The sequence below is a fragment of the Cellulomonas avistercoris genome, assembly GCF_014836445.1.
Classification (GTDB): domain Bacteria; phylum Actinomycetota; class Actinomycetes; order Actinomycetales; family Cellulomonadaceae; genus Cellulomonas; species Cellulomonas avistercoris.
This window is the reverse complement of sequence record NZ_JACSQV010000011.1, coordinates 116,249-169,328: the sequence shown is the minus strand read 5'-3', so window position 1 is coordinate 169,328 and position 53,080 is coordinate 116,249. Positions and strand designations below refer to the sequence as shown.

The 53,080-nt window shown below is 74.2% G+C and carries 44 protein-coding genes and 1 tRNA gene; 34 read left to right on the top strand and 11 right to left on the bottom strand.

The features are described 5' to 3' along the window. From H9657_RS13560 to H9657_RS13510, 11 genes are all read left to right on the top strand, one after another. A partial coding sequence (locus tag H9657_RS13560; RefSeq protein WP_225215273.1) for a ribosomal RNA small subunit methyltransferase A occupies nt 1-717 on the top strand: 717 nt, incomplete at its 5' end. After that, on the top strand, nt 714-1,652 hold the full coding sequence (locus H9657_RS13555; protein WP_191783942.1) for a 4-(cytidine 5'-diphospho)-2-C-methyl-D-erythritol kinase: 939 nt from the start codon (nt 714-716) through the stop codon (nt 1,650-1,652). The genes H9657_RS13560 and H9657_RS13555, both read left to right, overlap by 4 nt. 2 nt (nt 1,653-1,654) lie before the next feature. Next, complete coding sequence (locus H9657_RS13550) at nt 1,655-3,109, top strand: sensor histidine kinase (protein ID WP_318241493.1); 1,455 nt, start codon at nt 1,655-1,657, stop codon at nt 3,107-3,109. Further along, nucleotides 3,106-3,765, top strand: a complete 660-nt coding sequence (locus H9657_RS13545) for a response regulator (protein ID WP_191783940.1) — start codon at nt 3,106-3,108, stop codon at nt 3,763-3,765. Before H9657_RS13550 ends, H9657_RS13545 begins: the two co-directional genes overlap by 4 nt. A 132-nt stretch (nt 3,766-3,897) precedes the next feature. Further along, the gene (locus H9657_RS13540; protein WP_191783939.1) at nt 3,898-4,809 is read left to right on the top strand and encodes an ABC transporter ATP-binding protein; all 912 of its coding nucleotides are present in this window, start codon (nt 3,898-3,900) and stop codon (nt 4,807-4,809) included. Further along, entirely contained in the window at nt 4,806-5,921 is a 1,116-nt protein-coding gene (locus H9657_RS13535) for an ABC transporter permease (protein ID WP_191783938.1), read from the top strand. Before H9657_RS13540 ends, H9657_RS13535 begins: the two co-directional genes overlap by 4 nt. A gap of 130 nt (nt 5,922-6,051) precedes the next feature. Next, a complete protein-coding gene (locus H9657_RS13530; protein ID WP_191783937.1) occupies nt 6,052-6,846 on the top strand; it encodes a TrmH family RNA methyltransferase in 795 nt (264 codons plus the stop codon). Between the two features lie 50 nt (nt 6,847-6,896). Next, nucleotides 6,897-7,532, top strand: coding sequence for a dihydrofolate reductase family protein (locus H9657_RS13525; RefSeq protein ID WP_318241492.1), 636 nt, complete (start codon nt 6,897-6,899; stop codon nt 7,530-7,532). 66 nt (nt 7,533-7,598) lie between these two features. Beyond that, the gene (locus tag H9657_RS13520) at nt 7,599-8,069 is read left to right on the top strand and encodes an SRPBCC family protein (protein ID WP_191783935.1); all 471 of its coding nucleotides are present in this window, start codon (nt 7,599-7,601) and stop codon (nt 8,067-8,069) included. Nucleotides 8,070-8,076: 7 nt separating this feature from the next. Continuing rightward, nucleotides 8,077-9,909, top strand: a complete 1,833-nt coding sequence (locus tag H9657_RS13515; protein ID WP_191783934.1) for an ABC-F family ATP-binding cassette domain-containing protein — start codon at nt 8,077-8,079, stop codon at nt 9,907-9,909. A 3-nt stretch (nt 9,910-9,912) separates the two neighbouring features. Next, nucleotides 9,913-10,251 (top strand): ArsR/SmtB family transcription factor, encoded by a 339-nt coding sequence (locus tag H9657_RS13510; RefSeq protein WP_318241491.1) that lies wholly within the window; start codon nt 9,913-9,915, stop codon nt 10,249-10,251. A gap of 30 nt (nt 10,252-10,281) precedes the next feature. Here H9657_RS13510 and H9657_RS13505 read toward each other — a convergent pair whose 3' ends face one another. Then, nucleotides 10,282-10,800: a MarR family winged helix-turn-helix transcriptional regulator gene (locus tag H9657_RS13505; RefSeq protein WP_191783933.1), complete on the bottom strand. Its 519-nt coding sequence runs from the start codon at nt 10,798-10,800 to the stop codon at nt 10,282-10,284. A 223-nt stretch (nt 10,801-11,023) separates the two neighbouring features. Here H9657_RS13505 and H9657_RS13500 point away from each other — a divergent pair, with 223 nt between their 5' ends. From H9657_RS13500 to H9657_RS13490, 3 genes are read left to right on the top strand one after another with little or no spacing between them, the layout of a single operon-like run. Next, nucleotides 11,024-12,208 carry an SHOCT domain-containing protein gene (locus H9657_RS13500; protein WP_191783932.1) on the top strand — a complete coding sequence of 395 codons (1,185 nt, stop codon included), beginning with the start codon at nt 11,024-11,026 and terminating at the stop codon, nt 12,206-12,208. Between the two features lie 2 nt (nt 12,209-12,210). Next, nucleotides 12,211-13,473 (top strand): TFIIB-type zinc ribbon-containing protein, encoded by a 1,263-nt coding sequence (locus tag H9657_RS13495; RefSeq protein ID WP_191783931.1) that lies wholly within the window; start codon nt 12,211-12,213, stop codon nt 13,471-13,473. Beyond that, a complete protein-coding gene (locus tag H9657_RS13490; protein WP_191783930.1) occupies nt 13,470-13,769 on the top strand; it encodes a growth/differentiation factor in 300 nt (99 codons plus the stop codon). Before H9657_RS13495 ends, H9657_RS13490 begins: the two co-directional genes overlap by 4 nt. A gap of 19 nt (nt 13,770-13,788) precedes the next feature. On the opposite strand, the gene H9657_RS13485 is transcribed toward H9657_RS13490, so the two are convergent. After that, entirely contained in the window at nt 13,789-14,427 is a 639-nt protein-coding gene (locus H9657_RS13485; RefSeq protein WP_404813162.1) for a TetR/AcrR family transcriptional regulator, read from the bottom strand. A 94-nt stretch (nt 14,428-14,521) separates the two neighbouring features. Between H9657_RS13485 and H9657_RS13480 the strand changes: the two genes are divergently transcribed. After that, nucleotides 14,522-14,593 (top strand) — tRNA-Gln (locus tag H9657_RS13480). Between the two features lie 19 nt (nt 14,594-14,612). On the opposite strand, the gene H9657_RS13475 is transcribed toward H9657_RS13480, so the two are convergent. From H9657_RS13475 to H9657_RS13450, 6 genes are all read right to left on the bottom strand, one after another. Continuing rightward, nucleotides 14,613-15,854, bottom strand: coding sequence for an MFS transporter (locus H9657_RS13475; RefSeq protein ID WP_191783929.1), 1,242 nt, complete (start codon nt 15,852-15,854; stop codon nt 14,613-14,615). A 60-nt stretch (nt 15,855-15,914) separates the two neighbouring features. Next, nucleotides 15,915-16,538, bottom strand: coding sequence for a TIGR00645 family protein (locus H9657_RS13470; protein ID WP_191783928.1), 624 nt, complete (start codon nt 16,536-16,538; stop codon nt 15,915-15,917). A 136-nt stretch (nt 16,539-16,674) separates the two neighbouring features. Then, entirely contained in the window at nt 16,675-17,193 is a 519-nt protein-coding gene (locus tag H9657_RS13465; protein ID WP_318241490.1) for a gluconokinase, read from the bottom strand. After that, nucleotides 17,190-18,428 carry a D-mannonate dehydratase ManD gene (gene manD / locus H9657_RS13460; protein ID WP_191783927.1) on the bottom strand — a complete coding sequence of 413 codons (1,239 nt, stop codon included), beginning with the start codon at nt 18,426-18,428 and terminating at the stop codon, nt 17,190-17,192. Before manD ends, H9657_RS13465 begins: the two co-directional genes overlap by 4 nt. A 48-nt stretch (nt 18,429-18,476) precedes the next feature. After that, nucleotides 18,477-19,895 (bottom strand): mannitol dehydrogenase family protein, encoded by a 1,419-nt coding sequence (locus tag H9657_RS19720; RefSeq protein WP_191783926.1) that lies wholly within the window; start codon nt 19,893-19,895, stop codon nt 18,477-18,479. Nucleotides 19,896-20,035: 140 nt separating this feature from the next. Further along, on the bottom strand, nt 20,036-21,052 hold the full coding sequence (locus H9657_RS13450) for a LacI family DNA-binding transcriptional regulator (protein ID WP_191783925.1): 1,017 nt from the start codon (nt 21,050-21,052) through the stop codon (nt 20,036-20,038). A gap of 123 nt (nt 21,053-21,175) precedes the next feature. Between H9657_RS13450 and uidA the strand changes: the two genes are divergently transcribed. From uidA to H9657_RS13355, 19 genes are all read left to right on the top strand, one after another. Beyond that, on the top strand, nt 21,176-22,966 hold the full coding sequence (gene uidA / locus H9657_RS13445) for a beta-glucuronidase (RefSeq protein ID WP_191783924.1): 1,791 nt from the start codon (nt 21,176-21,178) through the stop codon (nt 22,964-22,966). 66 nt (nt 22,967-23,032) lie between these two features. Further along, the gene (gene uidB, locus H9657_RS13440; RefSeq protein WP_191783923.1) at nt 23,033-24,445 is read left to right on the top strand and encodes a glucuronide transporter; all 1,413 of its coding nucleotides are present in this window, start codon (nt 23,033-23,035) and stop codon (nt 24,443-24,445) included. Continuing rightward, the gene (gene uxaC, locus H9657_RS13435; RefSeq protein ID WP_191783922.1) at nt 24,442-25,878 is read left to right on the top strand and encodes a glucuronate isomerase; all 1,437 of its coding nucleotides are present in this window, start codon (nt 24,442-24,444) and stop codon (nt 25,876-25,878) included. The genes uidB and uxaC overlap by 4 nt, the downstream gene beginning before the upstream one ends. A gap of 120 nt (nt 25,879-25,998) precedes the next feature. After that, on the top strand, nt 25,999-27,663 hold the full coding sequence (gene glmU / locus H9657_RS13430) for a bifunctional UDP-N-acetylglucosamine diphosphorylase/glucosamine-1-phosphate N-acetyltransferase GlmU (RefSeq protein ID WP_191783953.1): 1,665 nt from the start codon (nt 25,999-26,001) through the stop codon (nt 27,661-27,663). Further along, nucleotides 27,660-28,643: a ribose-phosphate diphosphokinase gene (locus tag H9657_RS13425; protein WP_191783921.1), complete on the top strand. Its 984-nt coding sequence runs from the start codon at nt 27,660-27,662 to the stop codon at nt 28,641-28,643. The genes glmU and H9657_RS13425 overlap by 4 nt, the downstream gene beginning before the upstream one ends. A gap of 1 nt (nt 28,644) precedes the next feature. Further along, the gene (locus H9657_RS13420; protein ID WP_191783920.1) at nt 28,645-29,322 is read left to right on the top strand and encodes an SIMPL domain-containing protein; all 678 of its coding nucleotides are present in this window, start codon (nt 28,645-28,647) and stop codon (nt 29,320-29,322) included. A 237-nt stretch (nt 29,323-29,559) separates the two neighbouring features. Then, nucleotides 29,560-30,186, top strand: a complete 627-nt coding sequence (locus tag H9657_RS13415) for a 50S ribosomal protein L25/general stress protein Ctc (protein WP_191783919.1) — start codon at nt 29,560-29,562, stop codon at nt 30,184-30,186. Between the two features lie 106 nt (nt 30,187-30,292). Further along, entirely contained in the window at nt 30,293-30,913 is a 621-nt protein-coding gene (pth, locus tag H9657_RS13410) for an aminoacyl-tRNA hydrolase (protein WP_191783918.1), read from the top strand. A 161-nt stretch (nt 30,914-31,074) separates the two neighbouring features. Then, complete coding sequence (locus H9657_RS13405; RefSeq protein WP_191783917.1) at nt 31,075-32,604, top strand: sugar transferase; 1,530 nt, start codon at nt 31,075-31,077, stop codon at nt 32,602-32,604. Nucleotides 32,605-32,680: 76 nt separating this feature from the next. Next, entirely contained in the window at nt 32,681-33,124 is a 444-nt protein-coding gene (locus H9657_RS13400) for an adenylyltransferase/cytidyltransferase family protein (protein WP_191783916.1), read from the top strand. A gap of 38 nt (nt 33,125-33,162) precedes the next feature. After that, the gene (locus H9657_RS13395) at nt 33,163-34,320 is read left to right on the top strand and encodes a DUF1972 domain-containing protein (RefSeq protein WP_191783952.1); all 1,158 of its coding nucleotides are present in this window, start codon (nt 33,163-33,165) and stop codon (nt 34,318-34,320) included. Beyond that, entirely contained in the window at nt 34,317-35,093 is a 777-nt protein-coding gene (locus H9657_RS13390) for a CDP-alcohol phosphatidyltransferase family protein (RefSeq protein ID WP_191783915.1), read from the top strand. The genes H9657_RS13395 and H9657_RS13390 overlap by 4 nt, the downstream gene beginning before the upstream one ends. Before the next feature lie 20 nt (nt 35,094-35,113). Further along, nucleotides 35,114-35,737 carry a hypothetical protein gene (locus tag H9657_RS13385; RefSeq protein WP_191783914.1) on the top strand — a complete coding sequence of 208 codons (624 nt, stop codon included), beginning with the start codon at nt 35,114-35,116 and terminating at the stop codon, nt 35,735-35,737. Nucleotides 35,738-35,962: 225 nt separating this feature from the next. Continuing rightward, on the top strand, nt 35,963-42,133 hold the full coding sequence (locus tag H9657_RS13380; RefSeq protein ID WP_191783913.1) for a PKD domain-containing protein: 6,171 nt from the start codon (nt 35,963-35,965) through the stop codon (nt 42,131-42,133). Continuing rightward, complete coding sequence (locus H9657_RS13375) at nt 42,130-43,323, top strand: glycosyltransferase (protein ID WP_318241488.1); 1,194 nt, start codon at nt 42,130-42,132, stop codon at nt 43,321-43,323. The genes H9657_RS13380 and H9657_RS13375 overlap by 4 nt, the downstream gene beginning before the upstream one ends. A gap of 41 nt (nt 43,324-43,364) precedes the next feature. Continuing rightward, nucleotides 43,365-44,774: a lipopolysaccharide biosynthesis protein gene (locus tag H9657_RS13370; RefSeq protein ID WP_318241487.1), complete on the top strand. Its 1,410-nt coding sequence runs from the start codon at nt 43,365-43,367 to the stop codon at nt 44,772-44,774. A gap of 58 nt (nt 44,775-44,832) precedes the next feature. Then, the gene (locus tag H9657_RS13365; RefSeq protein WP_318241486.1) at nt 44,833-45,861 is read left to right on the top strand and encodes a glycosyltransferase family 2 protein; all 1,029 of its coding nucleotides are present in this window, start codon (nt 44,833-44,835) and stop codon (nt 45,859-45,861) included. A 305-nt stretch (nt 45,862-46,166) separates the two neighbouring features. After that, nucleotides 46,167-48,335, top strand: a complete 2,169-nt coding sequence (locus tag H9657_RS13360; protein WP_191783911.1) for a hypothetical protein — start codon at nt 46,167-46,169, stop codon at nt 48,333-48,335. Between the two features lie 130 nt (nt 48,336-48,465). Then, on the top strand, nt 48,466-49,380 hold the full coding sequence (locus H9657_RS13355; RefSeq protein WP_191783910.1) for a glycosyltransferase family 2 protein: 915 nt from the start codon (nt 48,466-48,468) through the stop codon (nt 49,378-49,380). On the opposite strand, the gene H9657_RS13350 is transcribed toward H9657_RS13355, so the two are convergent. From H9657_RS13350 to H9657_RS13340, 3 genes are all read right to left on the bottom strand, one after another. Continuing rightward, a complete protein-coding gene (locus H9657_RS13350) occupies nt 49,327-50,634 on the bottom strand; it encodes a hypothetical protein (protein WP_191783909.1) in 1,308 nt (435 codons plus the stop codon). The genes H9657_RS13355 and H9657_RS13350 overlap by 54 nt on opposite strands. Before the next feature lie 3 nt (nt 50,635-50,637). Further along, on the bottom strand, nt 50,638-52,203 hold the full coding sequence (locus H9657_RS13345; RefSeq protein WP_191783908.1) for a polysaccharide biosynthesis tyrosine autokinase: 1,566 nt from the start codon (nt 52,201-52,203) through the stop codon (nt 50,638-50,640). 220 nt (nt 52,204-52,423) lie between these two features. Further along, the coding region (locus H9657_RS13340; RefSeq protein ID WP_191783907.1) for a DNRLRE domain-containing protein at nt 52,424-53,080 on the bottom strand (657 nt) is incomplete at its 5' end.

Here is a 53,080-nt window from a genome sequence, read left to right as displayed (position 1 = left end):
GACACCGACACCGACACCGACACCGACACCGACACCGACACCGACACCGACACCGGCACCGACGCACCCGGTGCCACCGACGCACCCGCGCCCGTCGTCGTGCTGCGGGACGGCGACGGCCGCGCGCGGCTGACCATCGTGACGCAGGACGCCCTGACGGTCACCGAGCTGCCCGGGGCGGCGCCCACGGCGCTCGTCGCCAACCTGCCGTACAACGTCTCCGTGCCCGTGCTCCTGACGTTCCTCGAGCGGTTCGACTCCCTCGAGCGCGGGCTCGTCATGGTGCAGGCCGAGGTCGCCGACCGTCTCGTGGCGCCCCCGGGCAGCCGCACGTACGGCGTGCCGTCGGCCAAGGTCGCCTGGTACGCGGCCGCCCGACGCACCGCGACCGTCGGGCGCGCGGTGTTCTGGCCCGCACCGCACGTCGACTCCGCGCTCGTGCGGCTCGACCGCCGCGAGCCGCCCGCCGCGACCGTGTCGCGGCAGGAGGTGTTCGCGGTCGTCGACGCCGCGTTCGCGCAGCGCCGCAAGATGCTGCGCTCGGCCCTGGCCGGTGTCGCGGGCTCGTCCGCGGCGGCCGAGGTCGCCGTGCGGGCCGCGGGTCTGGACCCGCAGGTGCGCGGCGAGCAGGTCGACGTCGTGGGGTTCGCGCGGATCGCCGAGGCGTTGCACGCCGCACGGCCCGTGCCGTCCGGACCTGGCACAGTGGCACCGTGACGCTGACCCCCCTGGACGACCTCCCCGAGCGCGCCGTGCGCGTGCGCGCCCCCGGCAAGGTCAACCTCTCGCTGCGCGTCGGCCCGCGGGCCTCCGACGGCTACCACCCCGTGTCGACCGTCTTCCAGGCCGTGTCGGTCTACGAGGAGGTCGTCGCGACGCCCGCCGAGGAGTTCGGCGTCAGCGTGAGCGGCATGCAGTCCGAGGCGGTGCCGACGGACGAGAGCAACCTGGCCCTGCGCGCCGCGCGGGCGGTGGCCCGGCGGGCCGGTGTGGACGAGCCCGTGCACCTGCACCTCGTCAAGGGCGTGCCCGTGGCCGGGGGGATGGCCGGCGGGTCGGCCGACGCCGCGGCGGCGCTCGTCGCGTGCGACGCGCTGTGGCGCACCGGGCTCACGCGGGACGAGCTGCTGGAGCTCGCGGCCGAGCTGGGGTCCGACGTCCCGTTCTCGCTGGTCGGGCACACCGCCGTGGGGCAGGGGCGCGGTCACCTGCTGACGCCGGCGCTGAGCCGCGGCGAGTTCCACTGGGCGTTCGCCGTGCAGGACCGCGGGCTGTCCACCGCCGCCGTCTACGGCGCGTACGACGAGCTGCGCCACCCGGACGTGGCACCGCTGGACGACGAGCAGGACGTCCCGCTCATGCAGGCGCTGCTCGCGGGCGACCCGGCTGCGCTCGGTGCCGCGCTGCACAACGACCTGGAGACCGCCGCCCTCGAGCTCGACCCCGGCCTGGCGGAGCCGCTCGCCGTCGCGACCGACGCCGGCGCGCTCGGCGTCGTGGTCTCGGGCTCCGGCCCGACGGTCGCGGCGCTGGCGCGCAGCAGGAAGCACGCGCTCGCGGTCGCGGCGGCCTTCACGGCGTCCGGCGTGGCCGACCGCGTGCTGACGGCGACCGGACCCGTCGCCGGCGCGCGGGTCGTCGCCGCGGAGTGAGCGTGGACGTGTCGACGACGGACGTGGGTTCCCGCGCGGTGGACGTCCCGCGCGCGACGGGTGCCGGGCACGTCGTGCCGGTCGCGCCGGCGGACCCCGACGCCCCGGGCTGGGTGCGCCCCGCCCCGGACCGCGACGCCCTGCGCTGGGACGCGCTCCTGGCCGGTGCGCTCTACCTCGGTGCGCTGCTGTCGATGGTCCTCATGCGGGTCGCGGGCATGTACGACGAGCCGGCACCCGGATGGCTCGCCGCGCTCCTGCTCGCGGTGGTCACCCTCCCGCTCGCGGTGCGCCGCCGGTGGCCGAGCGTCGTGCTGTGCGTCGTGGCCGCCGCGTTCATCGGCGCGCAGGTCCTGTACGTCCCCGAGACGCTGGTCTCCAACATCGCGCTGTTCTGCGCGATGTACACGGTCGGCGCCTGGGAGACGGACCGCCGCCGCGCCACCGGGGTCCGCGCGGTCGTGGTCGTCGCGATGATCGTATGGCTCTTCGTGGCCCTGTTCTGGGTGGCGACCGACCCGGAGACGGCCGAGCACCTGCCGGACCAGGCGGGCGTGTTCTCGCCGTTCGTGTCGTTCACACTCCTGCAGCTGCTGACCAACGTCCTGTACTTCGCCGGCTCGTGGTTCTTCGGCGAGCACGCGTGGCGCTCGTCGCGCGAGCGGGCGCGCACGGCGTGGCGCACGCACCTGCTGGTCGTCGAGCGCCGGCGCGCGGAGGAGCAGGCCGTCGCGCTCGAGCGGCTGCGCCTCGCGCGCGAGCTGCACGACGCGGTCGCGCACCACGTCTCGCTCATGGGCGTGCAGGCCGCGGCCGCGCGCACCGTGCTCGCGTCGGACCCGGTGCGTGCGGCGGACGCCCTGGGCCACGTCGAGGAGGCCGCGCGGGAGGCCGTGCGCGAGCTGCACGGCATCCTCGGCATGCTGCGCGACGCCCCGGGCGGGTCCGGCGGCAGCGGGACGGCGGCGGTGGCGCCGTCCGACGACGCGCTCGCGTCGCTCGACGTCGGGGGCCTGCCGGAGCTCGTCGAGCGTGCGCGGGCCGGTGGGCTGCGCGTCACGTACCAGGAGGTCGGCGAGCCGCGCCGGCTGCGGCCGCTGGCGTCGCTCAACCTGTACCGGATCGCGCAGGAGGCGCTGACGAACACGCGCAAGCACGCCGGGCAGGGCGCACGCGCCGACGTGCGGCTGCGTTGGCTGCCGGACGACGTCGAGCTCGAGGTCTCCGACGACGGCGGCACGGCGCGCCGTACGGGTGCGGTGCCGTCGTCCGGTCTGGGGATCGTCGGGATGCGCGAGCGGGTGGCGTCCGACGGCGGCACGTTCGAGGCGGCGCGGCGCAGGTCCGGCGGGTTCGTGGTGCGGGTGCGCCTGCCGCTGGGGGCGTCGGACGCCCGTGCGTCCGCCGGGCAGGGACGGGTGCCGGACGGGCACCACCGGACGGAGGAGCAGGGATGACGGCGACCGTGCGGGTCGTGCTCGTGGACGACCAGGCGCTGCTGCGGGCGGGCATCGGCACCATCCTGTCGGCGCACCCCGGCATCGACGTGGTCGGTGAGGCCGGCACCGGGGCGCAGGCCCTCGAGGTCGTGCGGGCGACGCGTCCGGACGTCGTGTGCATGGACGTGCAGATGCCCGACATGGACGGGCTCGAGGCCACGCGCCGCATCGTGGCCGACCCCGAGCTGCTCGCGGCGGTGGTCGTCCTGACGACCTTCAACCGCGAGGACTACCTCGTCGAGGCCCTGCACGCGGGCGCCGTCGGCTACCTGCTGAAGACCTCGCGCCCCGAGCAGCTCACGGAGGCCGTGCTGAGCGCCGCGGCCGGTGAGGGGCTGCTGGCGCCGGAGGTGACGCGGGCCGTCATCGCGCGCGCGGTGGCCGACCGCCGCCCCGCGCGACCCGCACCGCAGCCCGTCGTGCCGCTGACCGAGCGCGAGCAGGAGGTGCTGACGCTGGTCGCCCGTGGTCTCAACAACGACGAGATCGCCGCCGAGCTCGTCGTCAGCCGCGCGACCGTCAAGACCCACGTGTCGAACCTGCTGGCCAAGCTCGCGCTGCGGGACCGCGTCCAGGCGGTCGTGTACGCGCACGAGCACGGCCTGACCGGCTGAGGGCGCGCGTCTCCGTCCCGGGACGGAGACGCAGGATCGGCCGGGCGCCTGAGCCCCCGCCCCGCCCCAGCGCCTAGCGTCGTGAGCAGGACGTCCGGGGCACCCGGACGGTGACGTGGCAGGGGAGGGACGATGCTCGAGCTGCACGGGATCAGCCGGTCGTTCGGCGACAGGCTCGTGCTCGACGACGTGAGCTTCACGGTCGGGCGAGGGCGGCTCACGGGGTTCGTCGGCGGCAACGGTGCCGGGAAGACGACGACGATGCGCATCATCCTCGGCGTGCTGGCCCCGCACGCGGGGACCGTCACGGTCGACGGTGCGCCGGTCGGCGGTGCGCAGCGCGCGCGCTTCGGCTACATGCCGGAAGAGCGCGGGCTGTACCCCAAGATGCAGCTGGTCGAGCACCTGACGTACCTGGCGCGCCTGCACGGCTTCGACAAGCAGGGTGCGACGGCCCGCGCCGAGGCCCTCGTCGAGCGGCTGGGCCTGGCGCCGCGCGCGAAGGACCCGGTGGAGAGCCTGTCGCTGGGCAACCAGCAGCGTGCGCAGGTCGCGGCGGCGCTCGTGCACGACCCCGAGATCCTCGTCCTCGACGAGCCGTTCTCGGGCCTCGACCCGATGGCCGTGGAGGTCGTGCAGGGCGTGCTCGCCGAGCGCGCCGCGCAGGGCGCCCCCGTCCTGTTCTCGTCGCACCAGCTCGACGTCGTGGAGCGGCTGTGCGACGACCTCGTCATCATCGCGGGCGGCAAGGTCGCGGCCTCCGGGACGCGCGAGGAGCTGCGCACCCGCTACGGCCAGGAGCGCCACGAGATCGTCGCCGACGGCGACATGGGCTGGCTGCGCGACGTGCCCGGCGTGCGCGTCGACGAGCTCGCCGGCGGCTCGGCGGTGTTCGAGGCGTCGCAGGACCTCGCGCAGCACGTGCTGACGTCCGCGCTCGCGCGCGGTGCCGTGCACGCCTTCACCCCGCTGCGGCCGTCGCTCGCGGAGATCTTCCGCGACGTCGTCGCCGACGAGCCCGACCTGGAAGAGGTGGCCCGATGAACGCCCGACCCCCGGCACCCACGCCGCCGTCGCTGGGGCGCGCCGCGCTGCTCGTCGCCGAGCGCGAGATCACGTCGCAGGTCCGCACGAAGTCGTTCCTCGTCTCCACCGCGCTGCTCCTGGTGGGTGTCCTCGCGGCGATCGTCGTGAGCTCGCTCCTCGCCGGCCGCGAAAGCGGTGACGTGCCGGTCGCGGTCGTCGAGTCCGTCGCGGGGGAACTGCCCACGACCGACGGCCTGGCGCTGAGCGACGTGCCCGACCGGGCGGCGGCGGAGCAGGCCGTGCGGGCCGGTGACGTGGACGCCGCCGTCGTGCCGGGTGACGGTCCGCTCGGCGTCGAGGTCCTGGCCATGGACGGTGCGCCGGGCGCGCTGCTGGAGGCGCTCACGGAGGCGCCGGAGGTCGTGCTGCTCGACCCGGCCGCCGCCGAGGGGGGAGTCCGCTACGTCGTGACGTTCGCGTTCGGCCTCGTGTTCATGATGTCGGCCATCGGCTTCGGCGCCACGATCGCGCAGAACACGGTGACGGAGAAGCAGACGAGGATCGTCGAGATCCTGCTCTCCGCGGTCCCCGCGCGGGCGCTGCTCGCGGGCAAGATCCTCGGCAACTCGGCGCTGGCCCTGGGGCAGACGGCGGCGATCGCCGCGGTCTCGGTGCTGGCGCTGGTGGTCACGGGGCAGGACGACCTGCTGACGATGATCGGGATGCCGGTCGTGTGGTTCGTCGTGTTCTTCGCGCTCGGGTTCGTCCTGCTCGCCTCGGTGTTCGCCGCCAGCGCGTCGCTGGTCTCGCGCATCGAGGACACGGGCGTCGTGCTGCAGCCGGCGATGTGGCTGACGATGCTGCCGTACTTCCTCGTCGTGTTCTTCAACGACAACGCGGCCGTCCTGACGGCCATGTCGTACGTGCCGTTCTCGGCGCCCGTCGGGATGCCCGTGCGGCTGTTCCTCGGTGAGGCGGCGTGGTGGGAGCCGCTGCTGTCGCTGGCGGTGCTCGCGGCCGCGTGCGTCCTGGTGATCGCGGTGGCGGCGCGGATCTACGAGCGGTCCGTGCTGCGCATGGGCGGCCGCGTCAAGGTCGGCGAGGTGCTGCGCGCCGGCACCGCGGGCTGAGCACGGGCGCCCCGCGCGCCGGACGTCACAGTGTCAGGTGGCGGCCCGCGGCGGGGCGCCCGGCCCAGGTGTGGCAGGGTCGGGAGGGTGCGGGCCCCCGCCTGCACATCGAACACCAGGAGATGCACCGATGACCGACGTGATCTCGTCCCGCTCGGACCCGCAGGTCCAGCGGATCGACGACCTCGTGCGCCGCCCCCGGGCGGCCACCCGCACCCTGCTCGTGGAGGACCCGGAGCCGCTCGCGCACGCGCTGACCGCGGGCGTCGAGGTCCTCGGGATCTACGCGGTCGAGGGCGCCGACGTGGGCCCGGAGCTGGGCGCGGCCGCCCGCACCCGTGGCGTGACGGTGCAGGAGATCGCCACCCCGCTGTGGAACGAGCTCTTCCGCGGCGACCGCAAGCCCGACGTCGTGGGCGTCGCCAAGACGCCGCGGCCCGCGCAGCTCGCGGACCTCGCGGAGCGCCCGGGTGACGTCGTCGTGCTCGACGGCGTGCGCATCGTGGGCAACATCGGCGCGGCGGTGCGCACGGCGTACGCGCTGGGCGCGGCGGGCGTCGTGCTCGTCGACAGCGACCTGGCGCACCCGCTGGACCGGCGCGTCGTGCGCGCGAGCCGCGGCTACGTGTTCTCGCTGCCGGTGGTGCTCGCGTCCCGCGAGGAGGCCGTGGCCGGCCTGCGGGAGCTGGACCTGCCGAGCGTCGCCTTCGACGCGGGCGGCGAGCTCGTGACGGCGGACCTGGCGGGCCTCGCGCAGCGGCTGCTGCTCGTGTTCGGCAGCGAGAAGCGCGGCGCGTCGGCCGAGCTGACGGCGGGCGCGCGGACCGTGTCGATCCCGATGCGCTCGTCGGCGGAGTCGCTGAACGTGTCGGTGGCGGTCGGGATCGCGCTCGGGGCGCGCGCGGCGCGCAACCTCGCGTCCTGAGCCGATGAGCCCGGGCCACGGCCCGGGTCGGTACGCGTATGGCACGCGTCGTGGCGGACATCTCCGTCTCCCTGGACGGCTACGTGACGGGACCCGACCCCGGGCCGGACAACGGCCTGGGCGACGGCGGTGACGCGCTGCACCGGTGGGCGTTCTCGGACGACGAGGACGACCGCCGCGTGCTGCGCGAGGCGACGGCGCGCTCGGGCGCCGTCGTCCTGGGCCGTCGGCTCTTCGACGTGGTCGACGGCCCGGGCGGCTGGGACGACCGGACCGGCTACGGCGCCCGCGAGGTCGCCGCGCCCGCGTTCGTCGTGGTGACGAGCGCGCGGCCGGCGTCGGTCCGCCTGCGCGACCTGGACTGGACCTTCGTCACGACGGGCCTGCGAGCCGCGGTCGACGCCGCCCGGGCGCGCGCCGAGGCGGCGTCGGCGCGTGCCGGCGCCGCGCTCGACGTCGTGCTCATGGGCGGTGGCGCGACGGTCGGCTCGGCGCTCGCGGCCGGCCTGGTCGACGTGCTGACGCTGCACCTGGCGCCGGTCGTCCTGGGCGGTGGCACCCCGCTGTTCGCCGCCGGTGCGCCGTGCGCGCTGGTGCAGCGGGGCGTGACGCCGACGTCGACGTCGACCCACCTGACGTACGACGTCCTGGCCGACGACCCCGCAGGACCGCGGCCGGGGTCTTGACGGGCCGGGTCGACGAGCGCAACACTTAGGTAATCACCTAAGTATTTGACTGACCCGGAGGTCGCCATGAGCACCACCACGTCCCGCTCGACCGTCCACTCGACCTTCGTCGTCGAGCGCACCTTCGACGCCCCGGTCGACCGCGTCTGGGAGGCCTTCGCCGACCCGGCCCAGAAGCACGAGTGGTTCGGCACGAGCGACGACTGGACGACCGTCGAGGACACCGACGACTTCCGCGTCGGCGGGACCGCCGTGAGCGAGGGCGAGTTCCACGGCGGGCCTGTCAGCCGGTACGTCGCGACCTACACCGACCTCGTCGAGCAGCAGAGGATCGTCCTGACCTACGACATGTGGCTCGACGGCGCCCACATCTCGACGTCGCTGGCGACCTACGAGCTCGCGTCCGAGGGTGAGGCGCGCACGTCGCTGCGCTACACCGAGCAGGGCACCCACCTCGACGGGCTCGACGACCCGGCCGGTCGCGAGGAGGGCATGCGCGGCATCTTCGACACCCTGGCGGCGTACCTGGCAGGCTGAGCCACCTATGCCCCACCTGCTCGGCGCCGACAGCGTCCACCTCACCCTCGGTACCCGCACCCTCCTCGACGGGGTCAGCCTCGGCGTCGACGACGGCCAACGCATCGGCGTCGTCGGCCCCAACGGGGCCGGCAAGTCCACCCTGCTGCGCGTCCTGTCCGGACGGCAGGCCCCCGACTCCGGTCGCGTCACGCGCGCCGGCGGCACGCGGATCGCCCTGCTCGACCAGCGCGACGAGCTCATGGCCGGCACGGTCCTCGAGGCCGTCCACGGCGACGCCGACCCGCACGAGTGGGCGTCCGACCACCGGATCCGCTCGGTGCACGCCGGCCTGCTCGCCGACGTCGCGCTCGACGTGCCGCTCGCCGAGCTGTCCGGCGGGCAGCGCCGCCGTGTCGCGCTGGCCGCCCTGCTCGTGCGCGACGACGAGGTCCTCGTGCTCGACGAGCCGACCAACCACCTCGACGTCGAGGGCGTCGCGTGGCTCGCGTCGTACCTGGTCGACCGGTACGCGCGCGGCGGCGGCGCGCTCGTGGTCGTCACGCACGACCGGTGGTTCCTCGACGCCGTGTGCACCCGCACGTGGGAGGTCCACGACGGCGTCGTGGACCAGTACGAGGGCGGGTACGCCGCGTACGTGCTGGCCCGCGCGGAGCGCGACCAGCAGGCCGCGACCGTCGAGACCAAGCGCCAGAACCTCATGCGCAAGGAGCTCGCGTGGCTGCGGCGCGGCGCGCCGGCACGGACCTCCAAGCCGAAGTTCCGGATCGACGCGGCGTCGGCGCTCATCGCCGACGAGCCGCCGCCGCGCGACTCGCTCGCGCTCGCCCGGACCGCCACCGCGCGCCTCGGCAAGGACGTCCTCGACCTCGAGGACGTGACGTTCACGCTGCCCGACGGCCGCGTCCTGCTCGACGACGTGACGTGGCGCCTCGGACCCGGTGACCGGTACGGCGTCGTCGGCGTCAACGGCGCCGGCAAGACGACGCTGCTGCGCCTGCTCTCCGGCCGCGCGACGCCCACGTCGGGACGCGTGAAGCGCGGCAAGACCGTGCGCGTCGCCGAGCTGCGCCAGGACGTCGAGGACCTCGACGAGCTCGCCGGGCTCAACGTCGTCGAGGCCGTCGAGCGCGAGAAGCGCACGGTGGTGGTCGGCGGCAAGGAGCTCACCGCGGCGCAGCTGGTCGAGCGGCTCGGGTTCACGCGCGAACGCGCGCGCACCCTCGTGCGCGAGCTGTCCGGTGGTGAGCGCCGCCGCCTGCAGCTGCTGCGCCTGCTCGTCGCCGAGCCCAACGTGCTGCTGCTCGACGAGCCCACCAACGACCTCGACACCGACACGCTCGCGGCCGTCGAGGACCTGCTCGACGGCTGGCCCGGCACGCTCATCGTCGTCTCGCACGACCGGTACCTGCTCGAGCGCGTGTGCGACCGGCAGGTGGCCCTCCTGGGCGACGGCCTGCTGCGGGACCTGCCCGGCGGGGTCGAGGAGTACCTCGAGCTGCGCCGGGCCGCGCTGACGGCGAGCGGTGCCGGCAGCACGTCCGCGGTGGGGACGGCCGCCGCCGCGTCGGCCGCGGCGGGTGCCCCCGCTGCGGGGACGCCGGCGACCGCGTCGGGGCCGTCCCCGGCCGAGGTGCGCACCGCCCGCAAGGAGGTGCAGCGCATCGAGCGCCGCCTGCAGCGGATCAGCGCGCTCGAGGCCGACCTGCACACCCGCATGGCCGCCCAGGCGACCGACCACCAGGCCGTCACCGCGCTGGACGCCGAGCTGCGCGCGCTCGCCGCCGAGCGCGAGGAGCTCGAGCTGGCCTGGCTCGAGGCCGCCGAGACCGCGGGCTGAGCCGTGGCCGCGCAGGTGGCGCCGGGCGCGAGCGAGGACCTGGACCGGGTCTTCCAGGCCCTGGCGGACGGCACCCGGCGGGCCGTCGTCGAGCGGCTCGCGCGCGGCCCGGCGTCGGTGAGCACGCTCGCGGAGCCGTTCGGGGTGTCGTTGCCGACCGTGGTGCAGCACCTCGCCGTCCTCGAGCGCGCGGGCGTCGTCGTCTCGGAGAAGACGGGCCGCGTGCGGACCTACCGGCTCACGCCCGACGGCACCGCGACGGCCCGGGCCTGGCTGGACCGCCACCGCCTCCCGGCGGAGCGTCGGCTGGACCGCCTCGGCGAGCACGTCGCGCGGGGCTGACGGCGGCGCGCCGCGGGTCGCGTCGAGGTCTCAGGACGCGTCGAACAGCGTGAGCACGTCGCGCAGCAGCTCGGCCAGGCGCTCGCGGTCGGCCTCGGGCAGGGCGCCGATGAGCCCGCGCTCGACGTCCAGGAGGTCGGCGAACGCGTCGTCGACGCGCTGCAGCCCGGCCGGCGTCAGCCGCACGAGGACGCCGCGGCGGTCGTCGGGCGACGGCTGCCGCTCGACGAGCCCCTGCTCGGCGAGGCGGTCGATGCGGTTGGTCATGGTGCCGCTGGTCACGAGCGTCTGCGTGAGCAGGGCACCGGGGGACAGCCGGTAGGGCTCCCCGGCCCGGCGCAGCGCCGCGAGCACGTCGAACTCCCACGTCTCGAGCCCGTGCCGCGCGAACGCGCCGCGGCGCGCGAGGTCGAGGTGGCGCGCCAGCCTGCTGACGCGCGAGAGCACGGTGAGGGGCCGCACGTCCAGGTCCGGTCGCTCGCGCGCCCAGGCGAGGACGATGCGGTCGACCTCGTCGCGGGGCGGGCGGCCGGTGTCGGTCTCGGCCATGGTCGAGAGATTAGTCGACGTCGAGAGGTCCGGGGTCGCGGGCGTGCGGTGCGTCGGCGCGCGACCGGGCACGTGGCCTGCGGCGATGCGCTCTGCGGGACGGTCCGGGTGAGATCCGGGCGGGTCCCGTCCGTCCCGGCGGGCGGGACGCTACTGTGCCGCCTGTCAGGGCCCGGACCACGTCGCGGACGGACCCGCAGCACCGTGAGGTCGAAGGAGCACCGTGGGATTCATCAAGGCTTTCGCCGGGGCGTTGGGCGGCGCGCTCGCCGACCAGTGGAAGGACTTCCTGACCCCGCCGGACGGTCTGGCACCGACCGCCGCGATCTTCCCCGCCGTGCCGCGCGGCCAGAACGCGGGCCGCGGATCGAACACCAAGGCGTCCGACAACATCATCACCAACGGCAGCCGCATCGTGGTGCCCGAGGGCGTCGCGCTCCTGACGTTCCAGGACGGGCAGCTCACGGGCCTGGTCGCCGAGCCCGGCGGGTACGAGTTCCGGTCGCAGGACCCGAACTCGCGGTCGGTGTTCGCCGGTGACGGCATCCTCGCCTCGACCGTCATGACGTCGTGGGAGCGGTTCAAGTTCGGCGGGCAGCCGGGGTCGCAGCAGCTCGCGTTCTACGTGAACCTCAAGGAGATCCCGAACAACCGCTTCGGCACGCAGTCGGAGATCTACTGGGACGACGCGTACCTGAACGCGCAGGTCGGCGCCGTCACGCGCGGCACGTACACGCTGAAGGTCGTCGACCCGGTCCTGCTGGTCAAGGGCTTCGTCCCGCTGACCTACCTGACGCCCGGCGGTCCCGTCTTCGACTTCTCCGACCTGGACAACCCGGCCGCGAGCCAGCTGTTCACCGAGGTCGTCGGCTCGCTCGCCGCCGCGTTCTCGCGCTACACGAACGACCCGTCGCAGGGCAACCGCATCACGCGGATCCAGAGCGACGCGGCCGGCCTCGGCCAGGCGCTCGCCGGCGCGGTCGAGGAGGGGTTCATGTGGACCTCCCAGCGCGGCCTGACGATCGGCAAGGTCGCGATCGCCGCGATCGAGTACGACGAGGACACGCGCGCGCTGCTCAGCGACGTCAAGAAGGCCGACGCCCTGGGCGGCGCCCGCGGCAACTCGTTCCTCCAGCAGTCGGTGGCCCGCGGCATGCAGGCGGCCGGCGAGGGCGGCGGCGGTGCGGCCAACATGGCGGTGCTCGGCCTGGGGCTGAACGCGGCGAGCGGTGCGGCCGGTGCCCTGCAGCAGCCGACGGCGCCCGCGCCGCAGGCCGCACCCGCGCCGGCGGCGCCCGCGGCCGACGACACGGTCGCGAGGCTCACGCAGCTCAAGACGCTGTTCGACCAGGGGCTGATCACGCAGGCGGACTACGACGCCGCCAAGGCGAAGGCGCTCGGCCTGTAGGCATGAGCGACCTCCACGCCCCGTCGCCCGGGGCGCAGCCGATCCAGCCTGCCGAGCCCGGAGACCCACAGTCGACCGCCGCACCGGGCGGCCCGCGCGTCGTGCGCACCGGTGACGACCGTACCGACGGCCTGGTCCGCTGCGAGCGGTGCGGCGCCACCGAGGCGTCGCTCAACGTCGCCACGGGCATGCTGCGCTGCGGCTTCTGCCGCTACGAGTGGCGCACCGAGAACGCGCTGGCGACGTTCGACCTCGACGGTCCCGTGGGGGAGCTCGCGGGCGTCGTCGTCGGCTCGGGGACCGCGGACGTGACGGCCGACCCGGCGGTCACGCTGCGCTGCACCGCGTGCGGTGCGGACGTCGTCATCGACGCCGCCGCGGGCGTGCAGGCCCGGTGCCACTGGTGCCGCAACACCCTGTCGCTCACCGAGCAGGTCCCCAACGGCGCGGTGCCGGACATGGTGCTGCCGTTCAGCGTCCCGAAGGCCGACGCGGTCGCGCGCGTCGCGGCGTTCGTCGGCAAGCGGACGTTCTTCGCCCACCCGCGGTTCCGGGCCGAGTTCACGCCCGAGAACGTCATGGGCGTGTACCTGCCCTACATGGTCGTCGACGTCAACGCGCACGCGCGCGTCACCGGCGAGGGCGAGCACCAGACGCGCTCCTACACCGTGCAGGTGCGCGACTCCCAGGGCGAGACGCGCAGCGAGCGCCGCTACGACGCCGACGTCTACGACGTGCGACGCTCGTTCGAACTGCACGTCGACGACCTCACGCTCGAGTCCTCCGCCGAGCGGCTCGACCGTGACACGGCGCGCACGTCCAACAACGTCATCAACACGGTCCTGCCGTTCGACGTCGAGAACGGCGTGCGCTACGACCCCCGCTACCTGCAGGGGTTCACCTCCGAGCGTCGCGACGTCGACGTGGCCGGGCTGCGCGCGGCCGTGCACGACCAGGTCCGCGACATCGCACGCTGGCGGGCCGACGAGACGATCGGGTTCTACGACCGCGGTGTGCGGTGGGACGCCACGGACCTCGACGTGCGCGGCGAGCGCTGGGTCAGCGCGTACCTGCCGGTGTGGCTGTACAGCTACCTCGAGACCAGGAAGGACGGCTCGACGCTGCTGCACTACGTGGCCGTCAACGGCCGGACGGGGGAGACGATGGGCAGCGTGCCGCTGAACGTGCCGCGCCTCGCGCTGGTCGCGGGGGTCGTCGAGGTCGTCGGGGCGCTGGCCGCCGCGGTGCTGTGGGTGCTCACGTGACGGGCGTCGTCCTGGGCCCGCCGGTGCTGGCGGTCGCGGGCGAGGTCCTGGCGAGCGCCGGTGGCGACGACGGGGGCGGCAAGGCCGTCCTGCTCCTGCTGCTGCTCGCCGGCCCGCTCTTCGCCGGCTGGGTGTACCTGCGCTACCGCAACACGGACAAGCGCCACCACCACGAGTCGGAGACGCGCTCGCAGATGCTCGACGTGCGCGCCGACGACAGCCGGACGGGCTCGCGCACGGGACTGACGAGCTCGCGCATGAAGGGTGCGAACAGCCGCAAGGTCCGCGCGCCCTGACGGCGGGCGGACGTCGCCGCTACGGCGTGGGCGGCTTGGTCAGCTCGGGGCGGCGCTCGAGGCCCTCGAGGCCGTTCCACGCGAGGTTGACGAGGTGCGCGGCGACGTCCGTCTTGCGCGGGCTGCGCGCGTCGAGCCACCACTGGCCCGTCAGCGCGACCATCCCGACGAGCATCTGGGCGTACATGGGCGCCGCGCGCGGGTCGAGGCCCTGCTTCTTGAACTGCGCGCCCAGCAGGTGCTCGACCTGCGAGGCGACGTCGCCGATGAGGGACGAGAACGTGCCGGTGGCCTGGGCGACCGGCGAGTCGCGCACGAGGATGCGGAACCCGTCCTCGGACGTCTCGATGTAGGACAGCAGCGCGAGCGCCGTCCGCTCGACCATGACCTTGGGGTGCCCGCCGCCCTCGAGGGCGCCCGTCAGCGCGGTCGTCAGCGCCTGGATCTCGCGGTCGACGACGACCGCGTAGACGCCCTCCTTGCCGCCGAAGTGCTCGTAGACGACGGGCTTGGAGACCTCCGCGCGGGCGGCGATCTCCTCGACCGACGTGTTGTCGAACCCCTTCTCGGCGAAGAGCTTGCGTGAGACGTCCAGCAGCTGCGCGCGTCGCTGGGTGCCGGTCATGCGCGCGCGGGACCGCTTGGAGTCGGAGGCCATGCGCGCCATTGTGCCGTGCGGGGACGGCGCGCCGTGCACACCCCCGCGGGCGCCGGTGGGTCGCGGTCCGGGACCTGGCAGACTGAGGCGCCGATCCGCCCTGGTGTAACGGCAGCACGCCGGCCTTTGGAGCCGTGCAGTCCAGGTTCGAATCCTGGGGGCGGAGCCCGTGCCGCGACGTCCGGTCAGGCGGTCGCGGTCCGCTCGCGACGTCCCGACGCCAGCACCGTCACCGCGAACACGACCGGCACGGCCGCGCTCAGGAGCAGCCCGGCGCGCAGCCCCGTCCCGGAGTCCGGCGGCAGCGCCGACGCCAGCGGTGCCAGCGGCCCGGCGGCCAGGTCGGCGAGGAGCCCGGCCCCGAGCGGGCCGAACGTGCCGCCGGCGTCCCCGGCGAGCGCGAGCACCGCGAACATCGCGGCACCGCCGAGGGGGAACCGGGCGGACGTCAGCGAGAACGTCCCGGGCCACAGCAGCGCGGTCGCGAGCCCGCACAGCGCGCACGCGGCGAGGCTCACGACGGGCACGGAGACGGTCGCCGCGACGACGTAGCAGACGGCCGCGGCGACCCCGGAGGCCGCCAGCAGCGGGCGCAGCGGCACGTCGTGACCCCACAGGCCGTACGCGGCGCGGCCCAGCCCCATGAGCAGGGCGAACAGCCCCGGGCCCAGCAGGTCCCCGACCTCCTTGGGCACACCCGTGCCCTGCTCGGCGAAGAACGACGACCACTGCGCCATCGTCAGCTCGGCCGCGCCGCCGGTGGCCATGAGGACGAGCGCGGCGAGGAACAGCGGGGTGCCGAACAGCGACCGCAGGGGCGTGCGGTGCTCGTCGGGCACGGTGGCGGGCATCGGCACGCGCAGCAGCACCACCAGGTTGGCCAGCGGCACCACCGCCCACAGCACCGGCAGCACCGGCCACAGGTCGGTGCCGAGGACCGCGAGCAGGGCGGTGGTGACCACGACGACCGCGAGCTGGCCCCAGCAGTAGAACGAGTGCGCGAGCGCCATCCCGGCCGCCTTGGCCTGCGACGGGCTGGGCAGGTGCTCGACGACCGGCGACACCAGGACCTCGAGCAGCCCGCCGCCCACCCCGTACACGACGACCGCGAGGCACAGCCCCACGAACGGCGACGCGAGCACGAGCGGCAGGACGGCCAGGAGCACGAGGCCCAGCGCGGCCAGCGCGTGCGCGAGCACGAGCGGTCGGCGGTACCCGACGCGGTCGACCACCCGCACGGCGACCAGGTCGGTCAGCAGCTGCACGCCGAAGTTCAGCGACGCGAGCGCCCCGAGCTGCGCGACCGGCACGTCGAGCGACGTGTGGAAGACGACGAACAGCAGCGGCGCGAGGTTGTTGACGACCGCCTGGACGACGTAGCCCGCGTGGGCCGAGCGGCGGGTGGCGGCGTAGGTGAGCGTGGGCACGGCGTCCTCGGTGGCGCGGGGGCGGGTCCCGGTCACTGTCGCACGGCCGTGCCCGCGAACTCAGTGCCCGTTGCGGGGACCGGATCCCTGCGACATCTTGTCGATCCACGCCAGCGCGAGGGCGGAGGCGACGAACGCGACGTGGATGATCGTCTGCCACATCATCGTCTCGGCGCTGACGTTGCCCACGGACGACTCGATGAACGTGCGCAGCAGGTGGATGGACGAGATGCCGATGATCGACATCGCGAGCTTCGTCTTGAGCACGTTGGCGTTGACGTGGCTCAGCCACTCCGGCTGGTCGGGGTGGCCGTCGAGCCGCATGCGCGACACGAACGTCTCGTAGCCGCCGATGATCACCATGATGAGCAGGTTGGAGATCATGACGACGTCGACCAGGCCGAGGACGACGAGCATCGTCGTGGCCTCGGTGCCGAAGCCCTCCATGCCGTGGACCTCGTGCCCGGTCACGGCGAACTCGACGAGGTGCCACAGCTCCTTGAGGAACTGCCACACGTAGACGACCTGCGCGGCGATCAGCCCCAGGTACAGCGGCAGCTGCAGCCACCGGGAGAAGAAGATGAGGGACGACACCGAGTGGCCGTAGGACCGGCTCGGCTCGACGGGTCCGGCGGCCTCGACCGGCTGGACGGGCTCGACGGTCGCGGGGGTCGACGACGTCACGGTGCTCCTTGCGCGCGGGGGGGGTGCCCGACCCGGAGGGGTCGGCGAGGTCTGAACGCGCCGCCGGGCCGCACGGTTCCCGGGCGCACCCCCTGCCCGTGCCCGGGAACCGCGCGACCGGGCGCCCGGGCTCTGCTCAGGCGGCCCTGAGCAGGCGTTCCGCCGCGGTGGCGGCGAGCTCCTCGGCCGGCCACGTGATGTTCAGCACCCACCCGGGCTCGTCGTCGTCGAGCGGCTCGAGCGTCGCGAGCTGGCTGTCGAGCAGCGCGGGCGGCATGAAGTGGTCGATGCGCGCGCCGATCCGTGCGGCGAGGACCTCGCGTGTGCCGGTGAGGTGCACGAAGACCGTGCCGGGGGCGCCGGCGCGCAGCGCGTCGCGGTAGCGCCGGCGCAGCGCCGAGCACGCGACGACAGCACCGGTGGGTGCGGCGGCCACCTCGGCCGCGACGCTCGCGAGCCACGGTGCCCGGTCCGCGTCGGTCAGCGGGACGCCCGCGCTCATCCGCGCGACGTTGGCCGGCGGGTGCAGGCCGTCGGCGTCGACGAACGGGACGCCCAGCAGCCGGGCCAGCAGCGACCCGACGGTCGACTTGCCGCACCCCGCGACGCCCATGACGACGACGCGGGGCCCGGCGTGGCGCGCCACCGTGCTCACCAGTCGTGGACGGTGCCGTCGGCCAGCCGGTTGTACGGCAGGTAGGCCCGCTGGTACGGGTACTTGCCGGCCTCGTCGAGTTCCATCTCGACGCCCAGGCCCGGCGTGTCGCCCGGGTGCAGGAACCCGTCGGTGAACGTCATCGACTGCCGGAACACCTCGTCGGTGCGCGCACCGTGCTGCATGTACTCCTGGATCCCGAAGTTGTGGATCGCCAGGCCCACGTGCATCTGGGCGGCCAGGCCGACGGGGGAGATGTCGGTGGGGCCGTGGAACCCGGAGCGCACCTGGTACTGCGCGGCGTAGTCCATGACCTTCTTCAGCGGGCTGATGCCGCCGAAGTGCGTGGACGCCGCCCGCACGTAGTCGATGAGCTGCTCGCGGATGATCATCTGGAAGTCCCAGACGGTGTTGAAGATCTCGCCGATCGCCAGCGGCGTGATCGAGTGCTGCCGCACGAGCCGCAGCGCCTCCTGGTTCTCGGCGGGCGTGCAGTCCTCGAGCCAGAAGAGGTCGTACGGCTCGAGCGACTTCGCCAGGCGGGCCGCCTGGATCGGCGTCATGCGGTGGTGGCCGTCGTGCAGCAGCGGCAGCTCGGGGCCGAACTCGTGGCGCACGGCCTCGAAGACCGTCGGCACGTGCCGCAGGTAGGAGCGGGTGTCCCAGTCCTCCTCGTTCGGCAGGTCGCCGCGCTGCGCGGGCTCGTGGTCGTACCGGACGCCCGTGTTGCCGTCGAACGTCGCGTTGGACGCGATGCCGTAGATCGACTTCAGCCCCGGGACGCCGGTCTGGACGCGGATCGCCTGGTAGCCCTTCTCCTGGTGCTCGCGCACCGAGTCGAACAGCTCGGGCAGCTCCTTGCCGGACGCGTGGCCGTAGGCGAGCAGGCCGCTGCGCGACGCACCGCCGAGCAGCTGGTAGACGGGCATGCCCGCGGCCTTGCCCTTGACGTCCCACAGCGCCATGTCGACCGCGGCGATGGCGGCCATGGTCACCGGCCCGCGCCGCCAGTACGCGCTGCGGTAGAGGAACTGCCAGGTGTCCTCGATGCGGTGCGCGTCGCGCCCGATCAGCAGCGGCACGACGTGGTCGCGCAGGTAGGACACGACCGCGAGCTCGCGCCCGTTGAGGGTCGCGTCGCCCAGGCCCGTGAGCCCGTCCTCGGTCGTCAGCCGCAGGGTGACGAAGTTGCGGTGCGGGCTGGTGACGATCACGTCGGCGGCGACGATCTTCATGGCGGTCTCCCGGGGTGGCTGGTGCGGGTGGCGGGGGTGGCGGTGCGGTCAGGACGAGGTCAGGGCGTGCCGGTCGGCGACGGCGCCCGCGACCGCGGCGAGCAGCGCGGTGTCGTCGGCGAGGTCGGGCGCGAGCGCGTGCACGACGAGCGCGGCCGTCGCCTCCGGGTCGGCGGCGCCGAGCCGTGCGGCGAGGTCGGCGGCGCCGGGGTCGGTGGCGGCGCCGCCGGCACGCAGGTGCAGCGCCCAGTCGGCCAGGACCGCCGCGCCGGCGTCCCCGACGGGGAGCCCTGCGGCGCGCCGGGCCCGCGCGACGTCCAGCACCCGCACGGGCAGCTTCTGCGACCCGTCACGGGCGATCTGCTCGAGGCGGTGCTCGATGCGCGCGTTCGCGAAGCGCTCGCGCAGGTCGGCCAGGGCGTCGTCGAGCTCGGTGGGGATCAGCGGGAGGACGTCGCACGCCTCGCGCCACAGCTCCTCCAGGCGATCGCGCAGGGCCGGGTCCGCGAACGCCTCGGCGACGGTCGCGGCGCCGCGCGGCGGGCCCGCGTACGCCAGGAGCGAGTGGCCGGCGTTGAGCAGCCAGAGCTTGCGGTGCTCGTACGGCGCGAGGTCGGCGACGAACCGTGCCCCCGCGGCGTCCCACGCGGGCCGTCCGGCGGGGAACCGGCCGGACAGCACCCACTCGCGGAACGGTTCGGTGACGACGGGCGCCCGGTCGGCCCGTCCGGTCGCGAGCTCGACGGCGGCGCGGTCGGCCGGGGTCGTCGCGGGGGTGATCCGGTCAACCATGCTCGAGACGAAGGCGACGTGGACCTGGAGCCAGCGGGCGAGGTCGCGGTCGACGGCGTCGGCGAGCTCGAGGACGACGCGACGCAGCGCGTCGCCGTTGTCCGGCAGGTTGTCGAGACCGACCACGGCGAGCGGCCCGCCGCCGGCGGCGCGGCGCGCGCGCAGGCCGTCCAGGACGCGCCCCGGTGCGGTGGTCGCCGCGGGGGCCGTGCCGTGGCCGTCCCCGTCGGCGACGAGCCGCCGGAGCAGCGCGACGTCGTCGCGGACGTCGGCGTCCTCGAGGTCCAGCGCGCCGGTGGACGTGCGCCGGTACCCGGCCTCCGTGACCGTCAGCGACAGCACCCCGACGGCGGGCCGGCTCAGCAGGCTGCGCCACCGGGCGCCGTCCGCGCCGTCGTGCACCTCGACCAGCGCGTCGACGACCCGCATCGTGTCGCCGTCCGGCCCGCGCTCGACGACCGTGTACCGCCCGTCCTGCGCGGCGAGGTCGGCCGCCGCACGCGGCGAGCGGCCGGTGAACCCGGCCACGCCCCAGCGCTGCTCGGGGGGCAGCTGCGCGTCGGCGTCCTGCGTGTAGGTGAGCAGGTGGGCGCGGGCGAACGCACCGAGGCCGAGGTGGACGACGCGGACCGGGGGCGCCGGCGCGTCGCGGTGCCAGGCGGGGGAGACGTCCACGGTGCGGCCTTCCGTCGGTGCGCGCCCGGGCGGCGTGCGGTCCCTCGATTGAGCACCGGACGGGCCGTCGGCGGCAACCGGTTGCCGTCAGTTGCCGCCGCCGGGAGGCCCGCCGTGGGCGAGGACGTCGGCGCGCAGGGTCACGTGGGCGCCGGACCCGTCGACCCGCGCTCGACGAGGTGGGCGGACAGCCGCGCGGGCCGGGTCGAGCCCGGTGTGCGGACGCGGGACTCGTGCAGCAGCATCCGGACCGCGTACTGGCCGAGCGCCGCGAGCGGCGCCGCCACCGTCGTCAGCGTGGGCGTGCACAGCTCGCCGCCGAAGATGTCGTCGAACCCCACGACGCTCACCTGCTCCGGCACCGCGACGCCGAGCTCGCGCAGCCGGCGCAGCAGCCCGATCGCGACGAGGTCGTTGTACGCCACGACCGCCGTGACGCCGGTCGCGAGCACGGGCCCGGCGGCCAGCGCACCGCCCGCGAGCGTCGGCGGGAACGGGCCGACGCGCTGCGCGTGCATCTCCAGCTCGTGCACGGCCTCCCGCATCGCCTGCCACCGCGTGCCGTCGGCCCAGGACGCCTCGGGTCCCGCGGCGTAGGCGATCGACCGGTGCCCGAGGGACCCCAGGTGCTCCACGGCGCGCCGCATGCCCTTGGCGTTGTCCGTGACGACGCTGGGGATCCCCGCGACGACGCGGTTGAGCACGACCGTCGGCCGCTGGCGGGCGATGACCCGCACGGCCGAGTCCGACATGCGCGACGTCCCCAGGACGAGACCCTCGACGAAGGGCAGCGAGCGCTCGAGCGCCAGGCGCTCGACGGCCGGGTCCTCCAGCACGTCCGCCACGAGCAGCGTGAAGTCCTGCTCGTTCGCGGCGGCCTCCGCGCCGCGGATGATCTGGAAGTAGAAGGGGTTCGTGACGTCCGAGACGACCATGGCCAGCATCGACGTGCGTCCCGTCGGCAGCGCGCGGGCCAGCGGGTTGGCACGGTAGCCGAGCCGCTCGGCCGCCTCGTGGATCCTCGCGGCCGTCTCGACGTTGACGCGGCCGGGGCGGGAGAACGCCCGCGAGACGGTCGACGGCGCGACGCCGACCTCCGCCGCGACGTCGTAGATCGTCGGGGCGGAGCGCGCACCGTCGCGCCTCCCACCGGGCATGTCCCGACGCTACGGCTCGGTGGCAACTGACGGCAACCGGTTGTCGTGACGGGTCGACGGGGCCCCCAATGGGTGGCAGACCCCACGCCGACCCGCGGGCCGGCCCAGGAGAGGAGAGCACCGATGCTTCGCCCCCAGGACACCCTCACCCGTGAGCGCAAGAGGCTGGACGGCCTGTGGGACTTCCGCCTCGACGCCGAGGCGGAGGGCCGCACGGCCGGCTGGCAGGACGGCTCGCTCGCCGGGGCCACGCGCATGCCGGTCCCCGCGAGCTACAACGACATCGTCCCCGGCACGCAGGGGCGCGACCACGTCGGCGACGCCTGGTACCAGACCGTCGCCCGCGTGCCCCGCGGCTGGGCCGACCAGCGCGTCGTGCTGCGGTTCGACTCCGCGACGCACGCCGCGACGGTGTGGCTCGACGGGCAGCGTGTGGTGCAGCACGAGGGCGGCTACACGCCGTTCGAGGCCGACGTCACGCAGCTCGTCACCCCGGGCGCGGAATTCCGCGTGACCGCGCTGGTGAACAACGAGCTGACGTTCCAGACCATCCCGCCGGGCATCGTCCACGACACCCCGCACGGGCGCCGCCAGCAGTACTTCCACGACTTCTACAACTTCGCCGGGCTGCACCGCAGCGTCTGGCTCTACGCGACGCCGACCACGTACGTCGACGACGTCACGGTCGTCACCGACGTCGACGGCACCACGGGCGTCGTGCGCTACGACGTCGTCGCGGCCGGCCCGGCGGCGGGCGACGTGAGCGTGCGCGTCACGCTGCGCGACGCGGCCGGCGAGGTCGTCGCGCAGGCCGACGGCGCGTCCGGCACGCTCACGGTCCCGGACGCCCACCTGTGGGCGCCGGGCGACGGCTACCTGCACGACGCGCACGTCACCCTGCTCGACGCGGCCGGCGAGGTCGTCGACGAGTACCACCAGAGCGTCGGCATCCGCAGCGTCGAGGTGCGCGGCACGCAGTTCCTCGTCAACGGCGAGCCGTTCTACTTCCGCGGGTTCGGCAAGCACGAGGACACGCCCGTGCGCGGCAAGGGCCACGACGACGTGTTCCTCGTCCACGACTTCGCGCTCATGGACTGGATGGGTGCCAACTCGTTCCGCACGTCGCACTACCCGTACGCCGAGGAGGTCTACGACTATGCCGACCGCCAGGGGATCGTCGTCATCGACGAGGTCGCGGCGGTCGGTCAGAACATGGGCCTGGCCGGCGGGATCTTCGGCGGGCAGAACTACACGACGTTCTCGCCCGAGACCGTCGACGACGACGCGCAGGCCGCGCACGCCCAGGCGATCCGCGAGCTGGTCGCGCGCGACAAGAACCACCCCAGCGTCGTCCTGTGGTCCATCGCGAACGAGCCGGAGTCGGACACCGACGCCGCGCGCGCCTACTTCGAGCCGCTGTTCGCCCTGGCGCGCGAGCTCGACCCGTCGCGACCCGTCGGCTTCGTCAACGTCATGCTCGCGCCGCACGGCAGGTGCCAGGTGTCCGAGCTCGGCGACGTGCTCATGCTCAACCGGTACTACGGCTGGTACGTCCACACCGGCGACCTGGCCGCGGCCGAGGACGCGTGGCGCGCCGAGCTCGAGCAGTGGGCGGGCGACGGCAAGCCGATCATCATCACCGAGTACGGCGCCGACACCGTCGCCGGCCTGCACTCCCTGACGCCGGAGCCCTGGTCCGAGGAGTACCAGGAGGCGTACCTCGACATGAACCACCGCGTCTTCGACTCCGTCGACGCCGTCGTGGGCGAGCACGTGTGGAACTTCGCGGACTTCCGCACCTCCTCGACCTCGGTCTTCCGGGTCGACGGCAACAAGAAGGGCGTCTTCACGCGGGACCGCCGGCCCAAGGCCGCCGCCCACCTGCTGCGCCGTCGCTGGACCAGCGCCGGCTGACCGGGCGGCACCGCGCCCCCGACCCGACCGTGGCACCGCCGCCACGCCCGTCCCTTGGAGAAGGCCATGACCAGCACCGCCGCTGTACCGGCTCCCGCCCGTGCCACGTCCGGCACCGCCCCCGGGCGGCTGCGCCTGCGCAGCTACCTGGGGTACGGGGCGGGCGACGCCGCCAACAACCTCGCGTTCTCGATGACCTCGATGTTCCTGCTCGTCTACTACACGGACGTCGTGGGGATCTCGGCCGCCGCGGCCGGGACGCTGTTCCTCGTCGTGCGCGTCTGGGACGCCTTCGCGGACATGTACGCGGGGCGCGTGGTGGACAGGACCATGACGCGCTGGGGCAAGTTCCGCCCGTTCTTCCTCTTCGGCTCCCTGCCGCTGCTGCTCCTGTCGGTCGCCACGTTCACCGTCCCCGGCGGGCTGGGCGGCACCGGCAAGCTCGTGTACGCCTACGTCACCTACGCGGCCCTCGGCCTCGCGTACAGCCTCGTCAACATCCCGTACGGCTCGCTCGCGTCGGCCATGACGCAGGCGTCGGACGAGCGCGCACGCCTCGCGGGCTTCCGCATGATGGGCACCGCGGCCACGATCCTGCTGCTCGCCTTCGTCGTGACGCCGCAGATCAAGAACGCGGAGAACCTCCAGCAGTCGCTGACGATGACGACGCTGCTGTTCGCGGTGATCGGCTTCGGTCTCTACATGATCCTGTTCGGCACGTCCCGCGAGACGGTCCAGCGTGACGTGGCCAAAGTGTCGCTGCGCCAGAGCCTGGGGACCCTGCGGGGCAACCGCCCGCTGCTCATGCTGTGCGCGAGCGCCGTGGCGTTCCTCACCGGCATGTTCACGCTGCAGACGCTGCAGCTGTACTACGCCCGCGACGTCATGGGCGACGCCGACTACTTCATCGTCCTGACCCTGGTGAGCACCGGCGCGATGTTCGTCGTCTCGCCGCTCGTCCCGCGCCTCGTGCGGCGGTTCGGCAAGCGCGGGTCGTACGTCGGGTCCGGCGTCGTCGCGGTCGTCGCGTCGATCGGCATCGCGCTCGCACCGCCGTCCGTCCCGGCCGTCGCCATCGGGTTCTTCACGCTCTACGGCGTCGGCCTGGCCGCGGTGAACGTGCTGATGTTCGCGCTCGAGGCCGACACCGTCGAGTACGGCGAGTGGCGCAGCGGGGTCCGCACCGAGGGCACGACGTACGCCGTGTTCTCCTTCACGCGCAAGGTCGGGCAGGCCGTCGGCGGCGCGGCCGCCGCCTACGGGCTGGGTCTGGTCGGCTACGTCGGCCTCGCCGACGCGCAGGCACCCGCGACGCTCGACGGCATCCGGTACGTGGCCGGCTTCGTGCCCGCGGTGTTCATCACGGTCGGCGTGCTCATCATGCTCGTCTACCCGCTGACCGAGAAGGTGCACGCGCAGATGGTCGCCGAGGTCGCGAAGCGTCGCGCGGCGCGGGCGACGACGGAGGCCGGGGCATGAGGGGCGTGCCCGACGCGCCCCGGTCGACGCGCCGCGGCCACCACGACGACCGCCTGATGCCGCTGGACCCGGGCGTGCGCGCGCTCGCGCGAGACCTGTACCGGCAGGTCCGCGACCTCCCGATCATCTCGCCGCACGGCCACGTGCCCGCGCGGCTGCTGCTCGACGACCAGCCGTTCGGCGACCCGACGTCGCTGCTCGTCACGCCGGACCACTACGTGACCCGGCTGCTGCACGCGTCGGGGGTGCCGCTGGACACGCTCGGCGTGGGCCGCGGCCCGCTCGACGAGGACGCCGCGCGCACGGCGTGGCGCGCGCTGTGCACGCACTGGCACGTGTTCCGCGGCACGGCCGTGCGGTACTGGCTCGACGCCACGCTGCACGGCGTCTTCGGCACCGACCTGCGGCCCGGCCCGGACACGGCGGACGAGCTGTACGACCTGCTCGCCGACCGGCTGCGCGGCCCCGCCTACCGTCCGCGCGCCCTGCTCGACCGCTTCGGCATCGAGGTGCTCGCGACGACCGACGACCCGGTCGACGACCTCGCCGCGCACGCCGCGCTGCGCGACGACCCGACCGTCACCACGCGGGTGCTGCCGACGTTCCGGCCCGACCGGTACCTCGAGCCCGCTCACCCGGGCTGGGCGGAGGCGGTCGCGCGCCTGGGGGAGGCCGCCGGCACCGGCACCGGCACGTACCGCGGCTGGGTCACGGCCATGGCGGAGCGGCGCGCGTACTTCCGCGCGCACGGTGCCGTCTCGGCCGACCACAGCCACGAGGACGTGGGCACCGCACCGCTCGACGACGTCGACGCCGAGCTGGTCTACGCGCGTGCGCTCGCGGGCACGGTCGCGGCGGACGAGGCGGTCGCGCTGCGGCGGCACATGCTGCTGGAGATGGCGCGCCTGTCGACGCAGGACGGCCTGACGATGACGCTGCACCCCGGCGTGCGGCGCGACCACCACGGACCGACCGCCGCACGGTTCGGCCCCGACACCGGGCACGACATCCCGCTGCCCGGCGCGTTCACCGACCACCTGCGCCCGCTGCTCGAGCGCTACGGCACCCACCGGGACCTGCGGCTCGTGCTGTTCACGCTCGACGAGTCGGTCGTCTCGCGCGAGCTGGCCCCCCTGGCGGGGTTCTACCCGTCGGTGTACGTCGGCGCGCCGTGGTGGTTCCTCGACGCACCCGCGTCGATCCGCCGGTGGCGCGAGTCCGTCACCGAGATCGCGGGCCTGAGCCGCACGAGCGGGTTCGTCGACGACACGCGCGCGCTGTGCTCGATCCCGGCGCGGCACGACATGGCACGCCGGCTCGACGCGGGGTTCCTCGCGTCACTCGTCGCCGAGCACCGGCTCGACGACGACGAGGCCGCCGACGCGCTCGTGGACCTGGTCAGCGGCCGGCCGGCCGAGGTCTTCCGGCTCTGAGGAGCCCCGGCGGGTGCTCTGCAGGGTGCGGGTCCGCGCCGAGGGCCGGTGCGGCAGCGGTAGAGTCCCATCACGGCAGAACCACCGCCCGTAGCCGGGCAGATCCGCGAGGAGCACCCACTGGTGACCGTCCGCCCAGCCGCCGTCGTCGTCCTCGCAGCGGGTGAGGGCACCCGCATGCGCTCCGCCGTCCCGAAGGTCCTGCATCCTCTCGGGGGTCGCAGCATGGTCGGGCACGCGCTGGCCACGGCGCGTGCGCTCGAGCCGCAGCGCGTCGCGGTCGTGGTCCGCCACGAGCGCGACCTCGTCGCCGCGCACGTCCTGGAGATCGACCCGGACGCGCTGCTCGTCGACCAGGACGACATCCCGGGCACCGGGCGCGCCGTGCAGGTCGCGATGTCCGCGCTGGACGCGGCCGCGCAGGCCGCGACCGCCGACGCCGCGACCGGGTCCGACGTGGCCGGCGCCGCCGCCGAGTCGGTGCTCACGGGTGCCGTCGTCGTCGTCGCCGGTGACGTGCCGCTGCTCGACGCCGGGACGCTGCGCGAGCTGCTCGCGGCCCACACCGCCGACGGCAACGCCGTGACGGTCCTCACCACCGAGGTCCCGGAGCCCACCGGCTACGGGCGCATCCTGCGCGAGCCCGGTACGGGTGACGTCCTGGGCATCGTCGAGGAGAAGGACGCCGACGCGGAGCAGCGCGCGATCACCGAGATCAACACGTCGGTGTACGTCTTCGACGCGGCGGTGCTGCGCTCGGCGCTGGCCCGCCTGGGGCGCGACAACGCGCAGGGCGAGGTCTACCTGACCGACGTGCTCGCGATCGCGCGGGCCGACGGCGGCCACGTGCGCGCGCTGCGCACCGACGACCGGCTGAGCGTCGAGGGCGTCAACGACCGCGTCCAGCTCGCGGTGCTGCGCGCCGAGCTCAACCGCCGCCTGCTCGAGGACTGGATGCGCGAGGGCGTCACGGTCGTGGACCCCGCGTCCACGTGGGTCGACGTCGACGTCGAGCTCGCGCGCGACGTCACGCTGCTGCCGGGCACCCAGCTGCACGGCGCGACGGTCGTCGGCGAGGGCGCGACGGTCGGCCCCGACACCACGCTGACGGACGTCGAGGTCGGCGCCCGCGCGACCGTGGTCCGCACGCACGGCTCGCTGTCGGTCGTCGGCGAGGGCGCCACGGTCGGACCGTTCGCCTACCTGCGGCCGGGCACGGACCTGGGCGCGGACGGCAAGATCGGCACCTTCGTCGAGACGAAGAACGCGCAGATCGGCACGGGCTCGAAGATCCCGCACCTGTCCTACGTGGGCGACGCGACCATCGGCGAGCACTCGAACATCGGTGCCGCGTCGGTGACCGTCAACTTCGACGGCGTCAACAAGCACCGCACCGTCATCGGCTCCCACGCGCGCACGGGCTCGGACAACATGTTCGTCGCCCCCGTCGTGGTGGGTGACGGCGCCTACACGGGCGCCGGCACGGTCGTGCGCCGCGACGTGCCGCCGGGCGCGCTGGCCGTCAGCGCCGGCTCGCAGCGCAACATCGAGGGCTGGGTCGCCCGTTCGCGGGCCGGCACGCCCGCCGCCGAGGCCGCCGCCCGGGCGCGCGGCACACGCGACGTCGCGGGCCTCTCGCCCCAGGCGCGCGCCGAGCTCGAGCGTGCCGCCACCGCGGCGGTCCCCGTGACCCCGCCCCCGCGTCTGCCCGGTCAGCCCGCGCAGCTCGACGACCCGACGGACGCCACCGGCGCCGCCACCACGACCGAGGACGGGCAGCGATGACCGGCATCATCAGCCATGACGGGGAGAAGCGCCTGGTCCTGACGACCGGCCGCGCGCACCCCGAGCTCGCGCAGGACGTCGCGGACGCGCTCGGCATCGAGCTGCTCCCGACGACCGCGTACGACTTCGCCAACGGCGAGATCTACGTGCGCTTCGGGGAGTCCGTGCGCGGCGCCGACGCGTTCGTGCTGCAGTCGCACTGCTCGCCCATCAACCAGTGGATGATGGAGCAGCTGCTCATGGTCGACGCGCTCAAGCGCGCGTCCGCCAAGACGATCACCGTGATCGCGCCGTTCTACCCGTACGCCCGGCAGGACAAGAAGCACCGCGGGCGCGAGCCGATCTCCGCGCGCCTCATGGCCGACCTGTTCAAGACCGCCGGTGCCGACCGCATCATGAGCGTCGACCTGCACGCGGCGCAGACCCAGGGCTTCTTCGACGGCCCGGTCGACCACCTGTGGGCGCAGCCGATCCTCGTCGAGTACGTGCGGACGCGCGTCGACACGACGAACGTCACGGTCGTGTCGCCCGACGCGGGCCGCATCCGCGTCGCGGAGCAGTGGGCCGCGAAGCTGGGCGGCGGCCCGCTGGCCTTCGTGCACAAGACGCGCGACATCCGCAGCCCCAACAAGGCCGTCGCGAACCGCGTCGTCGGTGACGTCGAGGGCAAGAGCTGCGTGATCGTCGACGACCTCATCGACACCGCCGGCACGATCACCGGTGCGGTGCGCGTCGTGCTCGAGGCCGGGGCCAAGGACGTCATCGTCGCCGCGACCCACGGCGTGCTGTCCGACCCCGCGGTCGAGCGGCTCCAGGCGTGCGGTGCGCGCGAGGTCATCATCACCGACACGCTGCCGATCGCCGAGGAGAGCCGGTTCCCGCAGCTCACGGTGCTCTCGATCGCGCCGCTGCTGGCACGGGCCATCCGCGAGGTCTTCGACGACGGCTCGGTGACGTCGCTGTTCGACGGCAACGCCTGACGTGGGCCGCGCCGGCCACGACGACCGCCCCCGCGGCGGCGTGACCGTGCGCGGCTGCGGGGCGGCCGACGCCGTGCCCGACGTCGTCGTGGCCGACCTGGCGACCGAGGTCCGGGCCGACGACGTCGGCACCGCGTTGCGCGAGGCCACGGTCGCGCTCGCCGCCGTGCGCGCGTCCCTGCGCGACGCGGGTGTCGAGGACCGCGCGGTGCGCACGGGCGCGACGTCGACGTGGACCGAGCAGACGGGCGTCGACGGTGACGTGGTGCTCGTCGTGGCCCGGCTCGGGCTGGCCGTCACGCTGCGCGACGTCGCCACCGCCGGGGACGTCATCGGCAGCGCCGTGGCGGCCGGTGGCTCGCCGGTGCGGCTCGGTGGTCTGCGCCTCGTCGTGAGCGACCCGGCCGCGGCGCAGGTGCGGGCGCGCGAGGCCGCGTGGCAGGACGCGGCGGCGAAGGCCGCCCACCTCGCGGCGCTGGCGGGACGCGCGCTCGGCGCGGTCCTGCGGGTGGACGAGGACGAGCTCCGCGGTGCCTCGCCGCTCTTCGCCCGGTCGGCGGCGGCCGACGCCTTCGCGGTCCCGGTCGAGCCCGGTGAGCAGACCGTGCAGGCGGCCGTCACCGTCCGGTGGGCGTGGGCACCCGACCCGGGGGTCGAGGCGGACGCCGCCGTCCGGTAGGATCACCAGGTTGCCTCGGCGAGGGACGACGGACGGTCGAACCGGAAGCACCATCTCCGGTCGGCCCCCGGCTCCGTGATCGACTGGGTGGTCGCCTCCGCGTGCCCGTCCTGCGTCCCGCGTCGAGGCCACCGGGCCACGTGCCCGCACCACCCGAGGGGTCACCACCCACGGGGCAGCACGCCAGACCAGCGCCCGCGCACCACCGCGGAGCCACGCCACGCCTGAGGAGCACCAGTGTCCGAGATCAAGCTCGCCGCCGCCGCCCGCACCGAGTTCGGCAAGGGCGCCGCACGCCGCCTGCGCCGCGCGCACCAGGTCCCCGCCGTCCTGTACGGGCACGGCACGGAGCCCCTGCACGTCGCCCTGCCGGGCCACGAGACGATGCTCGCGCTCAAGCACTCGAACGCGCTGTACTCGATCGAGCTCGACGGCACGTCGACCCTCGCGATCGTCAAGGACGTCCAGCGCGACGTCGTCCGCCAGGTCATCGAGCACGTCGACCTGCTCATCGTGAAGAAGGGCGAGAAGGTCTCCGTCGACGTGCAGGTGCACATCGTCGGCGAGTCCGCCCCCGGCACGATCCACGTCGTCGAGACGCAGAACCTGTTCCTCGAGGCCGAGGCGACGAACCTGCCGCAGTCGGTCGAGGTCTCGATCGAGGGTCTGGCAGACGGCGCCGTCATCACCGCCGGCGACGTCGTCCTCCCGGAGGGCGCCACGCTCATGGGCGACCCCGAGGTGACGGTCGTGACCATCAGCACCCCGCAGGCGTCGGCCGCCGACGTCGCCGCCGACGAGGCCGCGAGCGACCTCGCCGCGACCCAGTCCGCCGCGTCGGCCGCAGCCGCCGAGAAGGCCTGACCTTCCCGCAGCACGTCACGACGCCCGGTACCGTCCACGGTGCCGGGCGTCGTCGTGCGTCCGTCCTGCCGGCCGCCGGCGCCCCCGCACCCTGGAGGACCCCCTCGTGAGCGACGCCCCCTGGCTCGTCGTCGGCCTCGGCAACCCCGGTGCGCAGTACGCCGGCAACCGCCACAACGTCGGCCAGATGGTGCTCGACGAGCTCGCGCGCCGCGCCGGCGTGACCTTCGCCTCGCGGGGCGGCGGCCTGCTCGGCCGGCGCCCGCAGGCGGCGACCGCCGACGCGCGCCTCGGCACGCTGCCGGGCGGCGTCCCCGGACCCCGCGTGGTCCTGGCCAAGCCCACCACGTACATGAACGTGTCGGGCGGGCCCGTCGCAGCGCTGGCCCGGTACCACGACGTCCCGGCCGAGCGCGTCGTCGTCGTCCACGACGAGCTCGACATCCCCTTCGCCGACGTCCGCCTCAAGCGCGGCGGCGGGGAGGGCGGGCACAACGGTCTGCGCGACACGACGAAGGCCCTGGGCACCAAGGACTACGTGCGCGTCCGCGTGGGTGTCGGGCGTCCGCCGGGCCGGCAGGACCCGGCCGACTTCGTCCTCAAGGACTTCTCCGGGCCCGAGCGCAAGGACCTGCCTTGGCTCGTCGACCGTGCCGCGGACGCCGTCGAGGCCGTCGTGACCGACGGGCTCGAGGCCGCGCAGCTGAGGTTCCACACGAAGGCCTGACCCCCGCACCGGACGTTCACCCGACCGTCGACGCCGCGTCACCCGCCTGCCCCCGAACTGTTTCACGGATGGGGTGAAATCGGGCACAAAGGTGTCAATCTCCCGAAATCGCCGTATAGCCTCCCTGTGGCACGAGGAGCTGGGACGGCAACGGGGGAGAGATGACACTGACGACGGACCGGGAGGCGGAGCTCGACGACGGGGTCGCGGAGCGCCGAGGACGTGCGCTCGAACCGCGGCGGTCGTGGGCGTCCTCGGAGCCGTTCGTCCGGCGTGCCACGCGTGAGAACTCGGACCCGGCGGTCCGCTCGATCGCCTGGGCGGCGGTCAGCCGCCGCTACGGCCTGGTCGCCGTGCTGCTCGACATGCTCGTGGCGCTGCTCGTGGGCGCCTCGGTCATGGCTCCCGCGCACGGCCTGCTGACGGCCACCCGCCTCGCCTGCGGCGGCGCGGCCCTGTTCATCGCCCTCGTGGTCGTCTCGGGCGGCTACCGCAGGAGCGCGGCGGGCGACGGGCCGGGCGAGTTCCAGGCCCTGCTGCGTGCCACCGCGGCCATGGTCCTCATCCTCATGACGATGGGCTACGTGCTGCGCGTGCCCGTGCCGCGCAGCTACGTGCTGATCGGCGTGCCCGCCACGCTCGTGATCTGCTGGGTCGCGCGGCACATGGAGCGGCGCCACCTGCACAAGCTGCGGATGCAGGGCGAGGGCACGATGCGCACGGTCGTCGTCGGCGACGAGGTGTCGGCCGCCGGCGTCGTGCGCAACATCGCCGCGGTCCCGCACCACGGCTACCGGATCGACGGGGTCTGCGTGCCCTCGGTCGGGACGGCGACCACGGTCGCGGGCGTCCCGGTGCTCGGCGCGGTGGCCGACGTCGTGCAAGTGGCTGTCGACCGCGGTGCCGACGTGGTGCTGGTGACCGGGACGTGCCTGAGCGGTGACGCGCTGCGCCGCCTGTCGTGGGCGCTCTCCCGCGCCGGTGCCCAGCTCGTGGTCGTCCCGGACATCGTCGAGGTCGGCGCGCCGCGCCTGACCGTGCGCCCGACGGCCGGTCTCTCGCTGCTCGAGGTGCAGGTCGCCTCGCCGCGCCCGCGCCTGGTGATCAAGCAGGTCCTCGACGTCACGCTCGCGGGGCTCGCGCTCCTCGTGCTCGCGCCGATGCTCGGCCTCGCGGCGCTCCTGGTCGCGGTGACGTCCCCGGGCGGCGCGATCTACCGGCAGGTCCGGGTGGGCCAGGACGGCACGCAGTTCGTGATGTACAAGCTGCGCACGATGTACCGCGACGCCGACGAGCGGCGCGCCGCCCTCCTTGCGTCCGGCACCCACGACGGCGTCCTGTTCAAGATGGCCGACGACCCGCGGGTCACGCCCGTCGGGCGCGTCCTGCGCCGCTTCTCGATCGACGAGCTGCCGCAGCTCGTCAACATCATCAAGGGCGACATGGCGCTGGTCGGTCCGCGCCCGCCGCTGCTCGAGGAGGTCGAGGCGTACCACGACTCCGTGCACCGGCGGCTGCACGTGCGGCCCGGCCTGACGGGTCTGTGGCAGGTCAGCGGCCGGTCGGACCTGGACTGGGAGGAGTCCGTGCGGCTCGACCTGCGGTACGTCGACAACTGGTCGGTGTCGATGGACCTGCTGATCCTCTGGAAGACCGGTCGGGCTGTCCTCGGCGGGGCCGGGGCGTACTGACCCGAAGGTGCACGACCAGCAGTGCGGCGCGACGGCGGGCCGCTCCCACCGTGAGCGCTAGTGCAAGGAGCAACTGATGAGCAACCTGACGATCGTCGGGTACGTCCCGGGCGGCTTCGACATGCTGCACATCGGGCACCTGAACATCCTGCGGGCGGCGCGGGAGCGCTGCGACCGGCTCGTCGTCGGCGTGGCCGTCGACGAGTCGCTCGTCGCGATGAAGGGCCGTCCCCCGGTGATCCCGCACGAGGAGCGCATGGAGCTCGTCGCGAGCCTGCGCTTCGTCGACGAGGTCGTGCCCGACCACGCGCAGGACAAGCGCGTCGCCTGGCACGCGCACCCGTTCGACGTCCTCTTCAAGGGTGACGACTGGGCCGGGAGCGCGAAGGGCGAGCGGCTCGAGCGCGAGATGGCCGAGGTCGGCGCGCGTGTCGTCTACCTGCCGTACACGCCGTCCACGTCGTCGACGATGCTCCGCGAGTTCCTGGTGTCGGGCGCCGCGCGCGAGGGCGCGGCGTGAGCGCCGCCGCGAGACCGGCCCGCCCCCTGTCGATCGCGATGGTCGGGACGCGGGGCGTCCCGGCGCGCTACGGCGGCTTCGAGACCGCGGTGGAGGAGGTCGGTCGCCGGCTCGCCGACGCCGGCCACCGCGTGCGGGTCTACTGCCGCTCCGGCAACTCCGAGCTGTCGTCGTACGCCGGCATGGAGCTCGTGACGCTGCCCGCGCTGCGCCAGCGGTCCCTCGAGACGCTGAGCCACACCGGGGTGTCCGTCGGGCACCTGCTGGGCCGGCGGACCGACGTCGCCTTCGTCTTCAACGCCGCCAACGCGCCCTACCTGCCGCTCCTGCGGGGCGCACGCATCCCGGTCGCGACGCACGTCGACGGGCTCGAGTGGCAGCGCGCCAAGTGGGGCGGGGCGGGACGCCGGTACTACCGCGCCGCCGAGACGGCGGCCGTGCGGTGGTCCGACGCCCTCATCGCGGACGCCGTCGGGATCGCGGACTACTACCGCGCGGAGTACGACGTGCCGACGACGCTGCTGACGTACGGGGCGCCCGTCCTCGACGCGCCCGGGCACGACGCCCTGGCGGACGTCGGGCTCCAGCCCGGCGCGTTCCACCTGGTCGTCGCCCGGTTCGAGCCCGAGAACCACGTGGACCTGTGGGTCGAGGGCTACGTGCGCAGCGGCGCGCGCCACCCCCTGGTGGTCGTCGGGTCCGCGCCGTACGCCGACGAGTACACCGCGAAGGTCCACGCGTCCGCGCAGGGCGACCCCCGCGTGCGGTTCCTCGGCGGGGTGTGGGACCAGCGGCTGCTGGACCAGCTCTACGCGAACAGCCTGACCTACCTGCACGGGCACTCCGTCGGCGGCACCAACCCGTCGCTGCTGCGCGCGATCGGCGCGGGCGCGGCGACCGTCGCGTACGACGTGTCCTTCAACCGCGAGGTCGCCGGCGACGACGGCGTCTACGTGCGCACACCGGCCGAGGTCGCCCGCGCGCTGGAGGACGCCGAGGCCGACGAGCCCACGACCAGGTCGCGCGGGACCCGCCTGCGTGAGCGTGCACGCGCGTACGACTGGGACGAGGTCGCCGCGGGCTACGAGCAGCTGGCCCTCGCGCTGGCCGAGGGCCGGGTGCCCGGGCCGCGTCCCCGGGCGTCGCGGCGGGGAGCCGGCGCCGCGCCGGCCCGACAGACGGAGACGGTTCGATGACGCAGACGTCCACCTCCCCCGCCGCGGGGCAGGCCGAGACCTTCCGCGGGACGCTCGACCGGCTCGCCGGCGCGCAGAAGGGCGCGGCGCGCAGCGCACCGGCCTACTCCCGGTTCGTCAACCGACGGCTCGGCCGCGTGCTCGCCGCCTGGGCGTACCGGCGCGGGCTGTCACCCAACGCGGTCACGGGGATCAGCGCGCTGTGCACGTTCACGGCGATCGCGCTGCTGCCGCTGGTGGCGCCGAGCGCGCTGCTCGGCGTCGTCGTCAGCCTGCTGCTCGTGCTCGGCTACGCGTTCGACTCGGCGGACGGCCAGGTCGCCCGGCTGACGGGGAAGGGCAGCCCCGCGGGGGAGTGGCTCGACCACATGGTCGACGCCACCAAGATCGTCACGCTCCCGCTCGCGCTGGGGGTGGGCCTGTACCGCTTCGACGTCGTGGACCACGTGTGGCTGCTGGTGCCCGCGCTGCACGCCGTCGCCGGCAGCGTCTACTTCTTCGGCATGATCCTGACCGAGCAGATGCGCCGGGCCGCGGGCGTGGTGAGCACGGCCGCCACGGGTGGTCGTGCACCGTGGCTCCGGTCGGTGCTGGGGATCCCCACGGACTACGGCACGACGTGCCTCGTGTTCCTGCTGCTGAGCGTCCCGACCGCCTTCTTCGTGGGCTACGCGGCGATCGTGGCGGCGACCCTGGTGGTCGCCGTCGCCGCAGCGGTGTCCTGGTACGGTCAGCTGCGCCGGCTGACGGCGAACGAGGCAGGTGCGGCATGACGACGCGGAGGTGGTCGGCCGTGAGGACCCGCCCCGTGGCGCGGCTGGTGGTCGGTGCGGTGCTCGTGACCAGCGTCGTGGCCTGCACCGGGCCGGACGGCTCGGAGCCGCGCGTCGCCGGGACGGTTGACGTCGCGACGCCCTCGGTGACCGCGTCGCCCTCGCAGCCGGACGCCGGTGACGGCCCGGCGCCCGACGCCGGCGACGAGGGTGCTGCGCCCGGTGACCTGCCGACCGCCGCACCCGTCGAGCTCACCGAGGTCGCCGACTTCGGCACCGGCGTGACGGCGGAGATCCAGCAGGTCGAGGCCATCCAGGCCGAGGGTCGAGGCCCGGGTGAGCTCTCGGGCCCCGCGCTGGCCTTCCGGATCGCGGTCACGAACGGCTCGGGCGCGCCGGTCGACGTCGACGCGGTCACGGTCAACGTCGCCGACGCGACGGGGGCGCCTGGTGCTCCGTTGGCCGGCCCGCCTGCGGAGCCGCTCACCGGCTCGGTCGAGCCGGGGGCGTCCGCCGTGGGGACCTACGTCTTCCTCGTCCCGGACGACGCCCGGGACCGGGTGCGGCTCGAGGTGTCGTACTCGACCGACGCCTCGGTCGTGGCCTTCGCCGGCGATCCGGACGCGGCGAGCCGACGCTCCTGACGCGCCGGGCGGCCCGGCCGCGCCCGCACGCCGGCACGACCGCCGTGCGGCTGCGCGGTCGGCGCGCCGTCGTGCGCCCCCACCTGCACCCCTGCACCGCGTCATGGACGGGTGTCCGTTTTCACCCGGAGTTTTCACCCATATAGGCCACATCGGGTTGATATGTCCAGTTTAAGGTGATCTCCACCGCACCGTGCGTTCACACCGTCCTGAACGAGGCATCCCATGCAGAGCTTCTCGCGTCTCCGTCACCGCGCCGCTGCGCTCACCGCCGGGCTCGGGCTCGTCCTCGCCGGGGTGGTCGTCCCCCTGGGCGCCGCTCCCGCGGCGGCCGACACGCTCCCGTCCGACACGACGCTCCCCGCGACGGTGAGCGCCGACGGTCTCCCGACGGTGCAGATCGACGGCGTGGTCTGGGACCAGGTCGTCGTGGACGGCGTCGTGTACGTCGCCGGCAGCTTCACCACCGCGCGCCCGGCGGGTGCCGCGCCCGGTGTCGGTGCCGTGACGCGCTCGAACCTGCTGGCCTACGACCTGGCGACCGGGCAGCTCATCAGCTCGTGGGCGCCGTCGGCCAACGGTCAGGTGCTCGCGATCGAGGTCTCGCCCGACAAGAGCCGCATCTACATCGGCGGCGGTTTCACGCAGGTCAACGGCAGCAGCGTGTGGCGCATCGCCGCGCTCGACCGCGCCACCGGCAACCTGGTGCCCTCGTTCCTGCCCAAGCCCGACGCGACGGTGCGCGCGATCGCGTTCTCCGGCAGCACCGTCTACTTCGGCGGCCTCTTCAACGTGGTCGGCACCGAGACGCGGACGCGTCTGGCGGCGGCGTCCGCGGTCGACGGTTCGCTCCTGCCCTGGGCGCCCGCGGCGGCCGGTGCGAGCGGGGTCAACGCGCTCGCCGTCTCGCCGGACGCGTCGTCGGTCGTCGTCGCGGGCTCGTTCACGACGCTCAACGGGTCGAACCGGCCGGGCTACGGACTGGGCTCGGTGAACGCGACGACCGGCGAGTCGCTCCCGTTCGACGCCAACGTGACGGCCGTGCGCAGCGCCGGGGTCAACGGCTCGATCACGTCGCTCTCGGCCGACGGCGACTACGTGTACGGCTCGGCCTTCACCTACGGGCGCGCGGGCGGCACGCTCGAGGGGACGTTCGCCGCGACGTGGGACGGCGGCCAGCTCGTCTGGATGGACGACTGCCACGGTGACACCTACTCCGTCGCCGCCATCGGTGACGTGATCTACCAGGCGAGCCACAAGCACTTCTGCGGCAGCATGGGCGCCTACCAGCAGACCGAGCCGTGGACGATGCGCCTGGCGACGGCCGTCACCAAGGACGTGCGTGGCGTCCTCGGGCGTGAGCCCTACGACTACACCAACCACGAGGGGCGCCCGCGTCCCGAGCAGCTCGCGTGGTACCCCGAGCTCGACACCGGGACGTACACGGGGCAGAACCAGGGTCCGTGGTCGGTCGCCGGCAACGACGACTACGTCGTCATGGGCGGTGAGTTCCTCAACGTCAACGGCCGTCCCCAGCAGGGACTGGTCCGCTTCGCGGTCCCGTCGATCGCACCGAACGCCGAGGGTCCGCGCCTGAGCGGCGGCAAGTTCGACCTGTCCGCCACCTCGGCGGAGTCCGGCGTCGTGCGGCTGCGCTGGACCGCCAACTACGACTGGGACAACGAGGACCTGACCTACGCGCTCATCCGCAACGGGGTCCAGGCGACGCCGATCCACGAGACGGTCGAGTCGTCGCGCTTCTACGACCGGCCGACCATGGGCTACGTCGACTCCGGGCTCGTGCCGGGCACCGAGTACCGCTACCGCCTGCGGGCGACCGACCCGTTCGGCAACGTCGCGTGGTCGGACACCGTGACCGTCACCGCCTCGGGCGCGGTGCGGCCGGAGACCCACCCCTACGTGAGCACCGTGCTGGCCGACGCGCCGGACGGCTACTGGCGGGGTGGCGAGGCCGCGGGCACGGGCTGGCTGACCGACACCGCGGGCTGGAACGACCAGCGCGTGCGCGGCGCGGGCCTCGGCCTCGGCGTCGAGGGCGTGCTGCCCGGCGACACCGCCATGCGGCTGACGGGCGCGGCCACGGGCTACGCCTCGACCGTCCCGAACATCACGTCCCCCGCGGAGTTCAGCGTCGAGGCGTGGATCCGGACGACGACGACGACCGGTGGGCGCATCGTCGGCTTCAGCACCTCGGAGACCGGCACGTCGGACTTCGCCGACCGTCACCTCTTCATGGAGAACTCCGGCCGCCTGCGCTTCGGCGTCCGGCCGTTCAGCGGCTCGCGGGTGCAGCTCGCCTCGACGACCGCCTACAACGACGGCCAGTGGCACCACGTGGTCGGGACGTCCGACCCCACCGGCACGCGGCTGTACGTCGACGGCGTGCGCGTCGCCGAGGGTGCGGCCGTGGCCGGGCGCACCCACGGTGGGTACTGGCGCATCGGTGGTGACACGCTGAGCGGCTGGACGTCCGCCCCGACGAGCACGAGCTTCACGGGGGACATCGACGAGGTCGCGGTCTACGGCCGGGCGCTCGGCCACGGCGAGATCTCCGAGCACGTCACGGCCGCGGGCCGGACCGTGGCACCCCTGCCGCAGGACGCGTACGGCGCCGCGGTCGCGGGCGAGTACCCGGAGCACTACTGGCGCCTGGACGAGGCGACCGGCACCAACGCGGCCGACTCCGGCTCGTACGCGGCGCACGGCACGTACCGCGGGACCGTCGGGCGCGGCGCGGCCGGCGTGCTGGAGGGGGTGGGGTCCGCAGCCTCGTTCAACGGGTCGAACTCGCGCGTCACCAGCAACCGCAGCTGGTCGAGCCCGCGCATCTACTCGCTCGAGACCTGGTTCAGGACGTCGTCGGGCACCGGGGGCACGATCCTCGGCTTCGGCAACAGCCAGACGGCGACGTCGACGTCGTACGACCGGCAGGTGCGCACCGACAGCACCGGCAGGGTGTCGTTCTCCGTCCTGGCGAACCCCGGCTGGGTGCACGTCGTGTCGCCCGGCACCTACCGGGACGACGCGTGGCACCACGTCGTGGCCACCCAGTCGCCCAGCGGCATGAAGCTCTACATCGACGGTCAGCTCGTCGGCTCCGACCCCGAGACCGGCAGCCGCACCCTGACCGGCTACTGGAAGGTCGGCGGTGACACCTCGGTGCTCGGCCCGACCTACTTCACCGGCCTGGTCGACGAGGTCGCGATCTACAGCCGCGAGCTGTCGGCCGTGTCCGTCGCGCAGCACTACGCGCTCGGCTCGGGCGAGATCATCGAGATGCCGCCGACCGCGCGGCTCACGACGACGACCGAGGGCCTCGACGTGGCGGTGGACGGCTCCGGCTCCACCGACCCGGACGGCACCATCGCCTCGTGGGCGTGGGACTTCGGTGACGGCGGCACCGCCACGGGTGCGACGGCGTCGCACTCCTACGCGGAGGCGGGCACGTACACCGTGACCCTGACCGTCACGGACGACCACGGCCTGACGTCCAGCGCGACGCAGGACGTGACCGTCGAGGTGCCGCCGGTGCGGCCCGTCGCGGCCGACACGTTCGAGCGCACCAGCACCTCCGGGTGGGGCAGCGCGCAGGACGGTGGGGCGTGGACGTACCAGGGCAACGTGGCGAGCTTCTCGGTCGCCTCGGGCGTGGGCCGCATCTCGGTGCCCACGGCCGGCGGCGGGCGGTCGGCACTGCTGGCCACGCCTCAGGTGACCGACGTCGACGTGTCGGCGACGGTGGCCACGACGACGGTGGCCAACGGTGGTGGGGCGTTCGCCTCGCTGCTGGGTCGCCGGGTGGGGACGGCGGACTACCGCGCGAAGGTGAGGATCGCGGCGAACGGTCAGGTGACGTCGTACCTGGTGCGCACGACGACGGCGGAGACGACGCTGACCAGCGTGGTGGTGCCGGGTCTGACGTTCGCGGCGGGTGACCGGCTGCAGGTGCGGCTCGAGGTGACGGGGACGTCGCCGACGACGCTGCGCAGCAAGGTGTGGAAGGTCGGCACGACCGAGCCGGCCGCGTGGCAGCTGACGACCACCGACTCGGTGGCGGCCCTGCAGGCACCCGGCGGCCTCGGTGTCATGGCCTACGTCTCGGGCAGCACGACCAACCTGCCCGTCGTCGTCACGGTCGACGACCTGCTCGCGGTCGCGCCGGGCACGCAGGTGCCCGTCGAGAACGTGGCGCCGGTCGCCGCGTTCACGGCGCAGACCGACGTGCTCGGGTTGAGCGTCGACGGCTCGGGCTCGACCGACGCCGACGGCACCATCGCGTCCTACGCGTGGGGCTTCGGTGACGGCGGGACCGCCGAGGGTGCGACGGCCTCGCACACCTACACCGCGAGCGGGACCTACACGGTCACGCTGACGGTGACGGACGACGACGGCGCGACCACCTCCACGTCGCAGCAGGTGACCGTCACGGCGCCGGTGCCGAACCAGGCCCCGGTGGCCGCGTTCACCGCGGCCGTGGACGGTGCTGCGGTGGCGGTCGACGCCTCGGGCTCGTCCGACGGCGACGGCACGGTCGCGTCCTACGGCTGGGACTTCGGTGACGGCGGCACGGCCGCCGGTGCCACCGCGTCCCACAGCTACACGCAGTCCGGGACGTACACGGTGACGCTGACGGTCACCGACGACGACGGTGCCACCGGGACCACGTCCCAGGCGGTCACGGTCACCGTCGACGACCCCGCCGAGGAGCCCGTGCTGGCGCTCGACACGTTCGAGCGTGCGGTCACGGGCGGCTGGGGCACCGCGGAGAACGGCGGCGTCTGGACCCGGTCCGGCTCGGCCGCGCGGTTCACGGTGGCCGATGGTGCCGGGAAGATGTCGCTCGCCACCGCGGGCTCGGGGCTGGGGTCCTACCTCGACACCGTCGCGCAGACCGACGTCGACGTGTCGGCGACGGTGGCCACGACGACGGTGGCCAACGGTGGTGGGGCGTTCGCCTCGCTGCTGGGTCGCCGGGTGGGGACGGCGGACTACCGCGCGAAGGTGAGGATCGCGGCGAACGGTCAGGTGACGTCGTACCTGGTGCGCACGACGACGGCGGAGACGACGCTGACCAGCGTGGTGGTGCCGGGTCTGACGTTCGCGGCGGGTGACCGGCTGCAGGTGCGGCTCGAGGTGACGGGGACGTCGCCGACGACGCTGCGCAGCAAGGTGTGGAAGGTCGGCACGACCGAGCCGGCCGCGTGGCAGCTGACGACCACCGACTCGGTGGCGGCCCTGCAGGCGCCCGGTGGCCTCGGTGTCATGGGGTACGTCTCGGGCAGCTCGACGAACCTGCCCGTCGTGGTCACGGTCGACGACCTCGTCGCGGTGGCGCCGGGCACGCAGGTGCCCGTGGCGGCACCGAACGCCGCCCCGGCGGCCGCCTTCACCGCGCAGACCGACGGCCGCACGCTGGCCGTCGACGGTGCGGGCTCCACGGACTCCGACGGCACCGTCGCGTCCTACGCCTGGGGCTTCGGGGACGGCGGTACCGCCCAGGGTGCCACGGCCTCGCACACCTACACGGCCGACGGCACGTACACGGTGACGCTCGTCGTGACCGACGACGGCGGTGCGACCGCCTCGACGTCGCAGCAGGTCACCGTGACCGGGCCGGTGGTCGAGCCGGTGGACCCCGTGGACCCCGTGGACCCGGTGGATCCCGTGGACCCGGTCGACCCGGTCGACCCGGTGGACCCCGTCGATCCGGTCGACCCGGTCGACCCGGTCGACCCCGTCGACGAGCCGCTGCTCGCGCTCGACACCTTCGAGCGCGCGGTGACGGCCGGCTGGGGCACGGCCGACAACGGGGGTGACTGGACGACGGCCGGCTCGGCCTCGCGGTTCACCGTGGCGAACGGTGTCGGCACCATGACTCTCGCGAGTCCCGGTGCCGGTCTGGGGGCCTACCTCGGTACCGTCGCCCTGACGGACGTCGACCTGGGCGCCCGGTTCACGACGCCCGTCCGGGCGGACGGGGGCGGCGTGTTCGCCTCGCTGGCCTCCCGCCGGGTGGGCACGGCAGAATACCGGGCAAAGGTGAAGATTGCGGCAAACGGGGGGATCACGTTGTACCTGACACGAGCCGACGGGGCCGAGACGACTCTCGCGACGGCCAACGTCCCGGGCAACGTGGCCGCCGGGCAGGCCGTGAACCTGCGGTTCGCGGCGTCCGGCGTGGCACCGACGACGCTGCGCGCCAAGGTGTGGCCGGACGGGGCGACCGAGCCGACGGACTGGCAGCTGACGGCGACCGACGCGACGCCCGCGCTGCAGGCGCCGGGCGCGATCGGCTTCGTCACCTACCTGTCCGGCTCGGTGACCACGGCGCCGTTCGTCGTCACGGTGGACGACCTCGTGGCGAAGCTCCCGTGACGCCGGGCAGTCCCGGGCCCGGGGGCGAGGGGGGCCGGGACGACCGCGCGGCGGTCGTCCTGGTCGCACACCCGGGCGCCGAGCTCTACGGCTCGGACCGCGTGATGCTGGAGACGGTCCTCGGGCTGCTGGCCGCCGGCCGCCGCGTCGTGGTGACCGTGCCGGTCGACGGCCCGCTGCTGGCGGACCTCGCCGCGGCCGGCGCCGAGGTCGTGCGCACCCCGACGTTCGTGCTCCGCAAGAGCGCGCTGCGGCCCGCGGGGCTGGTCCGGGCCGTCGCCGACGTCGTGCGGGGCTCCGTCCGCGGCTGGTCGCTGCTGCGGCGGGTCCGGCCCGACGTCGTGTACGTCAGCACCGTGACCGTCCCGCTGTGGGGCCTGCTCGGGCGTCTCGCGCGGCGCCCGGTCCTGTGGCACGTGCACGAGGCCGAGGGCAGCCAGCCTGCTCTCGTGCAGCGGGTGCTCGTCGCGCCGCTGCGGCTCGCGACCGGGGTCGTCGCGAACAGCCGGTACAGCGTCGACGTCGTGCGTCAGTCGTCCCCCCGCACGGCGGACCGGATGAACGTCGTGCACAACGGGGTCCCCGGGCCGTCCGACCCGGCGCCGGCGCGGGCGGAGATCGAGGGTCCGCTGCGACTCGTCTACGTGGGCCGCCTGTCGGCGCGCAAGGGTGTCGACGTCGCCGTGGAGGCGGTCGGCCTGCTGCGCAACGGCGGCGACGACGTCGTGCTCGACCTCGTCGGTGCCGTGTACCCGGGGTACGAGTGGTTCGAGCAGGCGCTGCGGGAGCGCGCCGCCGCGCTCGGGGTGAGCGACGCCGTGCGGTTCCGGGGCTTCCAGCCGTCGGTGTGGCCGTTCCTCGCGGACGCGGACGTCGTGCTCGTGCCGTCGGTCGTCGACGAGCCGTTCGGCAACACCGCCGTCGAGGCGATCCTCGCCGCGCGACCGCTCGTGGTGAGCGCGACGAGCGGCCTCCTGGAGGCGGCCGCCGGGTACGCGTCGGCACAGCAGGTGCCGCCGGGCGACCCCGAGGCGCTCGCCGACGCCGTCCGTCGGGTCCGCAAGGAGTGGGACCGCCTCCGGGCGGACGCGCTCGCCGACGCCGCCCTCGCGCGCGAGCGGCACGCACGCGAGGAGTACCGCCGCCGGATCGTCGAGGCCGTCGACGACGTGGCCCGGGCGAGCGAGTGACGGCGGTCACGCGACCCGGGCCGGGGACGGCGTCGGCGGCGGTGCGGTGGAACTCGCTCGCCGTCGTCGGCAAGCAGGTCTTCATGTTCGGCGCCAGCATCGTGCTGGCCCGGCTGCTCGGCCCCGAGACGTACGGCGTCATCAGCGCCGCGATGATCTACGTGACGTTCACGATGCTCCTGCTCGACCAGGGCCTGGCCGCCGCGCTCGTGCAGCGTGCGGAGCTGAGCCGGTGGGCCCCGGGCGTCGTCGCGACCGCCAACCTCGCGTCCGCGGTGCTCCTCGGCGTCGTCACGTGGCTCGCGGCACCGCTCGTGGCGGACTTCTTCCACGACGAGCGCCTCGCGCCGGTGCTGCAGCTCCTGGGTGCCGCACTGTGGCTGAAGGCTCTCGCGATCGTGCCGCGGGCGATGCAGCAGCGCGTCCTGACCTTCCGCGCGATCGCCGTCGCGGACGTCGCGGGAGCGCTCGTGGGTGCCGTCGCCGGTGTCGTCGCCGCCTACCTCGGCGCCGGGCCTGCCGCCGTGGTCGCCATGGTCGTGGCGACGGACCTGGTCGTCGCGGCCGTCCTGCTGCACGCCGAGCGCGGTCCGGTCCCGAACCTGCACGTGCGCGAGCTGCGTGAGCTCCTGCCGTTCGGCGCCCGGGTCATGGCGACCAACGGCATCGCCTACTTCTCGCGCAACATCGACAACATCCTCGTCGGGCGGGTCCTGGGCCTGTCCGCCCTGTCGTTCTACGGCATGGCGTACCGGGTCCTGGTCATCCCCGTCCAGCTCATCGCGCAGACCGTCTCGCGCGTCATGTTCCCCGTGTTCTCACGCCTCGCGGACCGCCGCGACCTGCTCGCCGAGAACCTGCTGCGCACCACCCAGCTGCTCGCGCTGCTCGCCGTCCCGCTCATGGGGCTGGCCGCCGCGGGAGCCCACGAGCTGGTCCACGTCGTCCTCGGGGTGAAGTGGCTGCCGTCGGCCTCGTTGCTGACCGTGCTGGCGGTCGCGGGCGCACGCGAGACCGTGCTGTACGTGACGTCGCCGCTGATGAAGGCCACCGGCGAGGTCAAGCTGCTCCTCCGCTACGAGATGCTCGCGACCCTCCTCCAGGTGGGGGGGATCGTGGTGGGCCTGCGGTGGGGCACCCTGGGGGTCGCCCTGGGGTACACGGTGGCGGGCTTCGTCCTGACCCCCGTGCTCCTCCTCGTGCAGCGCCGCCTCACCGGCGTGACGGGCCGCGACCAGGTCCGCGTGGTCCTGCCGCCCGTCCACGCCGCGCTGTGGGGGGCCGCCGCGTACGTCGTCGTCGCGCGGGTCCTGGACGGACCGCTCCTCGTGCTCGTCGTCGGTGCGGTCTGCTACGTCGCCGTCGCGGCGGGCGTCCTCCTCCTGGTCCACCGGTCCTCGACCCTCGAGGGCCTGACACGTCTGCGGCGCCTGGCGACGGGCCGGTCGTGAGCGGGCGCGCGACGACGCCGGACCCGACGACGCCCGACCCGACGACGGAGGCCATGACGTGACCACGACCGACCCGACCACGGCGACCGACCCGCAGGCGGTGACCCGCCGCGTGACCGTCGCGATGCTCACCTACCGGCGGCCGGACGACCTGCGGACCGCCCTGCCGCTGGTGTGCGACCAGCTGCCCGCGAGGGACGCCGAGCTGCTCATCGTCGACAACGACCCCGACGGGGGTGCACGGTCCGTGGTCGAGTCGTTCGGCGACGCCCGCGTCCGGTACGTCCACGAGCCGACGCCGGGGATCGCGGCCGCACGCAACCGCGCGCTGACCGCGGCGGGCGGTGACGTCCTGGTCTTCATCGACGACGACGAGCGCCCCTCGCCCACCTGGCTCGCGTCCCTGTTGGAGGTCCACGAGCGCGAGGGCTGCGCGGCGGTCGTGGGGCCGGTCGTCTCGGAGTACGAGGTCGAGCCCGACCCGTGGATCCGCGACGGCGGGTTCTTCGAGCGGCGCCGCCCCGCGACCGGTGCGGTGGTCGAGGCCGCGGCGACCAACAACCTGCTGCTCGACATGGCGGTGGTCCGCCGGCTCGGACTCGACTTCGACGTGCGCTACGGCCTGACCGGCGGTTCGGACACGCTGTTCACGCGCCGCCTCACCGCCGCGGGCGAGCGCATCGTGTGGTGCGCCGAGGCCCCTGTCGTCGACGTGGTGCCCCGGTCGCGGCTCACGCGGCGGTGGGTCCTGCAGAAGGCGCTGCGGTCCGGCAACTCCTGGAGCCGCACCTCGATCGAGCTCGCGCCGCCCGGGGTCGCGGGTCTCGGGGTGCGTCTGCGGCTGCTCGGTCAGGGGGGCGCGCGGATCGCCGGCGGCGCCGCTCGCACGCTCCTGGGCGCGGTCACGCGCAACCGTCGGCACGCGGCCGGCGGTGCCCGCGTCCTCGCCCGCGGGGTCGGTCTGGCCACGGGGGCGACCGGGTGGATCTATACCGAGTACCGACGTCCCACCACTCGACGGAGTACCCCCTCCGTCGCAGGTGGGAGCCCCGATCGAGGGACGGCCGACCGCCCTCGCACGCCCTGAGACCCGGATGAATATGCGGATCGGGGCATTGGATGGGTTCCCCGTGTGGCCTAGTGTGTGCTCCGCCACGGGGTCTGACAGTCGCTCGTGTGGCGCAGCGGTCGTGCGGATGAGCACGCCGCGCCAGTGATCGCCGAGATCCGGGATCGCATCTTGGCCGCCGGCCCGACCGGTGGGTACACGTGAGGGGAGCGACGTTCATGCGTCGACACGGAAGACACTCGATGGCGGTACGGCGGACGGGACCCGACGGTGCCGTCCGACGCTGGGGGCTGGGGACGGCGCTCGTCGCGGTGGTCGTGGGCGTGAGCACCGCGTCCGCGAGCCCCGGTGCCGTCCCGGTGGCCGCACCGGCTGCCGTCGGGTCCGTGGTCCCCGCCGCGAGCGTGTCGGCCGAGAACACGTCCGCCCTCGGTGCCGGGTCGGTCCTGACCACCACGGACCCGACGCGGCTCCTGAGCCGCACGGTCCTGGGACCGGGTGCCACCCACACCGTGTCGGTGCCGGGTCTGCCCGGTGACGCCCGCGCGGTCGTCGTGAACCTGACGGCCACGGACGCGTCCGTGCCCACCACCGTGACGGCCTGCTCCGGATCGGGCTGCTCCGTCGGCTCGGCGGTCTCGGCGCGGCCGGGCATGCCGGTGTCGCGCCAGGTCGTCGCCCCGGTCGTCAACGGCAAGGTCTCGCTGCGGAACTCCGCCGGCACGGTCTCGGTGTTCGTCGACCTCTCGGCGTACGTGCGTCCCGCCAGCACGCAGGGCGGCGAGGAGTACCTGCCGACGCCGCAGCGACGCGTCCTGTCGTGGCAGCTGCTCGGGGCCCGCGGCACGAGCGTGCTCCAGCTCCCCGACGTGCCCGAAGGTGCGACGGCCGTGGTCCTCGACGTCGGCTACTCGTCGGCGACCGCCCGGTCGTTCCTCTCGGTGTGCCCGGCCGACCAGTCGGCCACGACGTGCGTGCGCACGTCCGCGATCCAGACGGTCCCCGGCGTGAACCACTCCAACTCGGTCGTCGTCCCCGTCGACGCGGCCGGGCGGGTCAAGCTCTACAACGACGCGGGCAGCGTGCGTGTCAACGCCGACGTGCAGGGCTGGTACGTCGCGCGGGGCTCGACGGACGTCGGCGGCGAGCTCGTCGGGGCGTCCGGCGCGATCGCGACCCGGCTCGCGTCGGCCGGTGCGACCCGCACCGTCACGCTCCCGGGCGTGCCGGCCGGGGCGTCGTCCGCGGTGATCGTCGTCAGGTCGACGTACGCCGCCGGGGGCACGGGCGTGTGGGCCTGCCCCGCTGCCGCCGTGGTGGCACAGTGCAAGACGGCCTCGGTGCTCAACCCGCTGCCCGGGTACATCACGGACAACGTCGCGTACGTCGAGCTCGGCGGCAGCAAGGGCAACCAGATCACGCTCGGCTCGACGACCGCAGCAGCCGACATCACGGTGAGCGCGCTGGGCTACACCATCCACGCCGCCGCGGCGGAGCCGACGCCCGAGCCCGAGCCCGAGCCGACCCCGACGGCGTCGCCCAAGCCCACCGCGAGCGCCTCGCCCAAGCCGTCGGCGAGCCCGTCCCCGACCGCAGCGGTCACGGGCGGCAAGCCCGGCGCGAGCAACACGGGCGTGCCCGCGGGCCTGAGCCTCAAGCGGCACGACGGCGACATCGTCGTGACCCAGGCCGGCACGGTGATCGAGAACATGGACATCCACGGCTTCATCACGGTGCGGGCTCCCGACGTGACGATCCGCCGGTCGATCGTGCGCGGCTCCGGCCCCGGCACGACGAACATGGGCCTGGTCAACTGCAACCACAACGCGTGCAGCAACCTGCTGGTGGAGGACGTGACCCTCGCCCCGAAGCAGCCGTCGGTGTGGCTCAACGGGCTGTTCGGCCACGACTACACGGCGCGCCGCGTGAACACGTACCACGTCGTCGACGGCTTCCAGATCCACAACGTCCGCAACAACGGCGGACCGGTCAACGTGGTGATCGAGAACAGCTGGTGCCACGACATGAGCTACTTCCACAAGGACCCGAACCACGACAACACCGAGACCCACAACGACTGCATCCAGATCCAGGGTGGGACCAACATGAGGATCACGGGGAACAACCTCGAGTCCTTCATGGCGACCCAGGCCGGCGACCAGAACTACGACGCGCGCAACCGCGGCTCGGCGCTCATGGTCACGCCCAACGCGGCGCCGGTGTCCAAGGTGACGATGACGGGCAACTGGCTCGACGGCGGCTACGCGTCGGCCTACTTCTCGACCTCGAAGTTCGGTGCCATGAACTTCGGCACCTTCAGCGGCAACATGTTCGGCCGCAACCAGTACGACCACGGCCGCGGCTCGCGCTACCAGATCCGCATCGCCGACAGCGGGGTCACGTTCGACAACCCGCTGACGACGAACAAGTGGGCCGACGGCTCGGGCAACCTCGCCGAGGGGCGTGACGCGGGCATCCGCTTCGGCTCCTGACACGGCGCGTGAGCACCGGGGCGGCGGTCCGACCGTCGCCCCGGTGCCCACGTCGCGGGCGGGCCTGGCGCCCGTGCTGCCCGAGGTGGCAGGCTCGGGCGACCGATCCGTTCCCGAGGACAGGGCATCGATGAACCTCCGGCGTCTGCGCAACGGCGAGCCCGTCCTCCCTCGCGTCCTCGCCCGGGTCGAGCTCGAGCTGAACCCGCGTGTCGCGCCCGCGCGAGCGCGCCGCCTGGAGCGGCTGAACGAGACGTCGGACCGCCCCGTCACCGGGGACGCGCCGGTCGTCGTGAGCCTGACGACCTACGGCGCGCGCTTCTCGACCGTGCACCTCACGATCGAGTCCATCGCCCAGGGGCGCCGGCGCCCCCGCAGGCTCGTGCTCTGGCTCGACGACCAGCGTCTGCTCGACGCGCCCACGCCCGGCCTGCAGCGGTTGGTGGCCCGCGGCCTCGAGATCCGGATGGCGCGCAACGACGGCCCGCACACGAAGTACGTCCCCCTGCTGTCCGACGCCGACCTCGGGGCCCAGGACGTCGTCGTCACGGCGGACGACGACGTGCTGTACCCGCGGGGGTGGCTCGCGGCGCTCGAGTCGGCGGCCCGGCGCGACCCCGGGTCGGTGCACTGCTACCGCGCCTACCGCGTGCGCACCCGCCCCGACGGCACGCTCGCGCCGTACCGGACCTGGCGGCCGTGCCTGTCGGCCGAGCCGCGGTTCGACAGCTTCGCGACCGGGGTCTCCGGCGTCGCGTACCCGCCGCGGATGATCGAGGCGCTGCGTGCCGCCGGCACCCGGTTCCGGGAGTGCGCGCCCCACGCGGACGACGTGTGGCTGCACGCGGTGGCCGTCGAGACGGGCGTGCGGGTCCGGCAGCTCGCGCGGCAGCCGCGGCACTTCCCGGTGCTGCCCGGGTCGCAGGAGAGCGGGCTGCGCAACGCGAACGTCACGGGTGACGGCAACGACCCGCAGATCCGGGCGACGTACTCAGCCGACGCGCTGCGGCGCCTCGGTGCGGTCGGTGGCGTCACGACCCCCTGACGCCCCGTCGCCCGCGCGATCGGGCGGTGCGCCGTACCGGGCCACCCCCAGGGCGAGCGCGGTCCACAGCAGCGCGCCCGACGCGGACCGCGCGGCCAGCGCGTTGTACGTCATCGGCAGCAGGAAGGCGACGGTGGCCGCGACGCGCGCCCCCGGCAGCGGCGCGCGCCGGGTCCACGCCTCGATGACGAGCAGGGCCTGCGCACCGAAGTACACGAGCGCGAACAGCGTGCCGATGTCCACGGCGTACATGAGGAACGAGCTCTCGAGGCTGGTCTGCAGCCCGCCCAGGGCGGCGTACCGGTAGCTGGCGGTCAGGCCGTGCCCGACGACCGGGTACTCGTGCCACGTCTCGGCGAAGAACCGGAAGGCGTCCGTGCGGGCGCCCGCCGACCCCTGGTCGTCGGCGAAGCGCGCGGCCACCCCGGTGACGATGCCGCTGCCCAGCAGCGCCGCGGTGCCGGCCCCGAGTGCGCACAACGACAGCAGGCGCACGTGCGGGGGCGCCTGCGAGCGGAGCACGACCCACACCGCGAGGACGCCGACGAGCACGACGCCGGTGCGGGACTGGGTGACCACGGTCCCGGCGCAGAAGAGGGCGACGAGGGCGAACTGCACGCCCGCGCGCCGCAGCCCCACGAGCAGCGGGGTCGCGACGCACAGCAGCATCGAGAGCGTCAGCGGCGAGTCGAGCGTGCCCATCCACCGGTCGAAGTCCTCGCGGAACCAGTACCGCGTCGCGAACTGCGACTCGTAGAGCAGCGCGCTGCCCGTCGCCCACTGCGCGATCGCGAAGGCGGCCGACACCGCGGCGAGCCCCAGCACGACGTCGCGAGCCCGTCGGGCGCCACGCGGGTCGTCGTCGATGCCCGCCAGCAGGAGCAGGAACATGAGCGTCGGGACGACGACCACGTCGACCAGCAGGGCAAGGCCGCCCGTCCCGCGCTGCTGGGTCGTGAGGGCAGCGACGGCGATGACCAGCCCGAGGGCGACCACCAGGTGGATGCGCCGCGCGACGACGCGCGCGAGGTCGTGCGGTGCGTGCAGGAGCTGCACGGCGACGACCGCGAGGACCAGCCAGGACGCGGGGTGGATGCCGAGGAGCCCGGTGCTGTGCCCGGTGAGCAGCGCCCCCGCCGCGGCCGGCACGACGACCCACAGCACGAGCGCGACGAGGGTCGCGTCCAGGGGGCGACGCCGGGCGAGCCACGCGAACGCGGCGCAGGCCAGGAGCCACGCTCCGAGCAGCGCCACGGGTCAGTCCGACGCGGTCGGGCCGCGGTCCGCGCCCCGCCCGACGGTCGCGCCGCCGTCGGGCGCGGGTGCGGGCAGGAAGGCGCCGCCGGAGCCTGCGCCGGGCCCCGCAGCGCTGCGCGCCGCGGGCGCAGCCCCTGCCGGACCCGTCGGACCCGTCGGACCCGCCGGGGTCGGCCGGGGTGGCGGGGACGCCGGGGTGCGTGGCATCGTGCGGCCGTCGTTCTGCGAGTAGGCCACCCCGGCCGAGCGCAGCGGCGCGCCGTTGATGATGACGCCCGCGAGCGGCGCGTCGACGACCCGCAGCGACTCGACCGCGAGCCGCGCCTGCTCGCGCGTGGTGTGCCCGTAGCGGACCACCAGGACGACGCTGTCGGCGTGGGCCGCGACGATCGAGGCGTCCGTGACGGGCAGGGCCGGGGGCGTGTCGAGGATGACGACGTCGAAGCGCTGGCGCATGCGCTGGATGAGCGCCCGCATCCGGTCGCTGCCGAGCAGCTCCGAGGGGTTCGGCGGCAGTGTGCCGGAGGGCAGCACGAACAGGCCGTTGGGCCCCCACTGCTGGATGACCTCCGACTCCTCGACCTGCCCCACGAGGACGTTGGTGAGCCCGACGGCCCCCTCGAGGCCCAGGGTCTGCGACACGCGGGGGCGCCGCAGGTCGGCCTCGACGAGCAGCACGCGGCGCCCGCTCTCGGCGAGCGCGATCGCCAGGTTGCAGCTCGTGGTGGTCTTGCCCTCCCCGGCCAGCGGCGAGCTGACGACGATGACCTGCATCCGGTGCGTCGCCGCGCTGAACGTGAGGTTGGTGCGCAGGCGGCGGTAGGCCTCCGCGCGGGGCGACCCGGTGTCGGACGCGGCGACGAGGCCGTCCGAGCGCGCGGCGTCGCGGCGCCGGCGCCGGTGCTGGACGGTGATGGTCGAGAGCGTGGGCAGCGAGGTGGCGGCGCGCACGTGCTCGGGGGTGCGCACGGTGCGGTCGAGCACCTGCCGTGCGATCGCGAGCGACACCCCGAGCGCCAGGCCCGCGAGCAGGCCGACGCCCAGGTTGAGCGCGGGACGCGGCGAGACGGCCGACGTGGGGGTCGTCGGCCCGGAGATGACCGTGAGCGACACGGTCGCACGGCTCGCGGCGTCGGTCCGCTCGAGCTCCTGCACGAGCGGGCCGAGCTCCTCGGCGATGGCCTCGCCGATCGCGTGCGCACGCTCGGGCCGGGTGTCCCGGACGACCGCGCTGAGCAGGATCGCGTCGGGCTGGGGCGTCGCGGTGATGCGCGCGGACGCCTCCTGGGGTGTCAGGCCGAGGTCACGTCCGGCCACGATGCGCTCGGCGAGCCGGCCGCTCGTCAGGACGCCCGCGTACGCGGCGACGCGGCGCTGCGCGAACTCGTCGGCCTGCAGCGCCGTGCCGGTGTCGCTCGAGGCCGCGACGAAGAACGTCAGCGTGCTCTCGTACTCCGGCGTCGCCCGCGCGGTGACGGCGAACGCCGCCCCCAGGGTCGTCAGCAGGGTCAGCACGACGATCCACCAGTTCTTCCGGATCGCTCGCAGCTGGTCGGTCAGCTCCACGTAGTGCTCCTCGCCCCGTGCCCGCCCCCGACGGTCGGCGCGTGGGCCGAGCGCCGGCTGCCCGTCGGAAACATCCTCACACACCGCACTTGTCGGATGAGACCGTTCAAACCCGTCCAGACCGGACATCACCCGCTTGCCCGGCCGGTTCACCTGTGCGCCGCACGGACGTCCCGGTGCGTCGAGCCCGACGTGGTGAGGGCGGGTCTCGCGCCGCGGGTCAGGCGAACTGCAGCGTCAGCATCGGGCGGAACGCGGGGTTGCCGGAGTCGACCGAGGAGAACCACAGGTTGTCCGCGCCGAGCGACGAGACCGTGAGCGTCGCAGGTGCCCCCAGGAAGGGCGCGAGGCCGGCCGAGAGATCGGACGACAGGTAGGCCGTGCTGAGATCCGTCGCCCCGGTGATGGTGCCGATCGCCGCTCCCACGGCCGGACGGGCGGCGTGCGTCAGCGTGCTCTCGGCCCACGGCGTGGTGATGGCGCTGACCTGGTGCTCGTCCAGCGAACCTGCGTACGCGGCGGTCGTGGTTCTCACCTGCAGGTGCGCAGCGACGAGTGTCAGGCCCTCCGGCGCCGCAGGCAGCTCGAACGCCAGGTACGACGCGTAGCTCAGAGAACCACGGGACGCGAGCGACGTGCTCGTCCCGTACGCCGATCCCGGCGCCCCCTGGTTGGAGTACGTGTCCGACGTGGGCGACAGGTTCACGTTCACGGCGTCGCCGCCGGGGACCGGGACGTCGGCGCCGGCTGCGGCGGCGGGTCCGGTGTTGCCGGCGGCGTCGCGTGCGACGACCTGGTAATGGTGCGTGCCGGGTGCCAGTCCGGTGTCGGTCCAGGTGGTGCCGGTGACCGTGGCGACCAGGGTGGCCGCGCCGAT

Excerpts from the sequence above, each read along its gene's own strand:
- H9657_RS13515 (WP_191783934.1), top strand. The coding sequence starts at position 8,077 with ATGCCCCACCTGCTCGGCGCCGACAGCGTCCACCTCACCCTCGGTACC.
- H9657_RS13485 (WP_404813162.1), bottom strand. The coding sequence starts at position 14,427 with ATGGCCTCCGACTCCAAGCGGTCCCGCGCGCGCATGACCGGCACCCAG.
- H9657_RS13495 (WP_191783931.1), top strand. The coding sequence starts at position 12,211 with ATGAGCGACCTCCACGCCCCGTCGCCCGGGGCGCAGCCGATCCAGCCT.
- H9657_RS13450 (WP_191783925.1), bottom strand. The coding sequence starts at position 21,052 with ATGCCCGGTGGGAGGCGCGACGGTGCGCGCTCCGCCCCGACGATCTAC.
- H9657_RS13505 (WP_191783933.1), bottom strand. The coding sequence starts at position 10,800 with ATGGCCGAGACCGACACCGGCCGCCCGCCCCGCGACGAGGTCGACCGC.
- H9657_RS13395 (WP_191783952.1), top strand. The coding sequence starts at position 33,163 with ATGGTCGGGACGCGGGGCGTCCCGGCGCGCTACGGCGGCTTCGAGACC.
- uxaC (WP_191783922.1), top strand. The coding sequence starts at position 24,442 with ATGAGGGGCGTGCCCGACGCGCCCCGGTCGACGCGCCGCGGCCACCAC.
- H9657_RS13425 (WP_191783921.1), top strand. The coding sequence starts at position 27,660 with ATGACCGGCATCATCAGCCATGACGGGGAGAAGCGCCTGGTCCTGACG.
- H9657_RS13530 (WP_191783937.1), top strand. The coding sequence starts at position 6,052 with ATGACCGACGTGATCTCGTCCCGCTCGGACCCGCAGGTCCAGCGGATC.
- H9657_RS13535 (WP_191783938.1), top strand. The coding sequence starts at position 4,806 with ATGAACGCCCGACCCCCGGCACCCACGCCGCCGTCGCTGGGGCGCGCC.
- H9657_RS13545 (WP_191783940.1), top strand. The coding sequence starts at position 3,106 with ATGACGGCGACCGTGCGGGTCGTGCTCGTGGACGACCAGGCGCTGCTG.
- uidA (WP_191783924.1), top strand. The coding sequence starts at position 21,176 with ATGCTTCGCCCCCAGGACACCCTCACCCGTGAGCGCAAGAGGCTGGAC.
- H9657_RS13520 (WP_191783935.1), top strand. The coding sequence starts at position 7,599 with ATGAGCACCACCACGTCCCGCTCGACCGTCCACTCGACCTTCGTCGTC.
- H9657_RS13390 (WP_191783915.1), top strand. The coding sequence starts at position 34,317 with ATGACGCAGACGTCCACCTCCCCCGCCGCGGGGCAGGCCGAGACCTTC.
- H9657_RS13380 (WP_191783913.1), top strand. The coding sequence starts at position 35,963 with ATGCAGAGCTTCTCGCGTCTCCGTCACCGCGCCGCTGCGCTCACCGCC.
- H9657_RS13400 (WP_191783916.1), top strand. The coding sequence starts at position 32,681 with ATGAGCAACCTGACGATCGTCGGGTACGTCCCGGGCGGCTTCGACATG.
- H9657_RS13405 (WP_191783917.1), top strand. The coding sequence starts at position 31,075 with ATGACACTGACGACGGACCGGGAGGCGGAGCTCGACGACGGGGTCGCG.
- H9657_RS13355 (WP_191783910.1), top strand. The coding sequence starts at position 48,466 with ATGAACCTCCGGCGTCTGCGCAACGGCGAGCCCGTCCTCCCTCGCGTC.
- uidB (WP_191783923.1), top strand. The coding sequence starts at position 23,033 with ATGACCAGCACCGCCGCTGTACCGGCTCCCGCCCGTGCCACGTCCGGC.
- H9657_RS13540 (WP_191783939.1), top strand. The coding sequence starts at position 3,898 with ATGCTCGAGCTGCACGGGATCAGCCGGTCGTTCGGCGACAGGCTCGTG.
- manD (WP_191783927.1), bottom strand. The coding sequence starts at position 18,428 with ATGAAGATCGTCGCCGCCGACGTGATCGTCACCAGCCCGCACCGCAAC.